Consider the following 57,671-nt stretch of genomic DNA (forward strand, 5'->3'; position numbering starts at 1 on the left):
TCGCTCAACAGCCGCTTGCTCAATTAAAGCTAGGCTTGCTCGATGCATTTGGTTTAGAACTTCAGCGTTCGCTTGATTATTTTGAAAGTCAGCTCAAGCAGCCACCAATTAAAAGCTTACAATTGGCAATTCCAAATTTAGAATTGCACGGCATAGCGCAAGAGCTAAGTCAGTTTTTTCCGGCACGTGTACTGCCATTTGAGCCAGTATTGTCATTATGTCAACAACAAAGTGCTGAAATGCAATTTGCAATTGCTGCAGCCCTTTCGTTAGACGCGCGAGGTGACAATGAAAACGCGCATTAATTTATACCTTGAAGAGCTTAAACCTAAACGTGAATTTTTAACACTCACTAATGTGGCTATTTGCTGGGCTGCATTGATTGTAGTGCTAGTTATTGTTGTTGGGGTTTTTGGTCATTTGAACCAAACCAGTAAAGAACGAGTGCTGGTATTACAGTCACAGTTAGATCAAGGTAAAAACCAGCTCACTCAAGCACAGCAAGCGCTTGAACGTAAACAAGATAAATCGCCATTATTGCGCCGCATTGAAAAGAAGAAAGAAGAAATTCAAGAAAAACAGCGCTTGTTAGATTTTATGCTAACTAAAACAGCGCAAGCCAAGTTTGATTACGCGCAAGTGATGACTGACCTTGCAGGTAATACGCACCGAGAAGTATGGCTTAAAGAATTTAAGTTTGTTGGTGACGAGATAACGCTCGTTGGTGCAGCAACGCATGGTTCAGCCATACCTGAATGGTTAAATGGTTTGAAAGATACTGATTATTTTAGCGCCAAAGCCTTTTCATTGCTGGAATTTGAAAAGCAAAAAGAAGGTGTCGAATTTCAGGTTGCCACTAAGTTAAATGGTTCAGGAGGTCAATAATGAAAGAAAATTGGCAGCAGTGGGCCGAAAAATTTAGCGCTATGGCGCAACGTGAAAAGCTACTTATTTTTGCTGTAGGCTTATTTTTGATTGGTTACTTAACCATTTGGTTTGTGATTTCACCTTTACAAACGAGCTATAGCAATAATCAAACTCGTATTACTAACCTAACGCGTCAAGAAGCCAATACGCGTAAGCAACTAGCGATGATAAATGATGCTTTAACGCGAGACTATACCGCAGATTTAGTTGCCCAAGAAAAAGCAATTGAAGAGCAAATGACGTTAATAAATGAGAATTTAGCGGAATTTAGTTTAAGTTACATATCACCTGAAAAAATGGCGACAGTTTTGCAGCAGTTATTGCGCAAACACAAGGAATTATCACTGTCGTTATTTAAAATAAACCCAGTTAAGCCGATTTATGTAAATTCACCTTCAACAAATGAAGAACCTTCAGATGCTGCACCTGTGAAGCAGGAGATAGCTTTTTATCAGCATACTATGCAACTACAGATTGAAGGTAGTTACTTCTCTTTGTTGAGTTATTTAAAGCAAATGAAGCAAATCGAAGAAAAGTTGTTTATCCAAGAGTTTGATTACCGCGTAGATGAATATCCTACGGGTAAGTTAACATTAACTATTGCTACTGTAAGTGCGAATGATAAATTTATTGCGTTATAACATTGTTTTAATAGGGCTTATTTTGAGCTGTGCAACATCAGCGCAAAACTTGCAAGACCCTACACGACCAAAAAATGTGATTGAAAGTAAAGTCGCACAATCAAATAGTGAAACAGCAAAGCAACAACTGACATTACAGTCTGTTTTTATTAAAGAGTCTGGTTATCTCGCTGTTGTTTCAGGTGAAATGGTTAAACTAGGTGATTTAGTTCAAGGTTATAGAGTGAAAAAAATAACGCCAAATTCGATAACGCTTGAACAAGGGCAAGTGACAAAAATTTTGAGACTTTATCAGCATGAAATTAAACAATAATCTATTAAAAAGTTGGCTGGCAGTTTCAGCATTGGTGCTTTCTGGCTGTGAGTTAACTTCAGAGCCGGCGTTAAAACCGCACATTCAACAAGAATTAAATGCTGAGGCTAATACGCCATCAGCAAACCAGCCTGTAGAACAAGCTGCTGTACCTGAAGGGTTTGAAGAGGAATTATTGTCATCAGTAGGCACTAATCTCTCACTGCCAAAAGAATTCGAAATGACGCGTTTTGATGTAAATGCAAACAAAGTGTCGGTAAATGAATTTTTTGTTGGTTTAGTCGCTGACACGCCTTACAGCGTTGCACTTCACCCAGAAGTCTCTGGTGAAATTTCATTGACGCTGAAAGATGTCACCATGGATGAGGTGACCAAAATTGTATCGCGCTTGTATGGTATTGATGTTTTCCGTGAAGGCAAAGTAGTGCAAGTGCTTCCAGCCAAAATGCGCACTGAATCTATTCCTGTAAATTACTTGATGATGAAACGCAGTGGTCTTTCAACAGTGAGTGTGGTGGCTGGTGGTGTTAGCCAATTTGACCAAGGTGGTGGCTCTGGAAACAGTGGTAATTCAGGTGGTAATAACTTTGGCAATAACCAAAATATGGGTGGCAACAATTCGTTTGGTGGCAGCTCAAATATGCAAATTAATGGCGCCAGCATTCAAACCAGTAGTGAAACTGATTTTTGGAAAGACTTAAAAGTTGCCCTTGAGTCACTGATCGGCGTGGGAAATGGTCGTTTTATTATTGTTAGCCCACAAGCGAGCCTTGTTACAGTAAATGCGTTACCTAGCGAAATTGCGTCGCTAAAAGAGTTTTTAAAAGCAAGCGAAGATAGCCTGCAACGACAAGTTATCCTTGAAGCTAAAATCATTGAAGTAACTCTAAATGACGAATACCAACAAGGTGTTAACTGGAGTGAAGTACTTGGCCATATTGGTAGTACAGATTTAACCTTTTCAACAACTGCCGCAGGTCAAATTGGCAATACGTTGTCGTCTCAGTTAGGTGGCATTACCAATTTGGTTTTCAAAAATGCTGACTTTAGCGGTGTAATCAGTTTGCTTGAAACGCAAGGTGATGTGCAAATGTTATCTAACCCTCGAGTTACCGCTACAAATAATCAAAAAGCGGTGATTAAAGTGGGTGAAGATGAGTATTTTGTGACAGAAGTGTCAAGCACAACTGTTACCGGCAATGCTACAACGACTTCGCCAGAGATTGAGTTAACTCCTTTCTTCTCTGGTATTGCATTAGATGTTACACCGCAAATTGATGAATTTGGCTCGGTAATATTACATGTTCACCCATCGGTGACAGAAACCGAAGAACAAAACAAAGTTGTAACGCTAAACAACCAAGATTATGTATTGCCACTGGCGCAAAGTAATATTCGCGAATCGGATACGGTGATCCGTGCGGGCAGCGGTGAAATTGTGATTATTGGTGGTTTAATGCAAACCTTAACCACAGATCAAGAATCAAAAACACCGTTATTAGGTGATGTGCCGGTACTTGGTAATTTATTTAAAAGTGTTCGCCGAGTTCAAAGCAAGAAAGAGTTAGTTATATTAATTCGTCCAACAGTTGTAATGGCCGATACTTGGCAACAACAACAACAGCGCAGCCTAAAGTTATTGAACTCATGGTACGGTAAATAATGTACTTGTCGCACTTTGGCTTAACTGAGTTACCGTTTTCGTTAACACCGAATACGCAGTTTTATTGTGCGCTTGCACCGCATAATGAGGCCATGGAAGTGTTAATTACTGCACTAAATATGGGTGAAGGATTTATCAAAGTGACCGGCGAAGTGGGTACTGGTAAAACCTTACTGTGCCGTAAGTTGCTTAACAGCTTTGATGATTCAACGATTGTTGCTTACATTGCGAATTCGTATTTAAGCCCAGATGAATTACGTTACGCTATTGCTAATGAGTTACAAATTGATGTCGCGAATGACCTCGACCAACAATCACTTAGCCAAAAGATTCAAGATAAATTACTCGAACTGAATCATTTGGGTAAACGCGTTGTATTGATAATTGATGAAGCCCAGTGTCTAAGCTGGGATGCCTTAGAAGCGGTGAGACTATTTACTAATCTTGAAACTGAAACACGCAAATTGGTGCAAGTAGTGTTGTTTGGTCAGCCAGAGCTTGACGCGCGCTTGGCAAATCAAAAGGTGCGTCAGTTAAGGCAACGCATAAGCTTTTCATATACTTTGCGACCAATGACAAATGCGGAAGTTGCTTATTACATTCGTCATCGTTTGGAAGTTGCCGGTGCAGCTCATGCATCAATGATATTTTCTAATAAAATATGCCTGCTAATTGCAAAAGCCAGCCGCGGTATTCCGCGTTTGGTTAATTTACTGAGCCATAAAGTGCTGATCCAGGGTTACGGTGAAGGCACCTTAAGAGCAAAAAAAGCCTATGTTTATAATGCTGCAAAAGACACTGAAGATTGTCAGTTATCTCGTTCTAGTATTTGGCCTGCTTATTTAGCATTGCTTTTAATAATTGGTGGTGCAGCGTGGTTAATTGTTAAGGAACAACTATGAGTGTATTAAATAAAACGCTCAAAGGGTTAGAGCAACGCCAGTCAAATGTAGACACCACAACAGAGCGAGAGCCAACAGTAACGGTTACACCCATTTTAGATATTGGTGAAAAGCTGCATAAACTGGCATTACCACTGCTTGCATTAACAGCGTTTTGTTTAATTAGTTATGTCATTTATAAAAAAGGAATTATTCAAGATTACTTTGTAGCTCAAGAACAAGGGCAAACAAATCTTGCTCCGGCTAGTGAAAGCGTCACTAACAGTAAAGAGTTAACCAAAAGCTTACCAACTGAAGCTCACAAAGAATTACAACGCACTGAAAATAACATTACAAATGATGTTGTGTATACAACTGCTAAGGCGCCTGAAAAACCTGTAAATTCACAGGCCACCAAAGAAAAATTAAGTGAAGAGCCTGTTAGCAAAAAAATTGAAAAGTCTGCTCAGTCAAATAATCCAGCTGTAAAGCAAGCTGAAGTTACTGTAACAACTGAGCCTGCAAAGTCATCAATGAAACAAATTGCGCAAGTTACAGCTGAACAAAAAGCAAACGAACATTTTCAAGCTGGAAAGAAAGCATTCACTTTTGGTTTGGTCAGTGAAGCTATTGTCGAGCTAAAGCAGTGTGTAGCCATTAACGCAGAACACCTCGAGTGCCGTAGTTTGCTTGCTGCAGCCTATTACGGGCGAAAAGACACAGTTTCAGCCAGTGAAATATTAGAGCAAGGTTTAAGCTTACGACCAAGCAGCATGGAATGGCGTACATTATTGGCAAAAATCTATGCGGACAATAAACAGTATCAAGAAGTACTAAGTGTGTTATCACAGCAATTTGAAAGCCAAGCTGATAATGACTTTTGGATTCTCAAAGGGTTGGCAGCGCAACAATTGTCTCAGCATGCTGTGGCACTGCGTAGTTTTAAAAAGTTAACTTCTGCAGAGCCCGAGCAAGGTAAATGGTGGTTGGCGATGGGTCGCTCAGCAGAACATTTAGAACAATGGCAAAATGCAATGCAGTATTACACTACTGCGACGCAAATCGGCAATTTATCTCCCGCATCTCAACGCTATGCAGTTGAGCGTTTACAGTTTATAAGAGGTCGGTTAAATGCGTCCTAGATTAAAAATGCGATTAGGTGATTTGTTAGTTCATGAACATATCATCTCAGAACAACAACTTAACGATGCATTGCAGGCGCAAAAGGTCACCGGCCGTAAGTTAGGTGCAACTTTAATTGAGCAAGGGGTTATTGAAGAAACCCAATTACTGCGATTTTTAGCACAACAGCTCAATGTTGCCTTTGTTAACTTAGATAATGAAACTATCGACCCGAATGTAGTTAAGTTAATTCCTGAAGTTTACGCTCGTCGCTTTCGCGCACTCGCATTAGCTGATTTAGGTGAATCAATTCAAATTGCGATGAGTGATCCTGCTGATCTTTCGAGTCTTGATCAGTTAGCGCCAATTGTTGCCCCTAAACAGATTGAAATTGTTGTAGCGCAAGAGCAGCAAATACTCAATGCATTCGATTCGTTATATCGCCGTACACAAGACATCGAGAGCTTTGCATCACAGCTACAAGAAGAGTATCAAGAAACCGAAGAGTTTGACCTTAATGCCCTTGATGAAAATACATCGGATGCAACTGTTGTAAAATTACTGCAGTCAATTTTTGAAGATGCTGTACAAATGCGCGCATCGGATATTCATATCGAACCTGATGAAGGTATTTTACGAATACGCCAGCGTATTGATGGTATTTTGCATGAAAATACACTCGATCAAGTGGCGATTTCAGCAGCTTTAGTATTGCGTCTTAAGTTGATGTCTGGCCTCGATATTTCTGAAAAACGTTTGCCACAAGATGGCCGTTTTAATATCACGATTAAAGGCCACAACATTGATGTGCGTGTTTCAACCATGCCAGTGCAGCATGGTGAATCTGTGGTAATGCGTTTGTTAGATCAATCAGCGGGTTTATTAACGCTTGATGAAACGGGCATGCCAGCAAAAGTACTTAGCAAAATGCGTACTGCGCTGAAGCGCCCCCACGGCATGATCTTAGTTACCGGGCCAACGGGTTCTGGTAAAACCACCACCCTTTATGGTGCGTTAAGTGAACTAAACCAATCCAGCAAAAAAATTATTACTGTTGAAGACCCGGTGGAATATCGACTGCCGCGAATTAACCAAGTACAAGTTAATAGCAAAATTGGGTTAGATTTTGCGTCAGTGTTACGTACTACACTTCGTCAAGATCCTGATATCTTGATGGTGGGTGAGATGCGTGACCAAGAGACGGTTGAAATTGGCCTGCGAGGTGCGTTAACTGGTCACTTAGTGCTTTCTACACTCCATACAAATGATGCAATTACCAGTGCAATGCGCTTAATTGATATGGGGGCACCGAGTTATTTGGTCGCCAGCTCATTACGTGCAATTTTGGCACAGCGCCTTGTCAGAAGGGTGTGTGACAAATGTGCTGAAGACTATACGCCAGATGCGCAAGAGAATGCTTGGGTGAATCATATTAGTACAAACTTTAATGGCGCTAAATTTGTGCTCGGTAGAGGGTGTAATAGTTGTAATCACACAGGTTACCGCGGTCGAATAGGTGTATTTGAATTACTTGAAATGAATGAAGCAATGATGGATGCGCTACGTTTAGCTGATACGCAAGCGTTCTCTGAGGCTGCGAAAGCAAATCCTGAATTTGAACCTCTTGCGGTAATGGCACTTGATTACGCAACTCAAGGTATTACCTCACTTGAAGAGGTGTTCCGTGTTGCTGAAAGTTTGCCTGAGTTAGTAGGTTAACGCTATGTCATTTTTTGCCTACCAAGCGAAAGATAAACACGGCAACTCAGTTGCCGGTGAGCTTGAAGCGCAAGATGAAAGTGCAGCAGCAGATACTTTGCTGCGTCGCGGCTTAATACCGCTCTCTATTAAACAAAGCAATAATGACAAAGAAGGTAGTAAATCGGCGGTAATTCAATTCTTTCAACCTAAAGTGACATTGGATGAGTTGATTATATTCTCTCGCCAAATGTACTCTTTAATGAAAGCGGGTATCCCAATTATCCGCGCCATTGTTGGATTAGCCGAAACAACAACGCACCCAGTTTTTCGTGAAACCTTGCTTGATGTAGCTAAACAACTTGAACAAGGCCGTAACCTTTCTGCGGCTTTCGCAAGTCATAAGAAAGTGTTTAATCGCTTAATGATCTCCATTGTGGTGGTAGGCGAAAGTACTGGTAAATTAGAAGACGCATTTTTGCAATTAGCGACTTATTTTGAACAAGAACATGAGACTCGAAAGCGCATTAAAGCTGCGATGCGTTATCCTACCTTTGTTGTGATCGCGTTAGCGGTCGCTATGTTTATTTTGAACATTTTTGTAATTCCGACATTTGCTGAAATGTTTGCCAAGTTTAATGCTGAATTGCCACTGATGACGCGGATTTTGATTGGCACATCAAACTTCTTTGTAACCTATTGGCATGTAATTATTTTCACTATTATTGCAGCGATATTTGGCGTTAAAAGTTATCTTAAAACACCGATTGGCAGACGAAAGTGGGACAGAATAAAACTTAAGATCCCGGTTGTAGGGGGTATTATTGAGCGCTCTTTACTTGCGCGCTACAGCCGATCATTTGCCATGATTTTGCGCGCTGGTGTTCCTATGACTACAGGGCTTTCACTTGTCGCAGAGGCGATTGATAACGCCTTTATGGAAGAGAAAGTAATTGATATGCGCCGTAGTATTGAAAAAGGTGAAAGTTTGCTACGCGCATCAAAAAATAGTGAGCTATTCACCCAATTGGTTTTACAAATGGTTGCTGTAGGTGAAGAAACAGGTCGAGTGGAAGAGTTACTGCAAGAAGCCGCAGAGTTTTATGAGCGCGAAGTAGATTTCGACTTAAAAAGTTTAACTGCCAAAATTGAACCAATTTTAATAAGTGTAGTTGCCGGTATGGTACTGGTACTTGCACTTGGTATTTTTACACCAATGTGGGACATGATGTCAGCGATTAAAGGGCGCTAAAGATGGGCGAAGCAAACAATAATAGCTCAGGTGTTTATCGATTTTTGGTCGTTATTGTTATTTTTAGTCTACTTTATTGGGTGTTGGCAGGAAAAATGCTAGCGATATATAGTGATGTAGAAAAAGTCGCTGAACAGAAATCCAAAGAAGATTTTTTTACCAGTGTGTCGCATATTCGCCACCAATGGATGCGAGATAAACATCCAGAGGTGTTTATTAAATTGGTTGGGCAATCAGATCTTGCAAGCGTAGGTGAATTAAAAGCGCTTGTTAATGAAAATGGATTTGTGACAAAAATATTATCAACGCCCAATTCACAATGTGATGGTTTGTTTGAAAACTTACAGTCAATGACACTTTCTGAAGTGAGTAGTGAAGAAATATTAGATCATGGCCAAGTAATTGGCTGTAAATACGTTAAAAATTCAAAAATACTATTTAAGTACCTGTTCTTAAATGGCATAGTGAGCAATAGTTAAATAATGACATAGTCATTTTAGGTACTAAATCGTCGTCGAGGCAAAATATGAAAAAAAATCTAATAAAACAAAAAGGATTTACATTAATCGAGCTGATTATTGTAGTAATAATCTTAGGATTATTAGCGGTAACAGCATTACCTCGCTTTATTGATATTCAGGAAGAAGCTGAACGTTCAACTGTTGAAGGTGTGGCTGGTGGCTTAGCATCAGCAGTTGGCTTAGTGCGTGCGCAATGGGAAGTGTTAGGTCGTCCAGATAATAACACGGCAACAAATTTTATTGATTATGATACAACACGCGTTGGTATTGATCCTGACCTAGGCTATCCAACATCAGGTGTTGACGCATCAGGTAATGAGGTTGCGGGTTCGACAGAAACAACCGCACTTACTAATGCAAAATGCCAAGCAGTTTTAAATTCTGTGCTACAAAGTGCACCATCAAACACAACTTCTGCTGCTGCCGCGACAGTTGAGCAAAATACTTATTTAGTTAGGTATGTTGAAAATGGTGCTGCTGATGGCGCAAGTGATACATGTTTATACTATCTAGTAAGCACGCTTGATTTAACATCGCTTCCAGGTAACACATTAGATACAAATTTCCGTGGTATTGAATACACGCCAGCAACTGGTCAAGTACTGGTATTTGGTAACTAATTTAGGCTCTTAAGAGGTAATTCAAATGAAAAAGCAAACAGGTTTTACATTAGTAGAATTAATAATTGTAATTGTAATTTTGGGCATTTTAGCGGTAACCGCTGCACCGAAATTTTTAGATTTACAAGGTGATGCGAATGCATCAACCATTCAAGGTGTTGCAGGTGCTATTGATAGTGGCTCTTCAATTGTTTACGGTAAAGCAGTGATTGCAGGTTTACAAAAATCGGTTAAAACAGCAAGTCCAACACCAACAATTACAGGGGATGACGGCCAAACAATAGGTTTACATTATGGTTATCCAACAGCCGCAGCTGATGGCCTTTTACGAGCTATTGATATCAATGCTACTTTAGCAACAGCTGATCCTTTAGGTGACTTTACTTATGTCATTCCTTCGGCAGGTGTTATGTATATTTATGCAAATGGTACAACTGTACCGACAGGTTCAAATGATACGGCTATTTGTGGCGTAAAATACACTGAGGCGAATGCAACTGGCACAGCGCCAAATGTTGTCTATACAGCTTCACAAACAACAGTATTTGCGAACGATTGCTAATAAGTTTTAAATGAAACAACAAGGTTTTAGTCTTGTAGAGCTAATTATAACCTTGGTAATTTTAGGCACCTTGGCTGTAACCGTGGTGCCTAAATTTTTTACAAATGAGAGCTTTGATAGCTTTGAGTTCCGCGATAGAAGCCTCACCATTTTGCGCACCATGCAATTAAGAGCCATGCAAAATACAAGTAACACCATGGCCCATAAAGTGTGTATTAACACTAGTCAAATAGCCCCTGCTTTAACAAACAACTGCGCCAATCTCGCTCTAAATTTTGATTACTTGGTTGTTAATATTCCTACTAATAGCACTGCCACTAGAATCAAAACAACTGACTCAAACAATGTGTCTTTTAATGAAATAGAATTTGATGATTTTGGTAGACCAAACTTAAATTGCGTCTCAAATTGCAAAATCGATTTTGGTGATGCAGATATATGCATATCAGTGCAAGGCGGTATTTATGCCTGCCAATAAGTTAAAAGGTTTTACCTTAGTTGAGGTAATTTTTGGCATTGTTTTGATGGCCATTGTGCTTACGATTGTGACAGGCCTTTTAGTACCTCAAGCCAGACAAAGTGCCGACCCAGTGATTCAAGTTAAAGCTAATGAATTAGGGCAAGCCATGATGAATGAAATTTTAGGGCGCTCCTTTGATGAAAATTCAAGGCGAAGCCCGCCTTTTATTCGTTGTGGTGAAGTAGGTTTTAGTAGTTGTACAGCACCGGCAAGTTTAGGTAATGACGGTGAAACCCGTGACGGATTTAATGATGTCGACGACTTTATTGGTAATTACGCAACTGCTGATTTAAAAAACAGTCTGGGCCAAAGTATTCAAACGGATTACCCCGGATTTAGCCTGACCGTTAGTGTTGTTTATGATGATGATGCAAATGGTGTTGCCGACACTTCGGGTGATTTTAATAAGCTAAAACTGATTACTATTGAAGTAGTTGCACCAACAGGCGATGTTTATGGATTTTCAGCCTACAAGGGGAATTACTAGTGTCACGCTTAGTAAAAAATGGTTTTACCCTTGTTGAACTGATAATCGTCATTGTGCTGATTGGCATTGTTAGTTTAAGCACAATGCAATTTATAAAATTTGGTGCAGAAATTTATGCCACAGGTACAGAGCGTGATGAAGTGGTAGCCCAAGCGCGCTTCGCTTTAGTGCGCATGAGTAAGGAATTGCGCCAAACAACACCTAATTCAATAAGAATCACTAGCGGAAATACTGCAGGCCAACCTTTTCAATGTTTAGAATATACACCTTTTAAAGCCAGTAGCATTTATGTAAATAATCCGCCTCTTGATACCAGTGCCTCGGGTGATTTGGTTGTTGTAGCGTTTGATAATGAAGATAAAGCATTTGAAAATGATCGCGTTACTGTTTACCCGCAAAACCCAAATGATATTTATGACTTAAGTAATAATCGCGTAAGACTTTTAGCTTCAGATCCAATTGTGGAGGAAGCAAATAAAACACAGCGATGGTTATTTGATAATGGGTTTGCTTTGGCATCACCTACTCAGCGTTTATTTGTGCTGAATAACAGCCCAGTGAGCTTTTGTGTTGAAGGGGGCAGTTTATATTATTATCAAGGCTATGATTTTGAAGTAAATCAGCCAACGCCTTCGTTGTTGCATGTACTCGATGGTGTTAAAGGGCAGTTACTAGCACAATATATAACCAACCCGTTGGTTTTTGCTTTCAACAACGCAAGCTTGACCCGAAATGCTATTGTTAATATTAAGCTTGAAATGGGTTTTAATAGTACAGAAACGTTGGTTTTTAATCATGAAGTGCACATTCCAAATGTGCCATAGGTGATGTATGAAGTTGAAGTTTAAACAACAAGGTAGTTTACTGATTACGTCATTATTTGTGGCCATAGTGTTATTGGCACTTGGTTTAGCCCTGACCCGTGTGATTGAAGGTGGTGCTCAGTCAAATGCTGTGGAATATTATGGCTCCAAAGCATTTTTAACCGCTCAGTCGGGAATTGAATGGAAGCTACAAAAACTATTTCCTTTAGATAACTCTAAAGGTCCATGCGATAACTCGCTGCCGCCAAATAGTTTTAATACAACTAAGTATATGGAAAATTGTCAGTTTATTGAGTTGTCATGCCGCTCGGTAGATGACATTAATGATGCTAACTCAGGTACTGCTTCATCACTGGTTACGGTTTATCGAATTACGAGTACGGCTAGCTGCGATTCGGGTCAATGGACAACACAGAGAAGTATAAATGTTGAAGCAAAAACTCTTAATTAGTTATTTCTGCTTAATTGCTTTATTACCCAGCCTTGCTTGGGCGAATTTACCTGCCTGTGAAGATGTGTTTCCTTCAGGTATTGCAACATTTAATAACGGTAGTGCAATTATTTTAAATAATGCAGAAATTAACGGCCAAACAAATAGTGTAATTGTTACAACCAATCTGGTAGATAGTAATCCAGACGCTTGTGGTTCAAAGTGTGTTGCTTCGGGAACAAATACAGAAACAATTCAAGAACCAAGTTTATCAAACCCTAGTTATAGTATTCCAAGGAACGGTAAGTTATCGGGAGATTATTACTTTTCAGGTACTCTGGTATTAAACCGCCCAAACCTCCGCGTAGTTGGCCCAACACGAATTGTTGTAAAAGGTTCTCTATCGATTTTTGATGATATTGATGTTGCACTTCCTGATGATTTAATTATTTATGTGGAAGGGAGTATTTCAACAGCCAGTAACATTAATGTTGGCGGCTTTGTTTATTCTAAGAGCAATATTGATATAGCACCTAATGTTGATTTTAAAGGCGCTCTTACATCAGGAGCGTCTGTTAGTGTTGGTAGTGGCGCCGATGTAAGTTACCTTGCTCCAAGTATTTTAAACAACTTTACTGGCATTTGTGGTGCCGCCACAGTAGATCCAAACACATCACCCATTGCTGAGTTTCGCTTTGATGAATTTTCATGGTTAAGTGGTGTTAATAATCAAGTGATTGAATCAATCAATGGTACACATGCTACACCATATAATTTGCAACCAAGTGAAGGCAAAATTTGTAATGCAGCTAACTTTGATGATGCTTTAACTAATGCTCGCATCGACTTAGATGAAAACCTAATTAGCGGGCGTGAATTTACGATTTCAGCTTGGCTTAAAAGTAGCTTTACTGGTAGTCAAGTACTAGTATCTGGAGCGCAAAATAATAGCAATGCCAATGAGCTTATATGGTGGCATCCTAGTAGCCAATTATTTGAACCTTGGATCAAGCAAGATCGCGCGTCGCGCATCAATATAAACAACTTTGCCGATGATCAGTGGCGTCATTTTGTTTGGCGACGTAACGGCGACACTTCCTGCTTTTATGTTAATGGTCAGCAAGCAGGGTGTGTTTCAGATCACAGCAATGGTTCACTTAATATTGCGCGGTTAATGCTAGGACAAGAGCAAGATAGTTTGGGTGGTGGCTTTGATGTTAATCAGCGTTTTAGAGGTCTTGTAGACGAGTTATTGTTTTTTGATAAGGCCATTAGTGATACGCAAATTCAAACAATTTATCAAAATCAAAATCAAGGCTTGGGTTGGGATGGTGCAGATCGCGATAATTATTGCGGCGCAAATGGTTGGTGGCAACTAGATAACGATTTTCTCGATGCAAACTTAACAGACCCACATCATTTATTGCCATCTGGAAATCCAACTTTTGGTATTACCTCTCCAGGGCCTGCGAATACCATTGGCAATCAAAGTACCTGTAATTATGCACAATTTGACGGAACCAATTATGCTTCTGTGGATGATAGTGGCGACTTTAACTATCAAGAGCTGACGGTAAGTACATGGGTTTACCCAACAGAAAATCGAAGCGGTTTGCGCAGTTTGGTTTCCAAAGATGAACATTTTGAATTCCACCTTGATCAAAACAATCGTTTATTTTGGTGGTGGCAAAATGCAGCTCGGCAAGAGCGCTCGTTTACTAGTTCGCGTGCAATACCCCTTAACCAATGGACACATGTTGCTGTTGTATATAAGTCAGGTTCTCAGCGAATGTATATAAATGGTATTGCAGATGCCTCTCGTACCTATACCGACGGCTTAGCTGATTCGCCTTGTAAATTCTATATTGGCGTGGATGTAGGTACCAATACATCAAGTCAATGTGGCGGTGTTCGTAGTGATCGCTATTTCAAAGGTCATTTAGATGAAGTAAGAATTTATTCGCGAGCGCTTGTACAATCTGAAATTCAAACAGATATGAATACGGTTAGAACCTGCGACAACCTACCTAGCGTAGACCATTATCGATTAACGTTAAACGATAACACCGGCTTAACTTGTGAAGCTGAAACTATGACAATCGAAGCATGTGCAGATGATACCTGTAGCAGCTATTACCCAAATACAGCAACTGTAGCGTTAGCGACAAGCGGTGGTGGCAGCCTAAGTTGGTTACCTTCAAATCCGTTTACAGTGAACGGTAGTTTGAATGTTAATTTAAATAATACCCAAGCCAGCACAGTATTTTATTCTCTAAACAATGCAACTTCTAACCCTAGTTCTAATTTAAGGTGTTTTGTTGGGGGCAGTGAAGTAACGCTTGCCAACTGCTATACCGAATTTGCCGATACTGGATTTAAACTAAGTACTATAGAAGATCAAATATCAGGTATCCCTTATGCGGCTGAATTAATGGCTGTTAAAAAGAGTGATGATACTGGCGCTTGCGAAAATTTTTTTAGTGGCTCTCAGGTTGTTAACTTCACTAATAACTTTTTGAGGCCAAACACGACTTCCGCGATGACATTTAGTGTTAATAGCACCCCGGTTACAACAAATACTCCTGTAACAGTGAATTTTGATCCTGCTAACAACTACAAAGCTAATGTAGCGTTAAATTACCTTGATGCCGGTGAAATAAGTCTATCGGTGTCTGCAACAGCGCCAAATGGCGCTAACTTAAGTGACACTTCAAATGCTTACGTAGTGCGTCCTCAGCGTTTTAATATTGTTGTGGCTGGTAACCCAAATGCAATCGATGCTGAGAGTACAGTATTTAAAATGGCATCCGAAGATTTTAGTTTTAGCATTGAAGCGCATAATGCGAATGGTGATGTCACAACGAATTTTGATAGTACGGAGATCACGGGAACAGTTTCGCTTTCACATAACTTACAAGCGCCACTAACTGGTATTGAAGGGGTATTGTCGCCAAATGCAGTGCCAACAAACGGCTTTGTATCGGGTGTAGCGACGCTCACTGATGCCAAATTTAATGAAGTCGGGATTATTGAACTGCTTGCTAATCTATCGAGTAGTGATTATTTGAACCATAGTGATGGTGGCATTATCTCTGGTAGTAAAACCAATGTTGGCCGCTTTATTCCTGCGCAATTTACAATGGTTAATCCGCGAGTTACTAGTGGTTGTGGTAGGTTTACCTATTATGGTCAACCATTTGAGCGTTTTAGTTATGAAGTTCACGCTCAAGATACGCTTGGTAATGTGCTTGCCAACTATGTATACAGTGCAACAGTGGCAAATAACTATGCAAAAGCCACCATTGATAATTTGATTGAAAATGATGATCCCGACGCTGCTAAATACAAACCGGCTTCTGAGTTAGCTGCTCGCTATAGTTTAACTGCTTCTGCAATTAACTGGGATAAAGGAAAATTTATCGTAAATAGTGGTGATGTTGTGCTTAATCGAGATGTGGCATCGCTTGCTGCAGGTGGTTCGCCAAGTTCTCCTATGGAACAATTACTTCCTTTAGTTAGATTAACTGACCCCGATGGCAAAGCGCTAAACGACTTAGATCAAGATGCCAATTTGGCAGGTGGCACAACTACCATTTTCGATAGTAAGCGTATTAGTGGTCCATTTGAAATGCGTTTTGGTCGTTATGTTGTAAGTGATAATTACGGCAGTGAATTTGAACACTTACAAATACCAATGAAAGTTGAGTATTGGGATGGTAACAACTTTATTCTTAATCGAGATGATAATTGCAGTTCGTATTTTGAGAGCCGCTTGGTAATTGAAGATAATCACGACACGGTTAATGGTCACGATGGTTCATTTAACAAAGGTACATATGCAACTGGCAATGTCGGTATTCAATTAAAGGCGCCCAATTTACCGCGAACCTTTACTGTCGATTATAGTTCCCCTGAAACCTGGCTGCGTTTCGACTGGAATGGTGATAATAATTATAATGATGCCAATGATAATCCAAGCGGCGTGTTACAATTTGGCCGTTTTAGAGGAAATGATCGTGTTATTTATTGGCGAGAAAACTAAGTGACTTTCGCTTAATGTTATTTAATGAATAACATTAAATTTTTGTCCCTAATTTCGCCTTTAATTACTGAGCTGCAATGATTAAAGTATATAAAAATAGGTTTTTCATTGCCGCAATCTCTTCAGAATCTCAAATCACCTAAGCATGTTTCATTATTTAGTTGAAAATTTGCCATAAAGGCAAGACAAAGCTTGTGTTTTGCATAACAAAAAAATAGCATAAAGCATTAGGGCAATTAACCCTTACAATAAAAACGAAAACAAGAAATCCAAAAATCGGCCGTTTTGGGAATAAATATATGCGATTAGCACCTTTGTCATTAGTGATCTCGCTTAGCCTATTTACTTGGCAAGCACATGGACAAGACACTAATACAGTATCAAGCATTCAAGCTGAGATAGATGTAAAACAGTCTGAATTCAAAGAATTATCAAGTGTTTTAGATAAGCACTTAAAACAAGAAAAACAGCTGCAAGAACAGTTGGAATTACTCCGTGCTCGTTCAATTTCATTAGAAAAAGAACGCAATCAAGCATTAGATGCTATGAATGATTTGTATCGTCGTTTGATTGAAGACCCAACTCTCGATATCAGCGCGGCACAAACGCGTTATCAAAGGGCAATTGCTGATTTACAGCAAAACAAAGATGATATCGATCTACAACTAGTAGCCATTTCTTCTCACCGTAAAGATATCGAAGCTATTCGAGTTTCTAAGCATACTTTAGTAAATACTTTAGAAAGCTTAAAACAACAAAAAAATACGGCACGAGTCGAGCGTTTACGAAATGAATTTACCCGTGAAGGCACTGTAGAAGTAAATCATACAGTTAACTGTAAACGTACTGAAACTCTAGCTGCTTGTGAGCAGCGTGGTCAGTCTCAGGGCTTACAGAAAGCAACTAAACGCTTTATGGACCAAATTTTTGCCAATATTACTGAGCAAAGAGTGGTTGAGCCTAAACGCAATATGTCAGGTGCGCAGGTTCAAGTACTCAGCAGTCACGTTGTAAACAGTTCTTTTAGTGGGCAAGGTAATTACAACACTAATTTAAGTGTAACTATGCGCGGTGAAGTAAATGCAAGCCGCTTGTGTAACTTACTTAATTTAGATAATAGCTTCTGTTCTGATTATGGTTCGGCGATTCCAAATGTCTATCAGCCAGTAATGAATGCTACATACGACGAGCCTGTGGTTCGTTTTAAAGATAATAAAAGCACTCCATCATCGGCAAGCATGGTAACTAATCGTGATACTGTGGAAGTAAAAACGCCAAAAAAGGAGCGTCTTTTTCAGCTAACATTACGCTCAAACGTGCGTGATGACGAAGTTTTTATTAATGGTGTAAGTTATGGTTCAACACGTTTAGATGTATCTCTGCCAGCGGGTAGTTATGACGTGGAAATCCGTAAAACAGGTTACCAAACTTATACCCGTAAAATTGACTTAAAACGCTCGCAAACATTACGTGCTAATTTACGTAAAGAATCCATTGGCAAAGAAAATGTTAAGCAATCTCGCAGTGTTTCAACACCAACAAGTGCTGCAATTACAGCAACGACTATGGCAAGCACTAGCGGTATGATTGTTATCCCTGCCGGTGAGTTTGAAATGGGTGATTTAACAGGTAACGGACTTGCCAATGAGCAGCCTGTTGTTAAAAAAATCCTGAGTGACTCTTATGCCATGAATGAAAAAGAGGTGACGGTAGGTGAATACAACGAATTTGTTGCTGATACCAATTACCAAACTGAGGCTGAAAGTGGGCAAGGGTGTGCATATTATTTAAATGGCGAGCCTGTATGGGAAGCGTCATTAAATTGGAAAAACCCAGGTTACGAGCAAAAAGATAATTTTCCTGTTGTGTGCTTAACTTATTCAGATGCAAAGGCATATGCTGATTGGTTAAGTGGTAAAACAGGTAATTCATATCGCCTACCAACAGAAGTTGAGTGGGAATACGCAGCGCGAGCAGGTACCAAAACAGATTACCCATGGGGTAATGATATTGGTAATAACTTAGCAAACTGCGGTTGGTGTGGTAGCGATTGGTCAAATCAAAGCCCAGCACCAGTAGGTTCATTTAGTGCTAACCGTTTTGGTGTTTACGATACGGTTGGTAATGTGTGGGAGTGGACGCAAAAAACAGCAGGTCGTTCGGATGTTGCTATTCGTGGTGGTGCATGGAACTTTGCGCCAACATTAGCGCGTGCTTCTACTCGTTTAATTTTAGCTACGGATTTTCGTGCTAATTACATTGGTTTTCGTCTAGTGCGTGAGCGCTAGACTTTTAATATTTTAAATTTGAGCGTTTAGTTATTCGATAACAATAAAACTGAGCCTCTTCGTTACAAGGATACCCCAGTTCCATGTTTAAAAAATTACGTGGTCTTTTTTCTAACGATTTATCAATCGATCTCGGAACTGCCAATACACTTATCTATGTGAAAGATCAGGGTATTGTTTTAAATGAACCTTCAGTTGTGGCTATTCGTCATGATAAGCCAGGCGGCCCGAAAAGTGTTGCTTCAGTTGGTCATGAAGCAAAACAAATGCTTGGTCGTACGCCTGGCAACATCAAAGCCATTCGCCCTATGAAAGATGGTGTTATTGCTGATTTCTACGTAACAGAGAAAATGTTGCAACACTTCATTAAGCAAGTACACAACAATAACTTTTTACGCCCAAGTCCGCGTGTTTTAGTGTGTGTGCCATGTGGTGCAACACAGGTTGAAAAGCGTGCAATTCGTGAGTCAGCAATGGGCGCAGGTGCACGTGAAGTATACTTAATTGAAGAACCTATGGCGGCGGCAATTGGTGCAGGTCTTCCAGTATCTGAAGCCACAGGTTCAATGGTTGTTGATATCGGTGGTGGTACAACGGAAGTTGCCATCATTTCATTAAACGGCATTGTTTACTCATCATCAGTTCGCATTGGTGGTGACAAATTTGATGAAGCTATCATCAACTATGTACGTCGCAATTTCGGTAGTCTAATTGGTGAAGCAACAGCCGAGCGCATTAAACACGAGATTGGTTCTGCGTTTAACGGTGATGAAGTAAAAGAGATTGAAGTTCGTGGTCGTAACCTTGCTGAAGGTGTACCACGTTCATTCACGCTAAATTCAACTGAGATTTTAGAAGCGTTACAAGAACCGTTACAAGGCATTGTAAGTGCTGTTATGGTTGCTCTTGAGCAATCACCACCAGAGCTTGCATCAGATATTTCTGCGCATGGTATGGTGTTAACAGGCGGTGGCGCACTTTTAAAAGATTTAGATCGTCTGCTTATGGAAGAAACCGGTATTCCTGTAGTGGTAGCTGAAGATCCACTGACGTGTGTTGCGCGTGGCGGTGGTAAAGCACTTGAAATGATCGATATGCATGGCGGTGATGTGTTTAGCTACGATTAAGTAGCTAACATGACTATTTTGATTGCTCTTTGAGGGCGCAATGAATTTAATTTTTGGTAGAAATACCTCGTTGCAATTACGCTTGGTGATTGCCATTGTGTTAAGCGCGGTATTAATTATCGGCGACCGCTTTACTGATGGTGGCTCCAAAGTTAGGGCTAGCTTAAATACAATTGTTAGCCCTTTGTTTTACCTTGCAAACCTCCCTTATGAAATGTTTCGCGAAGGCAGCAAAAACCTGTCTTCTCACCAGCGCTTAATGGTAGAGAACGATGCTTTACGTGAAGCACAATTGGTACAAAATCAGAAACTACAGCAATACGAATTTTTAAAACTCGAAAACCAAAAGCTGCGTGCATTATTAGGGTCTTCCAAAAAACTTGAAGACCGTAAATTGATTGCACAAGTATTGTCTGTACATTCAAATCCTTATAGTCACCAAGTGTTAATCAACCGTGGTTTACTCGATGACGTGAAAGAAAGTCTCGCAGTAATTGATGACAAAGGTATTGTCGGGCAAGTAACGAGTGTAGGCAGTACGACTAGTCGCGTGCTGTTAATTACTGATACACAGCATGCAACGCCAGTGCGCATTCTACGTAACAATGTGCGTACGGTAGTTGAAGGCATCGGTAAAATAGATCAACTAAGACTGTCACATGTGCCTCACAGTATGGATATTCGCATTGGCGATGTGCTAGTGAGCTCAGGCTTAGGAGGTGTATTTCCCGAAGGTTACCCTGTTGCAACTGTGACTAGTATCAACCGCAATGAGGGAAGACCGTTTTCTGAAGTATATGCCAGCCCAATAGCTGAGCTTGATCGTATTCGCCTGCTGATTTTACTTTGGCGCAATGAGGTAGCCAATGACTAGGCATTTAGGTTTTATTTTATTATCCGTGTTTGTCTCTTTAGTATTGGCACTCATGCCGTTACCGATTGCATTTGAGATGTACCGACCGGATTTAGTACTACTTGTGATTATGTATTGGTCACTAGCGCTACCGCATCGCGTGAATATTGGCTTTGCTTGGATGGCAGGGTTAATAATCGACTTAGCACTTGGTTCACCACTCGGTGTGCGCTCACTCACTTATTCTATCGTAATTTATATTACCGCCAGTAACTATCAGAAAATTCGTAACTTTAGTGTTTGGCAGCAAGCAATGTTAGTCGCGCTTTTCTTGGCGCTTTATTATCTGCTAGTCTTTTGGTTAAACCACTTTTTACTCGATATTTATTTTTTACCTCAGTACCTTTGGCCAGTATTAACAGGCGCATTAGCGTGGCCTTGGTTGTTTTTATTACTGCGAAAATATCGACGCCATTTTAGGATCCGTTAATGCCAACAAAAATTTATCTCGCTTCGGCATCGCCAAGACGAAAGCAGTTGCTCTCACAATTGGATGTTGAGTTTGAACAGTTTGCCACTGATATTGATGAAAGCCAGAAAGAAGGTGAGTCTGCTGAGCTTTTTGTTTGTCGTCTTGCTGAAGAGAAAGCCAGAGCAGGTGTGGCAATTGCCGAGCAAAATTTCCCAGTACTTGGCTCAGATACCATTGTGGTTTTAGACGGTAAGGTACTTGGCAAACCGCAAGATCTTGCTGATGCTGTAGCAACATTATCATCTCTTTCGGGAAAAACGCATCAAGTGATGACTGCTATCGCATTTGCAAATACTAAAGCTGTTAAGTCACAGTTAGTTACGACAGATGTGACATTTAAAGAGTTATCACAGCAAGAAATAAAGGATTACTGCGCTACTAAAGAGCCATTTGATAAAGCCGGTAGTTATGGCATTCAAGGCGGTGCAGGGCGTTTTGTAACACAGCTTAATGGTAGCTACTTTGCGGTAATGGGCTTACCACTTTATGAAACAGAGCAGTTACTAGCAGAATTTATCAAGGAGGGTGTATGAGCTCCGAGTTATTAATTAACGTTACACCCAGTGAGAGCCGTGTTGCACTGATTGAAAATGGTGTGCTACAAGAAGTGCAGCTTGAGCGAGAAGGTAATCTTGGAATTGTAGGCAATATTTACCTTGGTAAAGTCAGCCGTGTATTACCGGGAATGCAGGCTGCTTTTGTTGATATTGGCTTAGAAAAAGCGGCTTTTTTACATGCCTCAGACATTGTAAATAGTACCTCGATTGCCGAAGGTGTAGACGATCAGCCAATCAAAAAAGTACAAGATATTCGTGAGCTTGTTAGGCAAGGGCAATACATTATGGTGCAAGTGGTTAAAGATCCGCTTGGTACTAAAGGTGCCCGCTTAACAACCGATATCACAATTCCATCGCGGTATTTGGTATTTATGCCAGACGCCACGCACGTTGGTGTATCGCAGCGCATTGAAAGTGAAGATGAACGTGAACGCTTAAAAAAAATCGTAGCGCCGTTTCATGATCAAGAAGGTGGCTTTATTGTGCGTACAGCTGCAGAAGGCGCAACCGAAGCTGAACTAGAACATGACGCTAAATTTCTAAAAAAACTGTGGCATAAAATTGCTAAAAAACGCAAAAAAACGCGTAAAGAGTCAATTTTACATGAGGACTTAACCTTAGCATTTCGTACCTTACGCGATTATGTTGGTGAGGATATGGAGCGCATTCGCGTTGACTCAAAGCTGACTTATCAGCAATTAACAGCCTTCACAGAAGAATTTGTACCTGAGCTGGCAAAAGCGCTTGAGTATTATCCAGGTGAGCGCCCAATTTTTGACTTGTTTAGCGTAGAACATGAGATTCAAAAAGCGCTAGAACGTAAGGTTGAATTAAAGTCGGGTGGTTATTTGATTTTTGATCAAACAGAAGCCATGACTACGGTTGATGTAAATACTGGTGCCTTTGTTGGTCATCGCAACCTCGAAGAAACCATTTTCAATACAAATATTGAAGCGACCCAAGCGATTGCAAGGCAACTCCGTTTACGTAATTTGGGCGGCATTATCATCATTGATTTTATCGATATGGCGAGTGCTGAACATAAACGCCGCGTGTTGCACAGCTTAGAAACAGCAATGGCACCGGATCGCGCAAAAACCAATATCAATGGCTTTTCAGCGCTTGGTCTTGTGGAAATGACTCGCAAACGTACGCGAGAAAGCTTAGAGCATATTTTGTGTGGTGAATGCCCTGTGTGTAAGGGCCGTGGCGCATTAAAAACAGTTGAAACTGTGTGCTATGAAATCTTACGAGAAATAGTAAGGGTAAATCGCGCTTACGATGCCACCAAATTTGTGGTCTACGCATCGCCAGCAGTGAGTGAAGCACTTATAAATGATGAATATCATAACCTAGCTGAGCTTGAACTTTTTATAAAGAAACAAGTCAGTATTCAAACAGAAAGCTTGTATAATCAAGAGCAGTTTGATGTGGTGATGATGTAGTGCAAAAAGTAAGGCACGCCTGTTTTTGGTGTTTACGTAAAATTTGGCAAATATTCGCGATCAGCCTTGTGCTGGTCGCTGTGCTTGTGTCGTTGTTAAAATACAGCTTGCCTTATGCTAATGATTATAAAGGTGAAATTGAATCGTTATTAACTGAGCAGGTCGGTACTAACATTGCTATTGGTTCAATTTCCGCGGGCTGGGAGCATACTGGACCTGCACTAGTACTCAATCAAGTTTCATTCGGTAAAGAGCAATCGCTAGCGCTTGGCTTGTATGTCGAGCAATCACGTCTACATGTTAATGTTTGGCAATCAGTTTTACAGCGCAGATTAGTATCAAACTACTTTGTGCTCTCTGGATTAATTGCCAAGATTGATCTAAACCAGCCTATGCCTAGCCGTGAACAAAGTGCGGACGGTGCCAACTTAATCGATGTACTCGAAACCCTTTTTCTTGCTGAAAGTGGGCATTTTGCGGTCGAAAATAGTCAATTATTTATTAAAACTAAGCGCAATGAAAACCGCCAAATTGCGGTAGAGCGTGTGACTTGGCAAAACCGTAATACTCAGCATCAAGGTGTTGGCTACATCACTTTACCGGGGATTTCAGACAACCGTTTAGAAGTGATTTTAGATTTATACGGTGAGCATTTTTCAGAGTCGTTTGGCACTTTGTTTGTTGAGAGTAAGCAACTCAATGCCAGTAGTTGGCTGCAAGATGTGTTATCAGAAAAAGTTTCTGGGGTTAAAAGTGATATTAACTTCAAAGCTTGGGCGCGCTTTAAAGAGTTTAAAATCGAAAATGTGCAACTTGATTGGGCACCAAGCCAAATAACCTGGCAGCAAGCAAAAGATAAAAAGTCACTTCAAATAAACAGTGGTACCTTTCGCCTTCGCCCAAATAATGATGCTTGGATGCTTGAAACTTCAGAGCTGAGTATTGGTGCAAATCAAAGTCAGTGGCCAACATTTGGCGGCAAACTTAAATTTCTTGGTGATAATTTGGTTGCTCACTGGCGAGATTTTCCACTTGCGTTAGTCAGTGATATTGCTCCATTAATGCCTTTTGATGAAATTCATTTTGCCGAAGAATTAAAGCTCAATGGCAGCATTCCAGAGTTATATATTCGTTATCACAACCAGCAAGATTACTTTGTAACAGGTAAAGCTGAGGGGCTTTCATGGCAACATTATCAAGGCATTCCTGGGGTACAGAACCTTGCACTTGAGTTTGTTGCAGATCAGCAGGCAGCTAAGTTAAGCATTCAGGGCAGTGATGACTACTTGATGACAGGCGAGTTATTCTCGCGCGCTATTCCATATCAGCAGTTGGATATATCAATCGATTTTATCAAGCAGGCTGAGGGGTGGCAGGTTCAAAGTGACACCATCTGGCTACATAACGAAGAGCTTACATTTGCTGCAGAGTTCTCACTTGATTTGTATGCTCAAACAGAGCTTAGTTTATACGCTGAAATGCAAGGCCCTGAAGTACTCAAAGCTCGTCATTACTTCCCTCGTGGTTATATGCCACAAGGCACAATAGATTATTTAAATCGCTCACTACGTGGCGGTCGTATTGATTTAGCTAAAGTGCTTTGGCAAGGTAAGTTAAGTGATTTTCCATACCGAGAGCATAATGGGCGTTTTTTAGTTGATGCAAAGGTAACTGACGCAACATTTAATTTTAATCAATCTTGGCCAGATATAACTGACCTTGAAGCTGATTTGATATTCTCAAATGAGCGTATGGATATTGTCTCTAAGCAAGGTGAATTTGCGGGCCTACGCTTGGGGCAAGGGGTAGTTGTTAGTATTGATGACTTATCTCATGCAAATATGCTGAATGTTGATATTGAAACAATACAACAAGCTGAAAAATTACAGCCATTCTTTGCCGCTACCCCATTAAATAACTCGGTTGGCGCAGTGCTTGAGACAATTCAAGGACAAGGTCAAGTTATTGGCAAAACACGCATTCAGGTGCCGCTTGGTAAAAAAGCGGGTAAAAATGGAAAAGTGGATGTGACTGGATCTGTCGATTTTTCAAATACACCAATTTACATTGCTAAGCCAGGTATTCCATTTAAAAACTTAAATGGTACGCTAAACTTTCATAACAGTGATATCACCCTTAAAAATGCTAATGCAACGTGGCTGGATATGCCATTTAACTTTAGTTTGGAAGGTAAACCAAGTGGCGAGAATTACGCACTTTCACTAAGCGGCGATGCACTGTGGCAAATTAAAGACATTGTTAAACATACCCAGGGTGTAATGGATGGGTATTTAACCGGCGTTGTTCCGTTTGATATTGCATTTGATATGACCTTGAAACCGCAAGGCTTTAATTATAATGCCAGTGCAAATTCAAACTTGATTGGGTTGGGCACTAACTTACCAGTTCCTTACAGCAAGAAAAGTGATGAAATTTGGCCGCTTGCGTTAACTGTTCAAGGTGATGAAATTTCGAACTTGGTTACCGCTAATATCAACAAGCAGTTATTTTTCAATAGCATTATTGATAACCGTGAAGGCAAAGTTACTAATGCGCATTTAATTGTCGGTGAAAAAGATTTGGGCATTAATGCTTCAGGTTTTGATGTGTCGGTGCATTTAGCTAAAGCCGATATTGTTGAGTGGATCCCATTTATTGATCACTTAATTACTACTCCGAGTGAATCAAGTAATACAAATCAGGTATTTCCTTCATTAAAAGCAGTAAACGCGAATATTGATTATGCAACGTTATCTGAAATTGAGTTTAATGATTTAGATATAAATTTAACGGCTCTTGCGCAATCAACGCAGCTAAAAATTAATGGTAAAGAAGTGCGTGCTGAAGTGAGTATTCCCCGCGTACTAGCACAGCGTCCTGTGTATATTGAGGCAGATTACTTAAGGCTTAACTTTAAACAACAAGAAAAAGTGCAAGTTGGTTTAGCACCACTCGATAGTTTTGACGGCCCGAAAGATAATCAATGGTTGATGCATTTACCCGCCATTCGTTTTAACTGTGCAGATTGCAAAATTGATACTTATCAACTGGATAAAGTCATTCTAGATTTAGACCCTGCAGACAATGGTTTACTGATAAGCCAATTGAATATTAATAAAGGTAAGCATCAGTTTATTGGGCAGGGCAGTTGGCAAAAACAAAAAACTAACCTTGCTGGCAAGCTTGTTAGTAAAGATATTGGTGAGCTAACTGACGAGTTTGATTTAACTAGTTCAATTAAAGAATCAAACGCCGAAATAGATATCGATTTAGCTTGGTATGGCACGCCATATGAGTTCAATACTGAATCACTGTCGGGTGATTTAAAGTGGCGCTTAGGCGATGGCTATATTACCGATATAAGCGACGGGGGCGCGCGTGTTTTCTCGCTGCTAAGTCTTGATTCATTAGTGCGAAAACTAAAGCTCGACTTCCGCGATGTATTTGCAAAAGGGTTTTTCTACAACAGTATGAAAGGCACCATGCAAATTGATAAAGGGGTTGCTTACACTAAGGATGCAGAGCTCAACGGTGTACCAGCCGATTTAACAATTAAGGGCTATGCGGACTTAAATACCCGAAAAATCGATTACACCATGTGGGTTGCACCTGAAGTGACCTCAAGCATTCCAGTGATTGTTGCTTGGATGGTCAACCCGGTAACTGGATTAGCTGCGCTTGCTATCGATAAAGTGCTGCATTCTGCAAGGGTAATTTCAGAGATTGAATACACCATTACTGGCACATTTGAAGAGCCCGTTGTAACTGAAAAAGGTAAGAAAAGTCGTGAGATTGAAATCCCTCAACCAAAACAAGATGACTTACCTGAAGAAAAGAAAGTGGTCCCTATGACTGAAGAGTCGCAATCGAGTGAACAAAGTACACAGGAGCAAACCCAATGATTGCAGTATTACAATGGACGGTAAGCTCAGTACCAGATAAAAACCTTGCTTATTTGCGCCAAGAGCTCAATCAGCTTCGCTACAAATACAAAAATGAAGAATTACTTGTTTGCCTACCTGAAGGCTTTGCCTGTTTTGATGCCGAGCCGAGTGAATTAATGGCTTTTGCACATGCGAGCCAACCATTTATTCGCGAAGTTTGTGGTCTTGCTAAAGAATATAATGTTTGGCTTAGTGCTGGCACCATTCCCATCGGTGACGGTGATAAATATTACGCTGCATCACTGCTTATAGACTCATCTGGTGAACTAGTTGCTCGCTACAATAAAATTCATTTATTTGATGTAGACGTAAATGATAGTAAAAAAAATTACCGTGAATCGAATTCAACCAAAGCGGGTAAAGAGCTTGTTGTGGTTGATACGCCGTTTGGAAAAATAGGCTTAACAGTTTGTTACGATATGCGTTTTCCTGGGCTATTCAGTGCCCTTAGAGCGCGCGGTGCTGATATTATTCTAGTACCTTCGGCATTTACAGTTCCCACCGGAAAAGCACATTGGCTGCCTCTTTTACAAGCCAGAGCAATTGAAAATCAAGTATTTATCGTAGCAGCTGCAACAACAGGTACACACGACCGAAGGCGCGAAACCTATGGTCATAGTGTGGTGATATCGCCGTGGGGTGAAATTGAAGCGATGTTAGCAACAGAGCCAAACAATATCGTATACTTACCCAATATGGATAAATTGACAGAAATTAGGCAAAACATGCCGTTGATGTCACATAACCAATTTAATTATGAGTTTAAACATGAGCAATAACGTAGAACAGCATTTATTAACGCAAAGCGGTCTTTCTCGCCAAGATTTGCTCGATAGTTTGTCTTTAATTCAAGAACATCAAATTGATTATGCCGATTTGTACTTTCAGTCAAGTCACCATGAATCTTGGGTACTTGAAGATGGTATTGTAAAAGATGGAAGCTACAACATTGAGCGCGGCGTGGGTGTTAGAGCGATTTCAGGTGAAAAAACGGGTTTTTCTTACTCTGATGCCATTAACAAAAATGCGATTACTCAAGCTGCACTTGCAGCAAGAACCGTTGCCGATAAAAACAGTGCTGAAGTTACCACAAGTAAAATTCAGGTGGTAGAACTAGATAAGCATATTATCCAACCGATTATGCCAATCAGCAGTTTAAAAGATAGCGAGAAGATTGACTTACTTAAACAAGTGGATGCTTACATCCGTCAAATTGCGCCAAATGCATCGCAAGTGGTATGTTCGATGGCCGCTGTGTATGAAGAAATATTGATTGCCGCAAGTGATGGTACCTTCGCCACAGATATTCGCCCACTTATTCGCTTGAATATTTCAGTGTTATTAGAGCAAGACGGCAAGCGTGAGCGCGGCAGTGCTGGCGGTGGTGCACGTTTAGATTATGGTTATTTTTACGAATTAGTAGATGGAAAGCCGCGCTGGATGAGTTATGCCGATGAAGCGGTGCGCCTTGCTAACGTTAATTTACATGCGGTAGAAGCGCCAGCGGGTACTATGCCTGTAGTGCTTGGTGGCGGTTGGCCTGGTGTACTATTACATGAAGCAGTTGGCCATGGTTTAGAAGGTGATTTTAACCGTAAAGGCTCATCTGCATTCAGTGGCAAGGTAGGACAACAAGTAGCTTCTAGCTTATGTACCGTTGTTGATGATGGCACAATAGATAACCGCCGTGGTTCGCTTAATGTGGATGATGAAGGGGTTGCTGCGGGCTATAACGTGCTAATTGAAAACGGTGTGCTGAAAGGCTATATGCAAGATAAACTAAATGCGCGCTTAATGGGTGTTGCACCTACGGGCAATGGTCGTCGAGAGTCTTATGCCCATTTACCTATGCCGCGTATGACTAATACGTACATGTTACCTGGTGAAAGTACGCAACAAGAAATTATCGAAAGTGTTGAAAATGGTATTTTCGCGACAAACTTTGCTGGTGGCCAAGTAGATATTACTTCGGGTAAATTTGTGTTCTCGGCATCAGAAGCGTACTTGATTAAAGATGGCAAAGTAACACAACCAATCAAAGGAGCTACTCTTATTGGTAACGGCCCAGACGTAATGCATAAAATCTCAATGGTAGGTAATGACTTATCACTTGATAATGGCGTTGGCGTTTGCGGCAAAGATGGTCAAAGTGTGCCAGTTGGTGTTGGTCAACCTAGCCTTAAAATTGATGAATTAACAGTGGGTGGCACAGCTGCTTAAATTGTTATTCTGATTTTTAAAAAAGAAAAACGCTGCAATTGCAGCGTTTTTTATTGGTTCTTTTAGATTAGTTAGAGTAACTGTATTTTCAACAATTTAAATGTTGTTTGACCGCTTGGACTTGTGATCTCAATAGTGAGGTTTGCAGTAGCTGGTTGATCGTCTTCGGCAAGTGTATTTTTCAAATCAAAGCTGATGCTTTGTCCGCCAAATACATTTTTAGCTCTTGCAGTTGATATAGATACATTAGCATCAATGTCAGCTTGGCTAATTGGATTTGGGGTTCCAGTCGTATTACCAACAGTAAAACTTGTCTGGCCAACTAGTTCACCTTCATCGGTCGCAATAGACACTGTTGAGTTTAATGGCAGCGTTTGCATTGCTGTATCAGCAAAATATAAAGTGTAGGCTTGGCTAGATGCTCTTGCAATCGCAGTTGGTGTTAACGTATTGCTGTTATCTGCAATTAAGGTTTCTGTGTTATTTGCTTCATAGAGTGCCCATTTACTTGCGCCACTCGCCATAATTAGCACCAATGACTTACGCACATTTATCAAACTTTGCGCTGCGCATAAATCGCCAGAACACTGAGGACCATTAAATAGTCCATCTGCACTGGCAAATACTTTATTGTTATCAAAGTCGATAAAGGTTTCACCTTGATCATAGGTGTCGTTTTCATTGTCATCGCGCCATGCTTCTGACATATCAATAAAACCAGATGGTAGGTATTGTGCACGGCCAAAGCCACTTGATACCTCGTTATTAACGACAGGGTTACCATCTTGATTATCAAATAGGTTATTACCATTAGTATCGAAAAAGGTCTCATGACCAATGGCGGTAGCCAGAATAGTAGATCTATGGTTAAAAACACGAGGTTCACTACTTTGCCAAGTAACAGAACATGAACCATTAGTTGTTTGGCAGCTTGGCTCTATTTGGCCACCTTCAGTGGTAAAATTAACCGTTGTGCCATCAGGCACAGGGTTATTAAAGCTATCAGCTAACCAAGCGGTGATTTCCGTTGTAACGCCATTGATACTGTTGCTTTCCGGATTAAGAACCGCAGCTGAAAGCGAAATACTGTTTTGATCGGCAAGACCGGTATTTACCGAGAGCAAATCAGATTGACTAATAATCTCAACACTTTCGCCTGCATCGTTTGTAGTCGTCGCGCTTGCTGTAACACGCACTGATGTTGGTACCGTGCCCGAAATAACTTTTGTACTGACTTCACCTTGTGAATTAGTGATGGCTGTTTTTGGTGACACTTCTAATCCACCAACATCCGTACTTACACTAAAATTCACTGGCTGTTGTGCTAATAAGTTTCCTTGTTTGCCACGGACACGGAAAGTCAGGGTAGAAATTTCTTGTTTACCAACGCCGCCAGTACCTTTAAGCACAATTGAGGTCGGCTCTGCTGAGACAAACTCAATGGCACCGAGTGCCTCTCCTGATAAGTTAATATCTTGCGTTAAGATAATATTGCTGCCGTTTACAGTTACGCTTGCAATGATTTGGTCTTGATTACCATTGGCGCCAGCACAGCTGATATCTTTATAAGTTGAGTTGGCTTCGCCGTTAATAGTAAGTACTTGCTCATCAATGTTAGCTTTGTTGTTTAGCACACAGTTAGAGCTAAAGTTAACCGCAGTGGGTGTTGTAATAACTTGCTCATTTTCATCAACTAAAACTAACGATAAGCCAAGTGTACCACCCGCCGCTAAATCGACGCTGCCATCACTTTGACGCGCAACACTTAATTTCAATTGGTTAGCGATAAAATTACCATCGTTATCAAAGTAACCAACTTGTACCACAGGTGTTTCGATATCATCAGCACTGAGTACTTGGTAATTAATCTGTGAGCTAACACTATTGCTCTCATCTAATTGATAAGTAGCAACGGCTGTGGCAGCACCTATTTGGCTATCACTTGCTAATGTGAGTAATACATTTGCATTGCCATTTGTGTCAGTAAGCCAAAAGCTTGCATTAAGCTCACCTATTTCAGCTGTAAAGCGAATAGGCTGATTACTAATCGGGTTATTTTCTTTATCAACCAAGTTTGCCTTCAAGGTAATTACTTCACCTTGTTTTGCGCTATTAATCGCAGCATCTCCAACAAAACTTGAGAGTGATACAACTGGCAGCGTGGTTGTTTGATTGGTGTCTCGCAAAAATTCAAAACTTGCACTGTCGCTGGCACCTTGCGAACTCGCAGTAACATCGGCTGCGCCGATATCAGAACTAGAGCTGGTAAGCAGAACTTGGGCAACACCATCAGAATTTGTTAGTTTGCTACTTGGCGAGAGTGAGCCTAAAGGGGTTTCAAAACTGACACTGGTGTTTACAACCGCTGCGTTGTTTTTACTTAAATAGGCTTCAATACAAAAAGTAGAACCAGCAACAAGCGAAGGTGATGACATTGCTTGGCAATTTTCATCTAGCACAGAGACGGCAACTAAGGTTGGCGCATCTGGGTCGGGTGGTGTGACTTCTTCATTTTTGCCTGAAGAGCCGTTACACGCTGCAAGCGCAGATGCAGTAAGTAAAATACTAAGTTGCCTTATTGTGCTCATGCTTATCCTTAACCGTTGCTGTTGGTTTTTATTGTGTGATTACCTGCTTTAAACACTGGAAAATTTCGCGGTAAGCTTTTGCTGGCTTATTCGCTTCTTTTTCTTTTTTCGCTTGGCGTGTTAATTGGCGTAATCTTTGTCTATCGAGTTCTGGATATTCAGATACTAACTCATTGATCTTATTGTCGCCAACATCAATTAGCTCATCACGAATATGCTCTAATTTATGAAATAGCACATTTCCTTGAGCATGTTTATTTTTAATGATGTCTACCGCTTTGGTGATCTCTTCAATATTGGTCGCTAGGCGTAAACACTTAGCAATATAGTTTAAGTGTCTGCGGTAAGCTTCGGTTTTTTCTTTGAGGCGATCAGCAAGCTCCATTGCCTCAATCAATTCTTCATTGAGCGGAATTGTTTTTCGCTGCTTTTTACTTAGTGCAGCAATATCAGCACCAAGTTCATGTAATTCTTTCGCATCACGCTTTAATTCAGCACGCGATACATAAATAATTTCTTCCTCTGGCGTATCGAAATCAACTTTGTTCTTTTTGGCCATGGTGTCTCCACAAATTAATATTGTTACGCCTATTACTGCAATTGGTGTGAAACCAAAAGGTAAATACGTAATTTCTTTATATTATACGTGAAAAATACGCTGTGATGCTCTGCCTTATGACGCTATTTTTGATATGCTTAAAAAAATAGTTAAATTTAAGCTCAATTCCTTATGCACGCAGATTCAAACGATCCAATTTTTCAGCGCCTTGACGAAGTTAAACAGGCAGTGAGCGAAGCGCTCGATTATGCAAAACAGTTAGGTGCAAGCTCTGCTGAAGCGGCGATGTCGAGCACATCTGGTCTGTCAGTATCAACACGGTTAGGCGAAGTTGAAACGATAGAATACAACCAAGATGGTGCACTGGGCATTAGTGTTTATGTTGGCAATAAAAAAGGGTCTGCATCTACTGCTGATTTAAGTGCCGATGCACTTAAAACCGTGGTTGCTAAGGCGGTAGAAATTGCAAAGTATACTTCTGAAGACCCATGTAATGGGGTTGCAGACAAAGAGCTACTTGATTTTGCGCCGCGCGATTTAGATTTATACCACCCCTGGCAGGTGTCTGCTGAGCAAGGTATTGAGTTGTGTAAACAAGCTGAAAGTGCAGCAATGCAATTTGATAAGCGTATTTCTAACTCTGATGGTGCAAGTTTTTCAAGTCATAATGGATTACGCGTTTATGGTAACAGTTATGGTCAGCTTGTAGGTTTTCCACGTAGTCGTCATAGCATCAGTTGTATGGTGATTGGTGAAGAAAATGGCATGATGCAGCGCGACTCTGCTTATACCATTGCTCGTAAGCAAGATGGACTTCGCAGTGCGCAAAGCGTTGGTATTGAAGCTGCAGAAGAGACAATTGCTCGTTTAAACTGCCGTCGTATTCCTACCGGTAAATACCCTGTTGTTTTTCGTGCCGACATTGCAAGTTCACTATTTGGCCACTTAGTTTCGGCGATTGGCGGTGGCGCGTTATATCGCAAATCAAGCTTCTTACTGGATAGCCTAGGCACACAAGTGTTTAGTAAGCATGTCAATATTGAGGAGCGTCCACATATTTTAGGCGGGTTAGCTTCGTCCTCTGTGGACAGTGAAGGGGTTAAAACCATCGACCGCGAAATAATTAAAGATGGTGAATTACAAACCTATTTACTAGCAAGTTATGCGTCACGCAAATTAGGTATGCAAGCAACAGGTCATGCTGGTGGTATTCACAACTGGTTAGTTGAAGCGTCACATCAAGATTTAAAAACAGTGCTAAATGAAATGGGCACAGGTTTACTGGTTACAGAGGTGATGGGACAAGGTGTAAATATTGTAACGGGTGATTATTCGCGAGGCGCAGCTGGTTTTTGGGTAGAAAATGGTGAAATTCAATACCCTGTAAGTGAAGTAACTATTGCTGGCAACTTAAAAGATATGTTCTTAAAAATTGCAGCAATTGGTGGAGATGTAGACTTACGCGGCAGTATTCAGACTGGTTCTGTATTAATCGAAAGTATGTCGATTGCAGGCGAATAATTACCTTACCAATATTGCTCAACAGTAATATTACCAGGCTTTGCACGGCGATTTCGTGTAAAGCCTAAGTCTAATAAAATCTCAGTGGTTTCTTTTACCATTTCAGGATTACCACACAGCATAAACTGGCTGTTTTCAGGTGAAGCCTCTACTCCAACATAATTAAATAGCGTTTTTGATGTAATAGCGTTGGTGATCCGCCCAGATAAGCCATCCGTTATGGCTTCTTGGCTGACCATAGGTACGAATGTGAGAGGATGAGATTGGCAAGTGTTAACTATGAGTTCTTGATATACAAGATCTTCTTTTTTACGCACACCGTGAACTAAAATTACTTTTTCAAACTTTTGCCAGAGCTCTGGATCGCCGAGCATAGATAAAAAAGGCCCAATGGCTGTACCTGTTGAAAGTAGCCATAGGTATTTAGACGATGGTACTTCATCCAGGGTAAAAAAACCGGAAGCTTGTTCTGCAACGTGTACTGTTTCGCCAATGGATAATTCAGATAAGGGTGGTGATAACAAACCATCTTGCACAGTGACTAGCAAAAATTCATGTAAGTCAGATTGTGAAGGGGTATTTACAAAGGAATATGCGCGGGCAATTTTTTTATCTTCAATTGTCATGGCAAGTTTAGTAAATTGCCCAGCTTTATAACTTGGCAATGGTGCACTAAGCGTTAGGCTGAATAATTTTTGATTCCACCATTTTATGTCTGTTACTGTGCCATCGATCCAATTTGCCATTTCTATTCCTTAAAACTTATTTAGGGTTAGTTTAACTGTGGCAGTTAAATTAAAAATTTCAATTTAAATTATTCAGAGGAAATAAGATGTTAGGCGAAGTTGCTGCATTGGCAGCTGCATTTTTTTGGGCTTTAGCGAGCGTGTTGTATGGGCGTTTTAGTCATCACTTTAGTGCGTTACAGCTTAATTTGATTAAAGGTATTTTCGCTTCTTCTCTGATGTTGATAACCCTACCTTTATTACCCGAAGTAAATTTTGAGCTCTCACAGCAACATATGATTATTTTATTGCTATCGGGAGTAATCGGGATCGCCATTGGCGATAGTGCCTATTTTGCAGCTTTAAAGCGGATCGGGGTAAATAAAACATTATTACTTGAATCCATTGCGCCACCGCTTTCAGGTATTTTAGCTGTTTTGTTACTTGGTAGTTTATTGAGTTGGCAAAGCTGGCTAGGTGTATTGGTTACTACATTTGCTGTGGCATTAGTGGTGATGCAACCAGAAGAAAATAAGCAACCGGTGAATGCATCGGGTATTGGGTTTGGATTATTGGCAAGTGTGTGCCAGGCAACGGGTGTAGTTATTTCACACTATGCGCTTGTTGCAGGTGATATAGAGCCATTGTTAGGAGCTTTATTGCGTTTATTTGCAGGTATTAGCGCTATATTTATTATGTTGGTGCTGTTTAAGCGAAATGAGCTATTTGCTGTAGCTGGTGGCTTTCGTAAATTAGCTAGCCGCGAATTTACTTTGCTGTTGCTTGCTATCATTGTGGGGACATTTTTAACACTTTGGTTGCAGCAAGTCGCTTTGAAATATGCCAACCCTGCAGTAGCGCAAACATTAATTGCTACATCGCCTTTATTTATTTTGTTTTTCGCAATTGTTAAAGGGCAAATTCCTTCAACAAAAACAATTATTGGCACACTGCTGGCGATAGCGGGTATATCGTTATTTTTTATTTTTCGATAAATGAAAAAAAGGTGGCAACTGCCACCTTTTTTCTTTCAACAGGCGTTACTTTGTCGCCTCTTTTATTGGTGTGATAATCGCATTATTTTCAATCATCTGTTCAAAACGATTATTTGGCACATGTAAGGCAGGTCCAGTGCTTTGCTTACTTAACCCTGCTTGTTTTACCGCTTTTGTAGCTTTTACTGTTGGGCAACTGCCAGTTTCCATATGATAGAGTGCAGTTGATAACATGCCTTCTGAAATATCACCCATTGGACGAGTTAGGTCGTCAGTTACCGTACAGCCTTTAATTTCAGTTTGGAAATTTGGATTTTGCTTAGGAATAAAGCCATCTGAGTATTCACCAAAGCCTTTAGCATTTACACCGCTAAATTGAATAGTGAAATAAGTTGTACTGCAGTTATCTGTTGGTACAAAACCATAAGGCTTGCCACAAGTTTGTCCACCGATTAACACCACATCAAGATCGATACCCGCAAGACCATTGATCAGTGCTTCACTGGCAGAGCAAGTTGAGCCACTTGAAATTACATACACTTTGTTTAATGCAACCGTAGGTAAATCAACACCGGTAAAGCGGCTATTATCCCAATCAATTTCTTGATTATAAAAACCCAGCGCTTGATCTTCAGACCATTTACCATTGTATTTTAAGGTGTAGTAGTTGCGGTTATTGGTATTCACATCACCTGCAATCATATAAGCTAATTGTGATGAAAGCGCGAGTAAACCACCACCGTTGTAGCGTAAATCGACTACTAACTCACTAATATTTGCATTTCTAAATTCGGTAAATTTTTCAATCAAATCAGTTTGTGCATCGGCAATGCTAAAGGTATCAAATTGGATGTAACCAACGGTTTTGCCATCATGTACAAAAGTATTCGTTGCTTTAACGGGAGCAAGTTCATAGCTGCCAGAGGTTACCGTTAGTGTTTTTTCTACCCCTAAGGTATCCTTCACTTTAATTGTATGCGTCTGACCATCATTTTGAGGGAATAAACCTGCATTTAAAGTATCGACATCATCGCCATTGATTAGATCAACACCATCCACTTCTAAAATTTGATCGCCACGATTAAAGCCTGCAAGCGCAGCCGGTGAATTAGGTTCTCTTTGTACAACAAATAACTCTCGAGGTGGTGTGGTACTGCCGAAACGCCAACGAATGCCATAACCCGATGATGCACCGCCTTGAGTGCGTTCGCGGTATTCTGCGGTATCCTGGTAAAAATGGAAGTTATCTTTATCAGCACCTGAATCGGTTTTAGCGAAAGTTTTTAAAATTTCAAAATAAGCTTGTGGTGTATCGTAGTTGGCAGGATCGACATCATCAACTTCGTTATACCAAAGGTAAGACTCATGGTTCCATGAACGAAGCCACATTTTTTCGTCGTTCAGTGTACCAGCAGTATCTTTATAAACTTCGCCAGTGTATGGATCGGAACCTGTGCGAACAATTGCGCACTTATTTGCAAAATCTTCTTTTGCTTTAAATTCATTGGCAACCCATTGGTTGTCATTACCTCCTGTTGTTCCACCGCCAGTTGTACCACCATCAACAACTGTTTCACTGTCATTACTTGAGCTACCGCCACAAGCAGCCAGTATCGAGAACGATAACGCTAGGGTAATTCCTTTTTGTAATTTACTGAACTTCATAAACATCTTCCTTTAATAAGATCGCAATTTATGGCACCAAATTACCAGAGGGTCAAAATAACAACAACAAATTACAGTTAACATTTGTAAAAGCCCATAAGGTAAGACGTAAACAGCTTGTACAAAAAACATTATTAATTCGATCACTTTTTATGCAAAAAGGTTCAATGCAAGGCTAGTAAAGGCGTGATCTAAGATCTCTCTCCACTTTTTTCCACTAAATTCATTAACTTTGCTCTAGCCCTTATCAATAAAGGGCTTGCGAGAAAAATATTATTGTTACAATTCTTGACAAATACCTGTGTCAAGCCCTAGACTCTATCGTTGTGGAGAAAAGTGGTAAAAAATGGATCTCAGTGGATCGGCACTAATAACAAAATGGGAACGCTTACATGTTTCGTGGCGCACATGCAATTAACCTCGATGATAAAGGACGCTTGGCAATACCAACCAAGTTTCGTGCTTTATTGCAGGCAGATTGCGAAGGCCAATTAGTATGCACAATTGATTTAAAAGATCCCTGCCTGTTGTTGTATCCGTTAAGTGAATGGCAGGAAGTCGAACAAAAACTTAGCCAGTTATCGAACATGGTTGAGGCTGAGCGTCGTGTAAAGCGTATTTTGCTAGGTAGTGCGATGGAATGTCAGCTCGACAAAAACGGCAGAATTTTATTGTCTTCTCCACTAAGAGCGCATGCAGGGCTCAATAAAAAATTAATGCTAGTAGGTCAGTTGAATAAATTTGAGCTGTGGGATGAAGATACTTGGAATGAAAAACTTCAACAAGATATCGCACAAGAGCAACAAAAAGATCTGACCGTTAGCGAACGACTACAAGATTTCAATTTTTAATAAATAGGCGCCCTATGTCTCAAAGCCAACAACATATTTCCGTGTTACTCGATGAAACAATCGAGGCTTTAGATATAAAGCCAAATGGTATTTATATTGACGGTACCTTTGGTCGTGGTGGTCATTCTGGTGAAATCTTAAAACGTTTAGGTGAAAATGGTCGTTTAGTTGCGATAGATCGCGACCCAACAGCAATTGAAGCTGCGAAAAAGTTTGCAAATGATGCACGTTTTCAGATTGTGCATGATCGCTTTTCTAATATTCGTCAAGTAGCAGAAAACCTGAATCTGTTGCATCAAGTAGATGGTATTTTGCTCGATATTGGTGTTTCAAGCCCACAGCTAGACGAAGCGGATCGCGGATTTAGTTTTATGCATGATGGTCCACTTGATATGCGAATGGATCCAAGCTCTGGCCGAAGTGCAGCAGAGTGGCTTCAGGAAGCTGAACTGGAAGATATTACTTTTGTTATTAAAAAATATGGCGAAGAAAAGTTTGGTCGCCGTATTGCAACAAAAATTATTGAAACCCGTGATGAGACGCCAATTACCACTACAAGACAACTTGCAAAGTTAGTGGATGAGGCTGTGCCTGTAAAAGATAAACATAAGCATCCGGCAACACGTACCTTTCAAGCTATTCGTATTTACATTAACAGTGAATTAGAAGAGATCACAACGGCATTACAAGGCTCCCTTGATGTATTAAAGCAAGACGGTCGCCTTGCTGTGATTTCATTCCATTCACTTGAAGATCGTATTGTAAAACAGTTTGTAAAAAAACAGAGTAAAGGAGAGGCGGTACCACGAGGCCTTCCTTTAACCGAAGATCAGCTTAATAAAAACCTAACGCTGAAAGCGATAGGTAAGGCTATAAAACCAAGCGAGCAAGAAATAGCTCGCAATAGCCGTGCGCGCAGCTCCGTACTTAGGGTCGCCAAGAGGTTGTAGTGGCTAGTAAAAATAATACGCGTCAGCCAAACCTTTTTATCGAGATCGCTAAGGGACTTTTTAGGGAGAAAGTCACTTTGGGGCTGCTTTTTTCTATTTTTGCATCGGCACTTGCCGTTGTGATGGTGACTGATGCATCGCGTGCAGAAGTGATCAAACAGGATAAATTATTACAACAAAAGGATGAGCTAGATTTGGCGTGGGGCTACTTAGTAGTAGAAAGTGAATTTTACGCACAGCATGCCCGTGTTGAAGATATCGCCAAGAAAAAGCTCGATATGAAGCGACCAGAACGCAAGGATGAAAAGCTGGTGGTACTGCCATGAGACGAAACAACCCAAAACCTAAGCAAGGCGCATTAATTCGCTGGCGATACTTATTAGTGTGTGCCACGATTTTTGCTGTGTTTGCCACCTTAGTTGCACGCGCTGCCTATATACAGGTGATTGAACCTGATTTTGCTGTGTCTGAAAACGATAAACGTACTGTGCGTGTTGAAAAAGTAAATGTACAGCGTGGTTTGATTTTAGATCGCCACGGTAACGAGTTAGCTATTAGTGTACCAGTAGTGAGTGTTTATGGTGATCCAAAGCAACTCGATAAAGCATTAACTGCAAAGGCTTATAGCTTGACGCGTAAGCATGCGCGCGAGAATCAATTAGATTTAAAACAAGCAATTGCAGCACTTGATAAAGATCCAGCTCGTTTAGCAAAGCAAAAAGAAGAGATTTATAATAGTGATTCACGTTGGCAGGATCTTGCTGAAGTTTTACGTCTGCAAAAGCCACTTATCGATGGTAAATTAACAAGCGACAGTTCGCGTCGTTTTGTTTATTTAAAGCGCCAAGTTACACCCCCTGTAGCACGTTATATTTCTGAACTTAAATTACCAGGTATTTACCTTCTAGATGAATCAAAGCGTTTTTACCCAGCCGGTGAAGTGACAGCACATGTTTTAGGCTTTACCAATATTGATGGCGAAGGCATAGAAGGTATTGAAAAACTTTACAATGAAGCACTTACAGGTGAAGCAGGTAAGCGAACAATTCGTAAAGATGCACAAGGGCGAGAGATTGAAATCTTAGATGAGCGCGCGCGCATTGAGCCTGAAAATATTCAGCTGAGTATTGATCAGCGAATTCAATCATTAGCTTATCGTTCACTGAAATCTGCCGTACTGAGCTACAAGGCTACTTCGGGTAGTGCCATGGTTGTTGATGTGCATACAGGTGAAGTGTTGGCGATGGTAAATAGTCCATCATTTAACCCAAATAATTTAAAAGACGCAGCACCGCATAAGCGTCGTAACCGTGCGATTACAGACTTATTTGAGCCTGGTTCAACTATGAAACCAATTTCAGTATTGGCGGGTTTAGAGTACGGCACTATTGATTTTGATACGGTGATAAATACCAAAGGCTGGATGCGTGTTGGTGGTAGTATCGTAACTGATGGCAAAAATAATGGTCCAATGGATTTGCGCACAATTTTGCAAAAATCGTCAAATGTCGGTGTATCAAAAATAGCGCAAACTATGCCAAAACAAGACTTTATCGGTTTCTTCCAGCGTTTAGGCTTTGGTGAAGAAACTGGCACAGGCATGGTAGGTGAAAGTGATGGTTTATTTACACCACATGGTCGTTGGTCTGATTTTGAGGTTGCAACGCTTTCATATGGTTACCGTATTTCTGTAAGCACAGCACAAATGGCGCGTGCTTATGCAGCTATTGGTTCAGGTGGTATCAACCGCCCGCTGACTATTTTAAAGCAGGACAGAGAAGTTCATGGCGAGCGCGTGTTTGATAAACGTAATGCATATGCTGTGCTTGAAATGATGGAAAGTGTATTTGAACGAGGTGGAACTGCTACTCGCGTTAAACTAGATGGTTATCGCGTTGGTGGTAAAACAGGTACTTCGAAAAAAGCCGCATTTGGTGGTTATGGTGACGAATATGTCGGTTACTTTGCAGGTATTGCCCCTGTATCGGATCCGCGTTTAGCAGTGGTAGTAATGATTAATGAGCCCGCAGGTGATGTTTATTATGGCGGTGATGTTGCAGGCCCTGCTTTTTCTGAAATAATGTCTGGATCGCTTCGCATTCTAAATGTTGCTCCTGATTTAGAGGCGGTCGCACAACTAAACCAACGGCGAGACTATGTTACCTATTGATCGCGCACTGCTCGCAATAGGTGAACCTAGCTGCGGCATTGAAACAAACACACTGACTTTAGACAGCCGGGCCATTGCGCCCGGTACTGCGTTTATTGCAATTAAAGGTCATCAGCTTGATGCATCGCGATTTATTGATTCTGCATTGGCATCAGGCGCATCACTTGTTTTGGTTGATAGCCAATGCGAATACTTACCTGAGCGTGAAAATGTTTTAGTAATTGATGGTTTGGCAAATCAGCTTAGCCTTTTTGCAAGTGCTTTTTATAATAAGCCAAGCGCGCAATTTAAATTAGTAGGTGTCACAGGCACTAATGGTAAATCTACTGTCACCAGTATGATCGCAAACCTTGCCAATACACCCAAGCAAAAAACAGGTGTTATTGGAACACTTGGCTGGGGGCAAACAAATGATCTTACGCCGCTTGCCAATACCACCCCTTCAGCCATCGAATTACAACACTTGTTCGCGCAAATGCAGGATTATGAACTCGTTGCGATGGAAGTGTCTTCACATGGGTTAGTGCAAGGTCGGGTGGAACACAGTGAGTTTGATATTGCTGTATTTACTAATTTAAGTCGCGATCATTTAGATTATCACGGCACTATGCATGCTTACGGCGAAGCAAAGCTGACTTTACTTACCGCGTTTTCGACAAAATGTAATGTTGTTAACTTTGATGACGCGCAAGTGAAACAGTGGTTAGCTGAAAATAGAATACCGAACCCAGTGGTGTTTGGTGAAAACTTACCAACTGATATTGGCTATCCGTTTGTTTCTTTTGATAATGCTATCTACTCAAAGCAAGGGTTGAAGTGCCACATTCGTTCTAGCTGGGGCGTTAGTGAAATAACCTTACCGCTTTTTGGTAAGTTTAATCTTTACAACTTAACAGCAGCGCTCGCGACATTACTGAATTTAGCATATGACTTTGATTGGTTAATTGATAAGATTGAGCAATTAGATGCGGTAGTCGGAAGAATGCAAGCTTTCAGCGCAGATAATTATCCTACCTGTATTGTGGATTATGCCCATACGCCAGACGCACTTGAGCAAGCACTTGTTGCTTTATCACACCATGTTGGCAACAACATAACATGTGTTTTTGGTTGTGGCGGTGATCGCGATAAAGGTAAACGTCCATTGATGGCTCAGATTGCAGAAAAATATGCAAAAAATGTGGTTGTCACAAATGACAATCCACGCACAGAAAATGCTGAAACTATCACAGCGGATATTCTCACTGGATTTAAATTCCCAGAAAAAGCGGTGGTGGAGCATGACCGCTTTGCCGCAATAAAGCTTGCGATTACTTCTACTTCACCTGATGGCATTGTACTCATTGCCGGAAAAGGGCACGAAGACTACCAAATTATAGGCACTAATACTGTTCACTTTAGTGACAGTTTAGCTGCACAGCAGATTTTAAAAGGGGAAAATGCATGATTTCGGCTGATCTAAATTGGATAGCGGATGTCTTAGGTGTGTCATATCAAGGTGAAAATACGCCATTTTCAACCATCGTAACTGATTCTCGCCAGCTACAAGCAGGTGAAGTCTTTTTAGCGCTAAAAGGGCCAAACTTTGATGGCCATAAATTTGCTAAAACGGCACAACAGCTTGGCGCTAAAGCATTGATTGTGGAAACTCTTCAAGATGTAGATATTCCGCAATTTGTTGTAGAAAACTCGCGTCTTGCACTTGGTAAACTCGGTGCAGCCGTCATGGCGCATGTCAGCCCAAAAACAGTGGCTATGACAGGCAGTGTGGGTAAAACCACCGTTAAAGAAATGACCGCTGCTATTTTGTCACAACTGGGTGAAGTGCTAGCGACCAATGGTAATTTTAATAATGATATTGGTGTACCCCTAACCCTATTACGCCTTGAAGAAAAACACCAATATGCAGTGATAGAATTGGGTGCTAATCACTTAGGCGAAATTGCTTATACTACTGATTTAGTTAAACCTCATGTTGCGGCCATTACCAATGTTGCTGAAGCACATTTAGAAGGTTTTGGTGATTTATTTGGTGTTGCACGTGCTAAAGGTGAAATTTTCTTAGGCCTGCCAGATGACGGTGTTGCGGTTGTTAATGCCGACAGTGAATTTATTGATTATTGGTTAGCGCGCCTTGAAGATAAACAGGTTACGCAATTCTCAGCAACCAAACAAAAAGATATTTGGGCTGAAAACATTGAACTTGACGATTTTGGTCGTGCACAGTTTAACCTTGTTTATAAAGGTGAATCTGTATCTGTTAAATTGCCAATTCCAGGCTCGCATAATGTAACAAATAGTCTTGTTGCTGCAGCATTAGTGTTGCCACTTGGTGTTAGCCTATCTGAGGTGGCATCAGGACTCAGTAATATGCTGCAGGTAAAAGGGCGTGTAAATATTATTGAAGTGTCAGATGACTTAACATTAATTGATGATAGCTACAATGCTAACCCTGGTTCTGTTCGTGCAGCAATTGACCTATTAAGTGGTATAAATGGCGAAAAAATCCTTGTTTTAGGTGATATGGCTGAACTTGGCGAAGATGCGCGTGTCTATCATCAAGAAGTGGGTGAATATGCCAAAAATAAAGGCATTGATCATGTATATACATTAGGTGTATTAAGCCAATCTGCCAGCGATGTTTTTGAGCAGCCTGGTCGTCACTTCTCAACACGTGAAAAACTCGTTGAAGCATTAAAGCAAGCGTTAGATGGCGACTTAGCAAATACTCTCGAGCGCACAACAATACTCATAAAAGGTTCGCGTAGTTCTCGTATGGAGCTATTAGTAGACGAGCTGAATAATAAGAAAGGTGAACAGTCATGTTAATGTGGTTGGCTGAATATTTAACCCAATTTTACTCTGGCTTTAACGTATTTTCGTACTTAACTTTCCGTTCAATTTTGGGCGTGTTAACTGCACTTATGTTGTCGCTTTATTTTGGCCCTAAATTAATTCGCCGCTTACAACTAATGCAAATTGGCCAAACTGTTCGTGATGATGGTCCTGAATCGCATTTATCTAAATCGGGTACGCCAACAATGGGTGGTATTCTGATATTAGGCTCTATATTCGCAAGTACATTATTGTGGGCAGATTTAAGTAACCGTTATGTGTTAGTCACTTTATTTGTGATTGGCTCGTTAGGTGCTGTTGGCTTTATTGATGATTATCGCAAGGTTGTGAGAAAAAACACCGACGGACTTATTGCACGTTGGAAGTATTTTTGGCAATCAGTTATCGCCTTAACGGCAGGGGCATTTTTATTTTATAGCGCAACACTTCCGCAAGAAACGGCATTAGTTGTTCCGTTCTTTAAAGAAATTATGCCGCAGTTAGGTCTGTTTTACATAGTGATGGCGTACTTTGTAATTGTCGGCACATCAAATGCCGTTAACTTAACCGATGGTTTAGATGGCCTTGCTATTGTACCTACTATTTTAGTTGCAGGGGCTTTTGCGTTTATTGCCTATGTTACTAGCAATGTGAATTTTGCTAACTATCTACATATTCCTTATATCCCTGAAGCTAGTGAGTTAGTTGTGCTATGTACTGCGATTGTTGGTGCTGGCTTAGGCTTCTTATGGTTTAACACTTACCCTGCGCAAGTATTTATGGGTGATGTGGGTTCACTCGCCTTAGGTGGTGCACTTGGCATTATCGCCGTATTAGTACGCCAAGAGCTCGTGTTAGTCATTATGGGCGGTGTGTTTGTAATGGAGGCACTGTCGGTCATCTTGCAGGTTGGCTCTTACAAACTTCGCGGTCAACGCATTTTCCGTATGGCACCAATTCATCATCATTATGAATTAAAAGGTTGGCCTGAACCGCGTGTAATTGTGCGTTTTTGGATTATATCGGTGGTCCTTGTTTTAGCGGGCTTAGCAACATTAAAGTTGAGATAAATGAATTATTTAGACGAACTAAAAAACAAAAAAATTATTGTGCTTGGGTTGGGTGTTTCCGGCCTGAGCACGATGCGTTTTTTTGCTCGTAAAAATATTGATTTTAGTGTTGTTGATAGCAGAGAAGTACCACCAAATGAAGATATCGCAAAACAACTAGCAAGTAGCTTTCACTTTGGAAAACTAACCAATTCAGTGTTTGAAGATGCAAATTTGATTGTGATTAGCCCAGGGATTGCGTTATCTAATATGTATATACAAGATGCAATTTCGCGTGGTGTTGAAGTCATTGGTGATGTTGAGCTCTTTGCAAGACTCAATACAAAACCTGTTTATGCCGTGACAGGCTCTAATGGTAAATCGTCTGTAGTTACACTTACTCGTGATGTCTTAAAGCAAGCTGGCTTTAACGTTGCCTTGGCTGGCAATATTGGCACTCCTGTTTTAGATGTTATTGATGAAGATTTTGATTGTTATGTCTTGGAGCTATCAAGTTTTCAATTAGAGACTACTCATTCATTAGAATGTGAAGCAAGTTGTGTACTAAATATCAGTGAAGATCATATGGATCGTTACGATAGTCTTGTTGATTATGCTGATGCGAAGCAGCGTATTCATTTACACAGTAAACTCGCGGTGGTTAATTATGATGATGCGTTAACTCATACTTCACATCAGCCGCAAGTAAGCTTTTCAGCTCAGCAAGGTGATTATCAACTTTCCAATCATTATTTTTCTGCCTTTGGTGAATCTCTGCTAGCGACAGCCGAACTCAGTGTCATTGGTTTACACAATCAGCTTAATGCCCTTGCTGTTATGGCACTTTTGAAAAATTTAGCTTTATCAGTAGATATTTTTAAAGCGGCATTTAATCAATTTTCTGGTTTAGCGCATCGTTGTCAGTTAGTAGCTGAACACAATAAAGTACTTTATGTTAATGATTCTAAAGCAACTAATGTAGGTGCAACGCAAGCGGCATTAATGAGCTTAGCAAATGGTAAAAACATTATTTTACTCGCAGGTGGTGTGGGTAAAGGTGCTGATTTTTCACCGCTAAAAAACGAAATTGAAACCTATGTAAAGCAACTTATTACATTTGGTGAAGACAGAGAAAAAATAGCCGCTTTAAGTGATAACACTAAACAAGTTGAATCACTTGAACTGGCAGTGAAAATAGCAAATGAATGTGCTGTTTCAGGTGATATTGTGCTGCTGGCCCCTGCATGTGCAAGCTTTGATATGTTTAAAAGCTTTGAACATCGTGGAGAGGTATTTAGTGATCTTGTGCACAAGGTGGTAAACGCATGAAGGCTTTAGAGTTTTTAAAAGCACAATTTCATGTGCGCTCAAATAACTTATATGATGTACCACTGATTTACTGCATGGTTATTTTGGTAGGTGTTGGTTTTATTATGGTGACAAGTGCATCCATGCCAACGGCTATTCGCATGTTTGATAATCCTTTTCACTTTACTATTCGCCATGTGGTTTATTTGGTGTTGAGTTTAACTCTATTAATGATCTCAACCAGCCTACCTATGAGTTTCTGGAAAAAAGCCAACTTACCTCTTTTGCTTGCGGGCATTCCAATGCTGATTGCGGTATTAGTGATAGGTCGAGAAGTTAATGGTTCGACGCGATGGATTGGTGTTGGACCAATCAATATTCAAGTTTCTGAAGTGGCGAAGCTTTTCTTCTTTTGTTATTTAGCGGGTTACTTGGTTCGCAAAAAATCTGAGGTGCAAGAGAACCTCAAAGGCTTTATTAAGCCACTTGCTGTTTTTACTGTGTATGCATTTTTAATTCTAATGCAGCCAGATTTAGGTACTGTGGTGGTTATGTTTGTAACCACCATCGGTTTGTTGTTTTTAGCTGGTGCACGCCTTTGGCAATTTTTTGCGTTAATGATGGCGGGTGTTGGCCTAGTTGTTTTATTGATAGCAAGCTCACCTTATCGTCGTGCGCGTATTACTGGTTTTATGGATCCGTGGGATGATCCTTTTGGCAAAGGTTACCAGTTAGTTCAGTCATTAATGGCGTACAGCCGAGGTGATTGGTTTGGCCAAGGGCTTGGAAACAGCGTACAAAAACTACAGTATTTACCTGAGGCGCATACCGATTTTATATTTGCAATTTTGGCAGAAGAAACTGGGTTTATTGGCGTTTTCAGTGTGTTAACTGTGCTGTTTGTTTTAATTTTTAGAGCGTTAAATATTGGCTTTAACGCACTTAAAGCCGGTAAAGAATACGAAGGTTATTTGGCGCTGGGTATTGCTATTTGGTTTGCCTTTCAAAGTATGGTTAACGTTGGAGCCAGTGCCGGTATTTTACCAACCAAAGGATTAACACTGCCGTTTGTTTCTTATGGCGGTTCTAGTTTATTAGTGATGACGATTGCTGCAGGCATTTTATTAAGAGTCGATTTTGAGGTGAAAATGGCGACAAAACAGGCCACAACGAGAGGGCGAAAATCATGAGCAAAAAGATAATGATTGTCGCAGGTGGAACTGGTGGTCATATTTTCCCTGGTATTGCCGTAGCAGATTATTTAAAGGAACATGGTTGGCAAGTTGTATGGCTTGGCACATCAGATCGTATGGAAGCGGACGTAGTTCCTCGTCACAACATTGCTATTCGTTATATCGATGTAAAAGGTGTTCGTGGTAACGGTTTGATGCGTTTACTAAAAGCGCCGTTTATGGTGATTAAAGCAATTTGGCAAGCACGCAAAGTGATGAAACAAGAAAAGCCAAATGTATTACTCGGTATGGGTGGCTATGTAACAGGCCCTGCTGGAGTGGCGGCCAAGTTGCTAGGCATTCCTGTGCTTATTCATGAGCAAAATGCGGTGGCCGGGTTAAGTAATAAATTGCTCGCAAAAATTGCAAATCAAGTTATGGCGGCATTTCCGTCAGCATTTGATAAGCCAAATTGTAAAATTGTTGGAAATCCAGTTCGCAGCAGTGTTGCCAACGCTAAAGTTGAAAAAAATAATGCACATTGCAATTTGTTAGTTGTAGGTGGTTCACTTGGGGCAAAAGTATTTAACGACCAATTGCCTGATGTGTTTAAACAACTAGCAAGCGAAACCGATATCGCAATTCGCCACCAAACTGGCAAAGGTCACTTAGCTGAAGTGACAAAACGCTATGAAAAGCTGAATTTAAATGCTGAAGTGAGCGAATTTATTCATGATATGGATAAAGCATATGCTTGGGCTGATATTGTTGTATGTCGTGCTGGAGCGCTTACTGTAAGTGAAATTGCTGCTGCGGGGAAAATGGCGGTGTTTGTTCCATTTCCGTTTGCAGTTGATGACCACCAAACAGCCAATGCAAATTATTTAGTAAAGCAAAATGCTGCATTGCTGATTCAGCAAAAAGATATGTCGAAAGACAGCTTAGTTGATTTAATAAAACCATTTGTTGTTGATAAAGCATTGGTTAATGAGATGGCAGAAAAAGCAAAAGCGGCTGCCAAATTAGATGCAACGCGTGATGTTGCAAATTTATGTATCGAATATAGTAAGTAGAGAAGCGCATTGAAAAAAGATAATTTACCTGCCATGAGACGAATTAACACTATCCATTTTATTGGGATTGGTGGTGCAGGTATGGGTGGCATAGCTGAAGTATTATTACATTTAGGTTATTCAATCACTGGTTCTGATATTAACCGTGGTGCAATGACTGAACGTTTAAGTGCTGCTGGTGCGACCGTATTTATTGGTCACCGCGAAGAAAATGTAGAGAACGCAGATGTGGTTGTTGTTTCAAGTGCGATTGACGATAGCAACCCAGAAATTACCTGTGCCAAAGAAAAGCATATTCCAATTGTTCGCCGTGCTGAAATGCTTGCAGAGTTAATGCGTTTCAGGCAGGGCATTGCCGTAGCGGGTACCCATGGTAAAACAACTACAACCAGTTTAGTAGCGAGTATTTTTGCAAAAGCAGAGCTTGATCCTACGTTTGTGATTGGTGGTTTATTAAATAGTGCAGGCACTAATGCCAAGCTTGGTAGTGGTCAATATTTGATTGCTGAAGCGGATGAAAGTGATGCAAGCTTTTTGCACCTAAACCCGATGATTAGTGTGATTACAAATATTGAAGCTGACCACATGGATACTTATCAAGGTGACTTTGAAAATATGAAAGACACCTATATTGAGTTTATTCATAATCTACCATTTTATGGCCTAGCTGTAGCTTGTATAGACGACTCTGTTGTGCGTGAATTATTACCGCGATTTAGCCGCAAGTTTGTGTCTTACGGTGAGTCTGATGATGCAGATTATCAATTAATTAATTTCTCTCAATCGGCAAGTAGTAGCGCTTTTAAAGTTGTGCTGCCTAATGGAGAGTCACTTGAAATAACGCTGAACTTACCGGGTAAACACAATGCGTTAAATGCGACAGCTGCAATTGCTGTTGCGTACGAAGAAGGTATTGATGAAAGTGCTATTAAAGTTGCGCTTAAAGAGTTTGAAGGTATAGGCCGACGTTTTCAACATTATGGTGAATTCAATAATGATGTTGGCTCAATAATGTTAGTCGATGACTATGGCCATCACCCATCTGAAGTTGCTGCAACAATTAAAGCCGCAAAGCAAGGGTGGCCTGATAAACGTTTAGTAATGGCTTATCAGCCTCATCGTTTTACTCGTACACGAGATCTATACGAAGAATTTGTTGATGTACTAAGCCAAGTAGATGAATTGTTGCTACTTGAAGTTTACGCTGCAGGTGAAGAGCCAATTGTTGGTGCTGACAGTAAAAGTTTGTGCCGAAGTTTAAGGCAACGTGGTAAAGAGCCAAGATATGTTGCAACACCAAATGAGCTTTTTACAGCACTTGCAGATGCGGTAAAAGACAATGACTTAGTGTTAACGCAAGGGGCCGGTAATATTGGTCAATTGGTCAAACAAATAGCAGAAACAGAAATGAATATAACTAAGCTAAAGCAGGTAGCACAATGACCCAAAAGCAGTATGGTAAAGTCGCCGTTTTATTAGGTGGTAATTCAGCAGAGCGAGAAGTGTCGCTCAATTCTGGAAGTGCCATCTTAAATGCTTTGTTAGCAAATGGAGTGGATGCGATTGCATTCGACCCAAAAGAAAGAGAGCTCGCTGAGTTAAAAACGCTTGGCATTGATCGCGTATTTATCGCGTTGCACGGTCGTGGTGGTGAAGATGGCACAATTCAAGGTGCGCTTGAATTTATGGGTCTACCTTATACCGGAAGTGGTGTGCTTGGCAGTGCCCTAGCTATGGATAAAGTACGTTGTAAGCAGCTATTTATTGCTAATAACCTACCAACCGCGAAATTTACCACGGTCAAAAAGGGTGAAGATTATAATACGCAAGAAATCATTGCTGAATTTGGTGCCGTGATGGTTAAGCCAAGTCATGAAGGTTCGAGTATCGGCATGGCGAAAGCAAGTTCTGCAGAAGAGTTAAATAGCGCGCTTGAAAATGCGTTTACATTTGATGATGAGGTATTGTTAGAGCAGTGGATTACTGGTTCTGAATACACCGTGAGCATGCTGAATAACCAAGCTCTATCTGTGATCGAAATGCGTACGCCGCGTGGTTTTTATGATTACGAGGCAAAATATAAAGCTTCGACCACAAGTTATCATTGTCCTGCGGACTTAGCGTCAACTGAAACGGAGTACTTACAAGGTATTGCAACCCAAGCATTTGCCCTCGTTGGCGCCAAAGATTGGGGGCGTGTTGATGCTATGCGTGATGAAAATGGTCAATTTTACCTTTTAGAAGTAAATACAGTGCCAGGCATGACAGAAAAATCATTAGTGCCAATGGCTGCGAAAGATTCCGGCAGAAGTTTTGCCCAGTTGGTATTAGAAATCTTGGATTCGACACTATAAATGAAAGAAAAACTGCTCACAGCTACAGATTTAGTAAAACGATTGGTTGCTGCAACCAATTGGTCTTTGCTATTTGGTGTGAGCTTTTTTGTTTTAACTTTATTTGTTACTTGGCAAGGGGTAAACGCATTAACTGATTACTTAGCAACGGAAAAAAATAGTAAGTTGAGCAAAGTATTGGTACATGGCGAGCCTGTCTATACAAGTGAGCAAGCTATTGTTGCTAAGATTAAGTCACTAAAAGTTAAAACGTTTTTTGATGTTGATGTAAACCAAGTACAAGAGAAGTTATTAGAGCTTCCTTGGGTTGCCAGTGTATCAGTACGTAAACAATGGCCTGACACATTACGAGTATATGTTACCGAGCATCAAGCTGTGGCAATTTGGAACCAAGATTTACTGTTAAATACACAGGGTGATATTTTTCAAGCACCAGCGGAGCAGTTTTTTAGTAAGCTACCCATGTTGTATGGCCCCGAAGGTAGTGAAAATGAAGCGTGGAAGACATTCAAAACTTTCAAAGAATTGCTAGCGCTAAATGAATTTAAGCTTCGAAGCTTGGCTTTATCTGAACGTTTTTCGTGGCAGTTATGGCTCGAAAGTGGTGTGAAATTGAATTTAGGGCGTAAAGATATTGCGCTCAGAGTACAGCGGTTTATCGATTTATATCCGGAGATAAAAAACTCATCGGATAAAGAGGTAGAGTCGATAGATTTAAGGTATGATACGGGATTGGCTGTAAGTTGGCTGCAGCCCACCGAACAGCAAACTAAAAATAATAAGGTATAACTAGGGTATGACCAAGGCAGTTGAACGTAATCTCATAATCGGCTTAGATGTTGGTACATCTAAAGTGGTTGCTGTTGTTGGGGAAGTAACGCCTGATAATCAGTTGAGTATTGTTGGTGTTGGCAGTCAGAACGCTAAAGGCATGGATAAAGGTGGTGTAAACGATCTAAATCTTGTCTCTGAATCAATTCAGCGTGCACTAGATGAAGCTGAACTGATGGCGGATTGTCGTATTAGCTCGGTTTACCTTGGTATTTCCGGCAAACATATCCAATGCCAAAATGAAAATGGTGTAGTGGCGATTAACAATGCTGAAATTACCCATGATGATATTGATAATGTCATTCATATTGCTAAGTCAGTGCCTATTTCAGCTGAACGAAAAATGCTGCACGCGTTGCCGCAAGAATATACTGTGGATATGCAAGAAGGTATTCGTAACCCGCTAGGTATGAGTGGTGTACGAATGGAAGCTCGCGCTCACATTATTACGTGCTCAAACGACATGGCAAAAAACATTGAAAAATGTGTTGAGCGATGCGGTTTACATGTTGATCAGTTTATTTTTTCTGCACTTGCATCAGGCGATTCAGTATTAACCGAAGATGAACGAGAACTCGGTGTAGCCGTTGTTGATATTGGTGGCGGTACTATGGATATCACTATCTATACACATGGCTCCTTACGCCATTCAGCAGTATTACCTGTTGCGGGAAATCAAGTTACAGGCGATATTGCGAAAATATTTCGTACACCCATCTCGCATGCTGAAGCAATTAAAGTACAATATGCCAGCGCGCTAAGTCGCTTAGCGAGTCAAGAAGACAGTATTGAAGTACCAAGTGTGGGTGGCAGACCTGCACGAATCATGTCGCGTCATACGTTATCGGAAGTTGTAGAGCCGCGCATGAGAGAGATTTTTGAGTTGGCGATGAATGAGATTCGTCGCTCAGGTTTAGAAGAACAAATAGCTGCAGGCATCGTGTTAACTGGCGGTACAGCCAAAATGCAAGGTGTTGTTGAAGTAGCAGAAGAGATTTTCCAAATGCCAGTGCGCGTTGGTCAACCGGTAGGGATCGCTGGGCTTACTGATTATGTGAATGATCCGTCATTCGCAACTTCAGTTGGATTGTTGCAGTATGGGCGAACTATGCAGCATAGCCAGAGCAACCGCACCACAGAATCTGGTAATGGAAATTGGTGGAGCCGTTTGACAAAATGGTTTCAAGGGGAGTTTTAAGCTTTTACCTTTTGAGTTTTCAATTGGTAGTTAGTCGGAGAGTTAAACATGTTTGATTTAATGGAACAACACGGTGAAGAAGCCGTAATTAAAGTAATCGGTGTTGGCGGTGGCGGTGGTAACGCTGTTGAACACATGGTTAAAAAACAAATTGAAGGCGTTAAATTTATTGCAGCCAATACAGATGCACAAGCGTTACGTAAGTCATCTGCAGATGTAACAGTGCAATTAGGTACGCAAATTACGCAAGGTTTAGGTGCTGGGGCAAATCCAGAAGTGGGCCGTGACTCAGCCGAGGAAGATGCTGATACGATCCGTAATAGCCTAGAAGGTGCGGATATGATTTTTATCGCTGCAGGTATGGGCGGTGGTACTGGTACAGGTGCTGCACCTGTGGTTGCGCGTATCGCCAAAGAAATGGGAATTTTAACTGTTGCTGTTGTAACTCGCCCTTTTGAATTTGAAGGTAAGAAACGTGCAGCTGCAGCTGAAGATGGTATCAATGAGCTTTCTCAGCATGTTGATTCATTAATTACAATTCCTAACAATAAATTACTAAAAGTTTTAGGTAAAGGTACGACATTATTAGACGCATTCGCAAAAGCAAATGATGTGCTATTTGGTGCGGTACAAGGTATTGCAGAATTAATCACACGCTCTGGTCTAATCAACGTGGATTTCGCCGACGTTCGTACAGTTATGTCGGCAATGGGCACTGCAATGATGGGTACTGCGTCAGCAAAAGGCCCTGATCGTGCTCAAGAAGCAGCAGAAGCAGCAATCTCAAGCCCATTACTTGAAGATGTCGATTTAACAGGTGCTAAAGGTATTCTTGTTAATATCACCGCAGGTATGGACATTGCGATTGAAGAATTTGAGACAGTGGGTAACCACGTTAAAGCGCTTGCTTCTGAAAACGCAACAGTTGTAGTGGGTGCAGTTATTGATCCAGACATGTCTGAAGAGTTACGTGTAACTGTAGTTGCAACAGGTTTAGGTGGTGAGCGTAAGCCACAATTTGGCATCGTAGGTACTGATTTCCAAAAGGTGTCAGGCTCAGATACAAATCAAGTTAGCAACATCAAAACAAGCAGCACGGCTACACCTGGTGTGTTTGTACCAAGTTTTGCGCAATCAGGCAGTGTTGATGCACCTGAGACAGTTGAACCAAGTGTTCAATCTGAAGTCAAAGAAAACGCATCGCTTGATAAAAAGCAAGATAAAGCAGATTACTTTGATGTACCTACTTTCTTGCGTAATCAAGCAGACTAATTGCGCGATTGTTTAAATATTATGCATAATTTGGCAGCTGGTCTTATCTGTGGTAAGATCGCCGCCCAATTTAACGAATAAGTGGATAGCCTATGATAAAGCAGCGTACCATAACTGAAAAAGTCAGTGCCGTAGGTGTTGGATTACATAAGGGTGAAAAGGTATCTATCACTCTCCGACCTGCTAGTGCGAATACGGGGATCGTATTTCGCCGAGTAGACCTTGATCCTGTTGTTGATTTTGAAACAACACCTGAAGCTGTGGGCGATACTCAATTATGTACATGCTTAATCAATAAAGATGGCGTTCGCTTATCGACAACTGAGCATTTAATTGCGGCAATTGCTGCGTTAGGCTTGGATAATCTAATTGTTGAATTAGATAGCCCTGAAGTTCCAATTATGGATGGTAGTTCATTGCCATTTATCTACCTTATTCAAAAAGCAGGTATTGAAGAACAAAATGCCGCGAAGCGTTTTGTTCGTATTACCGAAAAAGTGCGTGTTGAAGACGGCGATAAATGGGCTGAAATTGAACCTTACGATGGTTTTCATATCGATTTTGAAATTGCGTTTAACCACCCTGCAATTAATGAAAGCCGTCAACGTATTGGTTTAGATATTACAGCGAAAAACTTTATTGAGCAGATAAGCCGTGCACGTACCTTTGGTTTTATGCGTGATATCGAATATATGCACGCTAATAACTTAGCATTAGGCGGTAGCATGGATAACGCAGTAGTGCTTGATGACTTTAAAGTGCTTAACCCTGATGGTTTACGTTACCCAGATGAGTTTGTAAAACACAAAATCTTAGACTGTGTTGGCGATCTGTTTATGACGGGTCATAACCTGTTAGGTAAAGTAACTGCATACAAATCTGGTCACGACCTTAACAACAAGCTACTGCGTAAATTGATGGCGACTGAAACAGCATGGGAATGGGCAACATTCGAAGAGACTGTTACCATGGCTGCGCCAGGTTTAGAAACTGCAAAAGCATAATAGTTTAAAACATAAATATGAAAGCGCGACTTAGGTCGCGTTTTTTGTTTATTTTTCAGAATACGCTATTTTCTAGCAAAAATGTTTCTCTTATAAAAAATGAACCTTACTCAATTAATTGCTCTCTTTCTTGATTTAATAAACACAGTGACCTAATTTTTATACTCAATTCCTTACATTAAGTACGGATTACCTCTCTTTTTATTTAAAAATCGGAAATCGCCTCGCTGTATTAGGCATGGAGAACGCTATGTTACAGTCAATCAAGTTGTTTCTTTTGTTAAGTTTTTTACTTTTAACAGGTTGTGGGGGAGGAAGTTCCGGTAGTGATTCAGAACCTCCTGAAGTGAGTGATACTCAACCACCCGTAATAACTATTAGTGGTGAGAACCCCACAAGCATAGGTTATAACAAGACTTATGAAGATGCTGGTGCTACAGCAAACGATGATGTAGATGGTAGTGTAACTATTGTCGTGACAAGTGATGTGGATACTTCAACAATAGGCTCTTATACAGTTACTTACGCAGCCACAGATAAAGCTGGGAACTCAGCAACAGCAAGCCGAACAGTTAATGTGATTGATGATGTTGCGCCAAATTTGTCATTATCGTCAAATCTAAACCTTGAAATATTACAAGGTAGCGTATTTATTCAGCCCAGTGCAGTTGCAAATGACGAGATTGATGGAGTTATAAATGTTACTGTGACTGGTAGCGTAGATACTGCAACTATTGGAACTTATCAACTTACTTATTCCGCGGTTGACAGTAGTGGCAATGAAACAGAAGCTATTTTAAATGTCGAAGTTGTGGGGCAACCAACTAATGTTGACATTACTTACTTTGGCGATGGAACTATTGATGCCAATCAAGCCATGAGCTGCAGTGATTTTAAACTATGTACTATTAAAGCAAACGTTGGCGATATGTTGCAAGTAACCGCAACTCCGAGTCCTGGAAGTAAATTAGCTTTGTGGGAGGGGTGTGATACGGTAAACGGCAACGTATGTCATTTAAAGGTTACGCAAGAATCACTATTAGATGCTACATTTTCTTCTGAAAACCCAATGCAAATAAATAGTGATGTTATTCATCTATCAGAAGCTCAAATAAGACAAATAACTGATTATACTGAAAATGGAGTTATTACCTTTGATCGTACAATGGACATTACCAGTTTCGAAGTTGGTAAGATCCTTGTTTCCACCGGTATCTATTTAGCAGCAGGCGACCCAAATAATGTCGAAATTTATTTTGCTAGACGAATTCGCCAAATTATTTCCTTACCAGGTTCATCAATAATAATAGAAACAACTGAAGCATCACTTGCTGATATTATAGATGAAGGTACCTTGAGTTTTGATGCTGAGTTAGGTGCAGATAATGTTGATATTTCACGCTTAACAAGCGGTATAACGCTTGATAAAGCCCGTATTGAGCAAATGAATATGGCTGCTGGCTATAATAGCGTTAACAATGTTATTAATAGCGTTAACAATGTTATTCCATTTCAAATAGATGTAAAAGTGGGTGATATGACGGTAAAAGGATCTGTTGATTTATCAATAGACCCTGATCTTGATGTTGATTTTTCAATAGTGAATATAATTGATGAGTTTAAATTTCATACACGGGTAAATACCACATCCAATATCTCCGTATTAGTAGGTGCATCTGGCGAAAAGTTATTTGAAGATGAATTGCCGCTTGGTAAACCAATCTATTTTTCTCCAGTTGTGATTGGTCCTGTAATCTTTTTACCTAAGCTGCAGTTTTTCTTGCAATCGTCGGTGGATGTTGACTTTGGCTGGGAGCCTAAAGTGACGGTAGTTGGTCGAATGGTTGGTGGTGCTCATTATATTCATGGTAAAGGATGGCATAAATATAGCCAAAAAACAGGCTCAGTTTCAGCTAATGTGCTCACCCCTGAAAACGTCACGGCTAAAATTTCCGCTTCAGCAGGGCCAGGTGCAGAACTCGGATTGTATTTGTACGGCTTAGTAGGTCCTAAATTAGGTGTGGTAGGTTCTGGTGGAGTAGAGGCTTTTTATGTTCCAAATTCTAGTGCCTGTAAAATAGA

Annotated in this window: 49 protein-coding genes (2 of these 49 running past the window's edge); 45 read left to right on the forward strand and 4 right to left on the reverse strand. The window is 40.6% G+C overall.

Translation table 11 applies throughout. From position 1 onward, the window contains the following. The 26 genes from AAEU29_RS19235 to tldD all read left to right on the forward strand — a co-directional run. Nucleotides 1-305, forward strand: partial view of a hypothetical protein gene (locus AAEU29_RS19235; RefSeq protein WP_421974825.1) — the 3' end only. Its footprint begins 637 nt before the window's first position; 305 of the gene's 942 nt are visible here — the last part of the coding sequence; its start codon lies off the left edge, out of view; its stop codon occupies nt 303-305. Further along, nucleotides 289-885, forward strand: coding sequence for a PilN domain-containing protein (locus AAEU29_RS19240; protein ID WP_421974826.1), 597 nt, complete (start codon nt 289-291; stop codon nt 883-885). The genes AAEU29_RS19235 and AAEU29_RS19240 overlap by 17 nt, the downstream gene beginning before the upstream one ends. Then, on the forward strand, nt 885-1,568 hold the full coding sequence (locus AAEU29_RS19245; protein WP_421974827.1) for a type II secretion system protein GspM: 684 nt from the start codon (nt 885-887) through the stop codon (nt 1,566-1,568). The genes AAEU29_RS19240 and AAEU29_RS19245 overlap by 1 nt, the downstream gene beginning before the upstream one ends. A gap of 22 nt (nt 1,569-1,590) precedes the next feature. Next, nucleotides 1,591-1,881 carry an agglutinin biogenesis protein MshK gene (locus tag AAEU29_RS19250; RefSeq protein WP_421974828.1) on the forward strand — a complete coding sequence of 97 codons (291 nt, stop codon included), beginning with the start codon at nt 1,591-1,593 and terminating at the stop codon, nt 1,879-1,881. Then, the gene (mshL, locus tag AAEU29_RS19255; protein WP_421974829.1) at nt 1,865-3,544 is read left to right on the forward strand and encodes a pilus (MSHA type) biogenesis protein MshL; all 1,680 of its coding nucleotides are present in this window, start codon (nt 1,865-1,867) and stop codon (nt 3,542-3,544) included. Before AAEU29_RS19250 ends, mshL begins: the two co-directional genes overlap by 17 nt. Then, nucleotides 3,544-4,446 carry an ExeA family protein gene (locus tag AAEU29_RS19260; protein WP_421974830.1) on the forward strand — a complete coding sequence of 301 codons (903 nt, stop codon included), beginning with the start codon at nt 3,544-3,546 and terminating at the stop codon, nt 4,444-4,446. Before mshL ends, AAEU29_RS19260 begins: the two co-directional genes overlap by 1 nt. Beyond that, nucleotides 4,443-5,567 (forward strand): tetratricopeptide repeat protein, encoded by a 1,125-nt coding sequence (locus tag AAEU29_RS19265; RefSeq protein ID WP_421974831.1) that lies wholly within the window; start codon nt 4,443-4,445, stop codon nt 5,565-5,567. Before AAEU29_RS19260 ends, AAEU29_RS19265 begins: the two co-directional genes overlap by 4 nt. After that, nucleotides 5,557-7,266 carry a GspE/PulE family protein gene (locus AAEU29_RS19270; RefSeq protein ID WP_421974832.1) on the forward strand — a complete coding sequence of 570 codons (1,710 nt, stop codon included), beginning with the start codon at nt 5,557-5,559 and terminating at the stop codon, nt 7,264-7,266. Before AAEU29_RS19265 ends, AAEU29_RS19270 begins: the two co-directional genes overlap by 11 nt. 4 nt (nt 7,267-7,270) lie before the next feature. Continuing rightward, entirely contained in the window at nt 7,271-8,497 is a 1,227-nt protein-coding gene (locus AAEU29_RS19275) for a type II secretion system F family protein (RefSeq protein ID WP_421974833.1), read from the forward strand. Between the two features lie 2 nt (nt 8,498-8,499). After that, nucleotides 8,500-8,976, forward strand: coding sequence for a hypothetical protein (locus AAEU29_RS19280; RefSeq protein ID WP_421974834.1), 477 nt, complete (start codon nt 8,500-8,502; stop codon nt 8,974-8,976). Between the two features lie 47 nt (nt 8,977-9,023). Continuing rightward, complete coding sequence (locus tag AAEU29_RS19285) at nt 9,024-9,638, forward strand: prepilin-type N-terminal cleavage/methylation domain-containing protein (protein WP_421974835.1); 615 nt, start codon at nt 9,024-9,026, stop codon at nt 9,636-9,638. Between the two features lie 25 nt (nt 9,639-9,663). After that, nucleotides 9,664-10,200, forward strand: a complete 537-nt coding sequence (locus tag AAEU29_RS19290) for a prepilin-type N-terminal cleavage/methylation domain-containing protein (RefSeq protein ID WP_421974836.1) — start codon at nt 9,664-9,666, stop codon at nt 10,198-10,200. Between the two features lie 10 nt (nt 10,201-10,210). After that, nucleotides 10,211-10,678, forward strand: coding sequence for a type II secretion system protein (locus AAEU29_RS19295; RefSeq protein WP_421974837.1), 468 nt, complete (start codon nt 10,211-10,213; stop codon nt 10,676-10,678). After that, nucleotides 10,665-11,207 (forward strand): prepilin-type N-terminal cleavage/methylation domain-containing protein, encoded by a 543-nt coding sequence (locus tag AAEU29_RS19300; RefSeq protein WP_421974838.1) that lies wholly within the window; start codon nt 10,665-10,667, stop codon nt 11,205-11,207. The genes AAEU29_RS19295 and AAEU29_RS19300 overlap by 14 nt, the downstream gene beginning before the upstream one ends. Then, nucleotides 11,207-12,031: a prepilin-type N-terminal cleavage/methylation domain-containing protein gene (locus AAEU29_RS19305; protein ID WP_421974839.1), complete on the forward strand. Its 825-nt coding sequence runs from the start codon at nt 11,207-11,209 to the stop codon at nt 12,029-12,031. The genes AAEU29_RS19300 and AAEU29_RS19305 overlap by 1 nt, the downstream gene beginning before the upstream one ends. Nucleotides 12,032-12,038: 7 nt before the next feature. Then, nucleotides 12,039-12,482, forward strand: coding sequence for an agglutinin biogenesis protein MshP (locus AAEU29_RS19310; RefSeq protein WP_421974840.1), 444 nt, complete (start codon nt 12,039-12,041; stop codon nt 12,480-12,482). Beyond that, the gene (locus AAEU29_RS19315) at nt 12,457-16,503 is read left to right on the forward strand and encodes a LamG-like jellyroll fold domain-containing protein (RefSeq protein WP_421974841.1); all 4,047 of its coding nucleotides are present in this window, start codon (nt 12,457-12,459) and stop codon (nt 16,501-16,503) included. Before AAEU29_RS19310 ends, AAEU29_RS19315 begins: the two co-directional genes overlap by 26 nt. Nucleotides 16,504-16,802: 299 nt before the next feature. Further along, entirely contained in the window at nt 16,803-18,791 is a 1,989-nt protein-coding gene (locus tag AAEU29_RS19320) for an SUMF1/EgtB/PvdO family nonheme iron enzyme (RefSeq protein ID WP_421974842.1), read from the forward strand. An 83-nt stretch (nt 18,792-18,874) separates the two neighbouring features. Further along, on the forward strand, nt 18,875-19,918 hold the full coding sequence (locus AAEU29_RS19325) for a rod shape-determining protein (RefSeq protein ID WP_038639386.1): 1,044 nt from the start codon (nt 18,875-18,877) through the stop codon (nt 19,916-19,918). A 40-nt stretch (nt 19,919-19,958) separates the two neighbouring features. Then, nucleotides 19,959-20,792 carry a rod shape-determining protein MreC gene (mreC, locus tag AAEU29_RS19330; protein WP_421974843.1) on the forward strand — a complete coding sequence of 278 codons (834 nt, stop codon included), beginning with the start codon at nt 19,959-19,961 and terminating at the stop codon, nt 20,790-20,792. Next, on the forward strand, nt 20,785-21,261 hold the full coding sequence (gene mreD / locus AAEU29_RS19335) for a rod shape-determining protein MreD (protein ID WP_421974844.1): 477 nt from the start codon (nt 20,785-20,787) through the stop codon (nt 21,259-21,261). The genes mreC and mreD overlap by 8 nt, the downstream gene beginning before the upstream one ends. Beyond that, entirely contained in the window at nt 21,261-21,836 is a 576-nt protein-coding gene (locus AAEU29_RS19340) for a Maf family protein (protein WP_421974845.1), read from the forward strand. The genes mreD and AAEU29_RS19340 overlap by 1 nt, the downstream gene beginning before the upstream one ends. Then, nucleotides 21,833-23,305, forward strand: coding sequence for a ribonuclease G (gene rng, locus AAEU29_RS19345; RefSeq protein ID WP_421974846.1), 1,473 nt, complete (start codon nt 21,833-21,835; stop codon nt 23,303-23,305). The genes AAEU29_RS19340 and rng overlap by 4 nt, the downstream gene beginning before the upstream one ends. Beyond that, complete coding sequence (locus AAEU29_RS19350; protein ID WP_421974847.1) at nt 23,305-27,207, forward strand: YhdP family protein; 3,903 nt, start codon at nt 23,305-23,307, stop codon at nt 27,205-27,207. Before rng ends, AAEU29_RS19350 begins: the two co-directional genes overlap by 1 nt. After that, complete coding sequence (locus AAEU29_RS19355; RefSeq protein ID WP_421974848.1) at nt 27,204-28,028, forward strand: carbon-nitrogen hydrolase family protein; 825 nt, start codon at nt 27,204-27,206, stop codon at nt 28,026-28,028. The genes AAEU29_RS19350 and AAEU29_RS19355 overlap by 4 nt, the downstream gene beginning before the upstream one ends. Continuing rightward, the gene (gene tldD, locus AAEU29_RS19360) at nt 28,018-29,469 is read left to right on the forward strand and encodes a metalloprotease TldD (protein WP_421974849.1); all 1,452 of its coding nucleotides are present in this window, start codon (nt 28,018-28,020) and stop codon (nt 29,467-29,469) included. The genes AAEU29_RS19355 and tldD overlap by 11 nt, the downstream gene beginning before the upstream one ends. A 71-nt stretch (nt 29,470-29,540) precedes the next feature. On the opposite strand, the gene AAEU29_RS19365 is transcribed toward tldD, so the two are convergent. Beyond that, nucleotides 29,541-32,057: an Ig-like domain-containing protein gene (locus AAEU29_RS19365; protein WP_421974850.1), complete on the reverse strand. Its 2,517-nt coding sequence runs from the start codon at nt 32,055-32,057 to the stop codon at nt 29,541-29,543. Between the two features lie 28 nt (nt 32,058-32,085). Continuing rightward, on the reverse strand, nt 32,086-32,616 hold the full coding sequence (gene yjgA / locus AAEU29_RS19370; protein WP_421974851.1) for a ribosome biogenesis factor YjgA: 531 nt from the start codon (nt 32,614-32,616) through the stop codon (nt 32,086-32,088). Between the two features lie 171 nt (nt 32,617-32,787). On the opposite strand from yjgA, the gene pmbA reads away from it, so the two are divergent. Next, nucleotides 32,788-34,137 (forward strand): metalloprotease PmbA, encoded by a 1,350-nt coding sequence (pmbA, locus tag AAEU29_RS19375; protein WP_421974852.1) that lies wholly within the window; start codon nt 32,788-32,790, stop codon nt 34,135-34,137. A 5-nt stretch (nt 34,138-34,142) separates the two neighbouring features. Here the strand turns inward: pmbA and AAEU29_RS19380 are convergent, their stop codons facing one another. Further along, a complete protein-coding gene (locus AAEU29_RS19380) occupies nt 34,143-34,883 on the reverse strand; it encodes a ferredoxin--NADP reductase (RefSeq protein WP_421974853.1) in 741 nt (246 codons plus the stop codon). Nucleotides 34,884-34,969: 86 nt separating this feature from the next. Between AAEU29_RS19380 and AAEU29_RS19385 the strand changes: the two genes are divergently transcribed. Next, nucleotides 34,970-35,857 carry a DMT family transporter gene (locus AAEU29_RS19385; RefSeq protein ID WP_421974854.1) on the forward strand — a complete coding sequence of 296 codons (888 nt, stop codon included), beginning with the start codon at nt 34,970-34,972 and terminating at the stop codon, nt 35,855-35,857. Between the two features lie 45 nt (nt 35,858-35,902). Here AAEU29_RS19385 and AAEU29_RS19390 read toward each other — a convergent pair whose 3' ends face one another. Continuing rightward, nucleotides 35,903-37,522 (reverse strand): S41 family peptidase, encoded by a 1,620-nt coding sequence (locus AAEU29_RS19390; RefSeq protein ID WP_421974855.1) that lies wholly within the window; start codon nt 37,520-37,522, stop codon nt 35,903-35,905. A 392-nt stretch (nt 37,523-37,914) separates the two neighbouring features. On the opposite strand from AAEU29_RS19390, the gene mraZ reads away from it, so the two are divergent. The 17 genes from mraZ to AAEU29_RS19475 form a co-directional block, all read left to right on the forward strand. Next, on the forward strand, nt 37,915-38,373 hold the full coding sequence (mraZ, locus tag AAEU29_RS19395) for a division/cell wall cluster transcriptional repressor MraZ (protein WP_010561177.1): 459 nt from the start codon (nt 37,915-37,917) through the stop codon (nt 38,371-38,373). Nucleotides 38,374-38,387: 14 nt separating this feature from the next. Next, nucleotides 38,388-39,323 carry a 16S rRNA (cytosine(1402)-N(4))-methyltransferase RsmH gene (gene rsmH / locus AAEU29_RS19400; protein ID WP_274760597.1) on the forward strand — a complete coding sequence of 312 codons (936 nt, stop codon included), beginning with the start codon at nt 38,388-38,390 and terminating at the stop codon, nt 39,321-39,323. Beyond that, nucleotides 39,323-39,649 (forward strand): cell division protein FtsL, encoded by a 327-nt coding sequence (gene ftsL / locus AAEU29_RS19405; protein WP_274760598.1) that lies wholly within the window; start codon nt 39,323-39,325, stop codon nt 39,647-39,649. The genes rsmH and ftsL overlap by 1 nt, the downstream gene beginning before the upstream one ends. Continuing rightward, nucleotides 39,646-41,493, forward strand: coding sequence for a peptidoglycan D,D-transpeptidase FtsI family protein (locus AAEU29_RS19410; RefSeq protein WP_421974856.1), 1,848 nt, complete (start codon nt 39,646-39,648; stop codon nt 41,491-41,493). The genes ftsL and AAEU29_RS19410 overlap by 4 nt, the downstream gene beginning before the upstream one ends. Further along, complete coding sequence (locus tag AAEU29_RS19415) at nt 41,480-42,940, forward strand: UDP-N-acetylmuramoyl-L-alanyl-D-glutamate--2,6-diaminopimelate ligase (protein WP_421974857.1); 1,461 nt, start codon at nt 41,480-41,482, stop codon at nt 42,938-42,940. The genes AAEU29_RS19410 and AAEU29_RS19415 overlap by 14 nt, the downstream gene beginning before the upstream one ends. Next, nucleotides 42,937-44,322: a UDP-N-acetylmuramoyl-tripeptide--D-alanyl-D-alanine ligase gene (locus AAEU29_RS19420; RefSeq protein WP_421974858.1), complete on the forward strand. Its 1,386-nt coding sequence runs from the start codon at nt 42,937-42,939 to the stop codon at nt 44,320-44,322. The genes AAEU29_RS19415 and AAEU29_RS19420 overlap by 4 nt, the downstream gene beginning before the upstream one ends. Next, nucleotides 44,316-45,398 carry a phospho-N-acetylmuramoyl-pentapeptide-transferase gene (gene mraY, locus AAEU29_RS19425; RefSeq protein WP_274760602.1) on the forward strand — a complete coding sequence of 361 codons (1,083 nt, stop codon included), beginning with the start codon at nt 44,316-44,318 and terminating at the stop codon, nt 45,396-45,398. The genes AAEU29_RS19420 and mraY overlap by 7 nt, the downstream gene beginning before the upstream one ends. Beyond that, entirely contained in the window at nt 45,399-46,706 is a 1,308-nt protein-coding gene (gene murD / locus AAEU29_RS19430; protein WP_421974859.1) for a UDP-N-acetylmuramoyl-L-alanine--D-glutamate ligase, read from the forward strand. Beyond that, complete coding sequence (gene ftsW, locus AAEU29_RS19435; RefSeq protein ID WP_421974860.1) at nt 46,703-47,875, forward strand: cell division protein FtsW; 1,173 nt, start codon at nt 46,703-46,705, stop codon at nt 47,873-47,875. Before murD ends, ftsW begins: the two co-directional genes overlap by 4 nt. Further along, on the forward strand, nt 47,872-48,930 hold the full coding sequence (gene murG, locus AAEU29_RS19440) for an undecaprenyldiphospho-muramoylpentapeptide beta-N-acetylglucosaminyltransferase (RefSeq protein ID WP_421974861.1): 1,059 nt from the start codon (nt 47,872-47,874) through the stop codon (nt 48,928-48,930). The genes ftsW and murG overlap by 4 nt, the downstream gene beginning before the upstream one ends. Nucleotides 48,931-48,963: 33 nt before the next feature. Continuing rightward, a complete protein-coding gene (murC, locus tag AAEU29_RS19445; protein ID WP_421974904.1) occupies nt 48,964-50,373 on the forward strand; it encodes a UDP-N-acetylmuramate--L-alanine ligase in 1,410 nt (469 codons plus the stop codon). Next, nucleotides 50,370-51,284, forward strand: a complete 915-nt coding sequence (locus AAEU29_RS19450) for a D-alanine--D-alanine ligase (protein ID WP_421974862.1) — start codon at nt 50,370-50,372, stop codon at nt 51,282-51,284. Before murC ends, AAEU29_RS19450 begins: the two co-directional genes overlap by 4 nt. Next, nucleotides 51,285-52,073 carry a cell division protein FtsQ/DivIB gene (locus tag AAEU29_RS19455; RefSeq protein ID WP_421974863.1) on the forward strand — a complete coding sequence of 263 codons (789 nt, stop codon included), beginning with the start codon at nt 51,285-51,287 and terminating at the stop codon, nt 52,071-52,073. Between the two features lie 7 nt (nt 52,074-52,080). Continuing rightward, nucleotides 52,081-53,313 carry a cell division protein FtsA gene (ftsA, locus tag AAEU29_RS19460; RefSeq protein ID WP_421974864.1) on the forward strand — a complete coding sequence of 411 codons (1,233 nt, stop codon included), beginning with the start codon at nt 52,081-52,083 and terminating at the stop codon, nt 53,311-53,313. Between the two features lie 48 nt (nt 53,314-53,361). Then, nucleotides 53,362-54,585, forward strand: coding sequence for a cell division protein FtsZ (ftsZ, locus tag AAEU29_RS19465; protein ID WP_421974865.1), 1,224 nt, complete (start codon nt 53,362-53,364; stop codon nt 54,583-54,585). Between the two features lie 92 nt (nt 54,586-54,677). Continuing rightward, complete coding sequence (lpxC, locus tag AAEU29_RS19470) at nt 54,678-55,589, forward strand: UDP-3-O-acyl-N-acetylglucosamine deacetylase (RefSeq protein WP_421974866.1); 912 nt, start codon at nt 54,678-54,680, stop codon at nt 55,587-55,589. 250 nt (nt 55,590-55,839) lie between these two features. Further along, nucleotides 55,840-57,671 carry the 5' portion of an immunoglobulin-like domain-containing protein gene (locus AAEU29_RS19475; protein WP_421974867.1) on the forward strand. 1,099 nt of this gene lie beyond the right edge of the window, so only the first 1,832 of its 2,931 coding nucleotides appear in the window; it begins with the start codon at nt 55,840-55,842; its stop codon lies off the right edge, out of view.

The organism is Pseudoalteromonas aquimarina, assembly GCF_049257255.1.
GTDB lineage: Bacteria > Pseudomonadota > Gammaproteobacteria > Enterobacterales > Alteromonadaceae > Pseudoalteromonas.

What these genes read in the sequence shown, in the direction of transcription:
- AAEU29_RS19240 (WP_421974826.1), top strand. Translation starts at nt 289, where the DNA reads ATGAAAACGCGCATTAATTTATACCTTGAAGAGCTTAAACCTAAACGT.
- AAEU29_RS19245 (WP_421974827.1), top strand. Translation starts at nt 885, where the DNA reads ATGAAAGAAAATTGGCAGCAGTGGGCCGAAAAATTTAGCGCTATGGCG.
- mshL (WP_421974829.1), top strand. Translation starts at nt 1,865, where the DNA reads ATGAAATTAAACAATAATCTATTAAAAAGTTGGCTGGCAGTTTCAGCA.
- AAEU29_RS19260 (WP_421974830.1), top strand. Translation starts at nt 3,544, where the DNA reads ATGTACTTGTCGCACTTTGGCTTAACTGAGTTACCGTTTTCGTTAACA.
- AAEU29_RS19265 (WP_421974831.1), top strand. Translation starts at nt 4,443, where the DNA reads ATGAGTGTATTAAATAAAACGCTCAAAGGGTTAGAGCAACGCCAGTCA.
- AAEU29_RS19270 (WP_421974832.1), top strand. Translation starts at nt 5,557, where the DNA reads ATGCGTCCTAGATTAAAAATGCGATTAGGTGATTTGTTAGTTCATGAA.
- AAEU29_RS19275 (WP_421974833.1), top strand. Translation starts at nt 7,271, where the DNA reads ATGTCATTTTTTGCCTACCAAGCGAAAGATAAACACGGCAACTCAGTT.
- AAEU29_RS19280 (WP_421974834.1), top strand. Translation starts at nt 8,500, where the DNA reads ATGGGCGAAGCAAACAATAATAGCTCAGGTGTTTATCGATTTTTGGTC.
- AAEU29_RS19285 (WP_421974835.1), top strand. Translation starts at nt 9,024, where the DNA reads ATGAAAAAAAATCTAATAAAACAAAAAGGATTTACATTAATCGAGCTG.
- AAEU29_RS19290 (WP_421974836.1), top strand. Translation starts at nt 9,664, where the DNA reads ATGAAAAAGCAAACAGGTTTTACATTAGTAGAATTAATAATTGTAATT.
- AAEU29_RS19295 (WP_421974837.1), top strand. Translation starts at nt 10,211, where the DNA reads ATGAAACAACAAGGTTTTAGTCTTGTAGAGCTAATTATAACCTTGGTA.
- AAEU29_RS19300 (WP_421974838.1), top strand. Translation starts at nt 10,665, where the DNA reads ATGCCTGCCAATAAGTTAAAAGGTTTTACCTTAGTTGAGGTAATTTTT.
- AAEU29_RS19310 (WP_421974840.1), top strand. Translation starts at nt 12,039, where the DNA reads ATGAAGTTGAAGTTTAAACAACAAGGTAGTTTACTGATTACGTCATTA.
- AAEU29_RS19315 (WP_421974841.1), top strand. Translation starts at nt 12,457, where the DNA reads ATGTTGAAGCAAAAACTCTTAATTAGTTATTTCTGCTTAATTGCTTTA.
- AAEU29_RS19320 (WP_421974842.1), top strand. Translation starts at nt 16,803, where the DNA reads ATGCGATTAGCACCTTTGTCATTAGTGATCTCGCTTAGCCTATTTACT.
- AAEU29_RS19325 (WP_038639386.1), top strand. Translation starts at nt 18,875, where the DNA reads ATGTTTAAAAAATTACGTGGTCTTTTTTCTAACGATTTATCAATCGAT.
- mreC (WP_421974843.1), top strand. Translation starts at nt 19,959, where the DNA reads ATGAATTTAATTTTTGGTAGAAATACCTCGTTGCAATTACGCTTGGTG.
- mreD (WP_421974844.1), top strand. Translation starts at nt 20,785, where the DNA reads ATGACTAGGCATTTAGGTTTTATTTTATTATCCGTGTTTGTCTCTTTA.
- AAEU29_RS19340 (WP_421974845.1), top strand. Translation starts at nt 21,261, where the DNA reads ATGCCAACAAAAATTTATCTCGCTTCGGCATCGCCAAGACGAAAGCAG.
- rng (WP_421974846.1), top strand. Translation starts at nt 21,833, where the DNA reads ATGAGCTCCGAGTTATTAATTAACGTTACACCCAGTGAGAGCCGTGTT.
- AAEU29_RS19355 (WP_421974848.1), top strand. Translation starts at nt 27,204, where the DNA reads ATGATTGCAGTATTACAATGGACGGTAAGCTCAGTACCAGATAAAAAC.
- tldD (WP_421974849.1), top strand. Translation starts at nt 28,018, where the DNA reads ATGAGCAATAACGTAGAACAGCATTTATTAACGCAAAGCGGTCTTTCT.
- AAEU29_RS19365 (WP_421974850.1), bottom strand. Translation starts at nt 32,057, where the DNA reads ATGAGCACAATAAGGCAACTTAGTATTTTACTTACTGCATCTGCGCTT.
- yjgA (WP_421974851.1), bottom strand. Translation starts at nt 32,616, where the DNA reads ATGGCCAAAAAGAACAAAGTTGATTTCGATACGCCAGAGGAAGAAATT.
- pmbA (WP_421974852.1), top strand. Translation starts at nt 32,788, where the DNA reads ATGCACGCAGATTCAAACGATCCAATTTTTCAGCGCCTTGACGAAGTT.
- AAEU29_RS19380 (WP_421974853.1), bottom strand. Translation starts at nt 34,883, where the DNA reads ATGGCAAATTGGATCGATGGCACAGTAACAGACATAAAATGGTGGAAT.
- AAEU29_RS19385 (WP_421974854.1), top strand. Translation starts at nt 34,970, where the DNA reads ATGTTAGGCGAAGTTGCTGCATTGGCAGCTGCATTTTTTTGGGCTTTA.
- AAEU29_RS19390 (WP_421974855.1), bottom strand. Translation starts at nt 37,522, where the DNA reads ATGAAGTTCAGTAAATTACAAAAAGGAATTACCCTAGCGTTATCGTTC.
- mraZ (WP_010561177.1), top strand. Translation starts at nt 37,915, where the DNA reads ATGTTTCGTGGCGCACATGCAATTAACCTCGATGATAAAGGACGCTTG.
- rsmH (WP_274760597.1), top strand. Translation starts at nt 38,388, where the DNA reads ATGTCTCAAAGCCAACAACATATTTCCGTGTTACTCGATGAAACAATC.
- AAEU29_RS19410 (WP_421974856.1), top strand. Translation starts at nt 39,646, where the DNA reads ATGAGACGAAACAACCCAAAACCTAAGCAAGGCGCATTAATTCGCTGG.
- AAEU29_RS19415 (WP_421974857.1), top strand. Translation starts at nt 41,480, where the DNA reads ATGTTACCTATTGATCGCGCACTGCTCGCAATAGGTGAACCTAGCTGC.
- AAEU29_RS19420 (WP_421974858.1), top strand. Translation starts at nt 42,937, where the DNA reads ATGATTTCGGCTGATCTAAATTGGATAGCGGATGTCTTAGGTGTGTCA.
- mraY (WP_274760602.1), top strand. Translation starts at nt 44,316, where the DNA reads ATGTTAATGTGGTTGGCTGAATATTTAACCCAATTTTACTCTGGCTTT.
- murD (WP_421974859.1), top strand. Translation starts at nt 45,399, where the DNA reads ATGAATTATTTAGACGAACTAAAAAACAAAAAAATTATTGTGCTTGGG.
- ftsW (WP_421974860.1), top strand. Translation starts at nt 46,703, where the DNA reads ATGAAGGCTTTAGAGTTTTTAAAAGCACAATTTCATGTGCGCTCAAAT.
- murG (WP_421974861.1), top strand. Translation starts at nt 47,872, where the DNA reads ATGAGCAAAAAGATAATGATTGTCGCAGGTGGAACTGGTGGTCATATT.
- murC (WP_421974904.1), top strand. Translation starts at nt 48,964, where the DNA reads ATGAGACGAATTAACACTATCCATTTTATTGGGATTGGTGGTGCAGGT.
- AAEU29_RS19450 (WP_421974862.1), top strand. Translation starts at nt 50,370, where the DNA reads ATGACCCAAAAGCAGTATGGTAAAGTCGCCGTTTTATTAGGTGGTAAT.
- AAEU29_RS19455 (WP_421974863.1), top strand. Translation starts at nt 51,285, where the DNA reads ATGAAAGAAAAACTGCTCACAGCTACAGATTTAGTAAAACGATTGGTT.
- ftsA (WP_421974864.1), top strand. Translation starts at nt 52,081, where the DNA reads ATGACCAAGGCAGTTGAACGTAATCTCATAATCGGCTTAGATGTTGGT.
- ftsZ (WP_421974865.1), top strand. Translation starts at nt 53,362, where the DNA reads ATGTTTGATTTAATGGAACAACACGGTGAAGAAGCCGTAATTAAAGTA.
- lpxC (WP_421974866.1), top strand. Translation starts at nt 54,678, where the DNA reads ATGATAAAGCAGCGTACCATAACTGAAAAAGTCAGTGCCGTAGGTGTT.